Source organism: Actinoplanes utahensis, from assembly GCF_016862455.1.
GTDB classification, from domain to species: Bacteria; Actinomycetota; Actinomycetes; order Mycobacteriales; family Micromonosporaceae; genus Actinoplanes; species Actinoplanes utahensis.
In genome coordinates this window covers 1-56,887 of sequence record NZ_BOMZ01000113.1, presented here as the reverse complement: position 1 = coordinate 56,887, position 56,887 = coordinate 1, and the positions used below count along the sequence as shown (strand labels likewise).

Annotated in this window: 49 protein-coding genes (1 of these 49 cut by a window edge); 30 read left to right on the top strand and 19 right to left on the bottom strand. The window is 71.2% G+C overall.

Annotated elements, in window-relative coordinates; genetic code table 11:
• The 3 genes in view from Aut01nite_RS44550 to Aut01nite_RS40405 are tightly spaced (at most 3 nt apart) and all read right to left on the bottom strand, a layout consistent with a single transcriptional unit that may run on beyond the window.
• Positions 1–3,254, bottom strand: partial view of a toxin glutamine deamidase domain-containing protein gene (locus Aut01nite_RS44550; RefSeq protein ID WP_043532780.1) — the 5' portion only. The gene continues 2,455 nt to the left of window position 1, outside the view; only the first 3,254 of its 5,709 coding nucleotides appear in the window; its start codon is at positions 3,252–3,254; its stop codon lies beyond the left edge, outside the window.
• 3 nt (positions 3,255–3,257) lie between these two features.
• Positions 3,258–3,581, bottom strand: coding sequence for a hypothetical protein (locus tag Aut01nite_RS40410; RefSeq protein ID WP_152629099.1), 324 nt, complete (start codon positions 3,579–3,581; stop codon positions 3,258–3,260).
• Complete coding sequence (locus Aut01nite_RS40405; protein ID WP_043532783.1) at positions 3,574–3,999, bottom strand: YbaB/EbfC family nucleoid-associated protein; 426 nt, start codon at positions 3,997–3,999, stop codon at positions 3,574–3,576. Before Aut01nite_RS40405 ends, Aut01nite_RS40410 begins: the two co-directional genes overlap by 8 nt.
• Before the next feature lie 137 nt (positions 4,000–4,136).
• Here Aut01nite_RS40405 and Aut01nite_RS40400 point away from each other — a divergent pair, with 137 nt between their 5' ends.
• Together Aut01nite_RS40400 and Aut01nite_RS40395 are read left to right on the top strand one after the other, a co-directional pair.
• Positions 4,137–5,360, top strand: coding sequence for an SUKH-3 domain-containing protein (locus Aut01nite_RS40400; protein WP_052164536.1), 1,224 nt, complete (start codon positions 4,137–4,139; stop codon positions 5,358–5,360).
• A 28-nt stretch (positions 5,361–5,388) separates the two neighbouring features.
• Entirely contained in the window at positions 5,389–6,633 is a 1,245-nt protein-coding gene (locus Aut01nite_RS40395) for an SUKH-3 domain-containing protein (RefSeq protein ID WP_043532784.1), read from the top strand.
• 21 nt (positions 6,634–6,654) lie between these two features.
• Here Aut01nite_RS40395 and Aut01nite_RS40390 read toward each other — a convergent pair whose 3' ends face one another.
• Positions 6,655–7,704, bottom strand: coding sequence for an LLM class flavin-dependent oxidoreductase (locus Aut01nite_RS40390; RefSeq protein ID WP_043532785.1), 1,050 nt, complete (start codon positions 7,702–7,704; stop codon positions 6,655–6,657).
• A gap of 237 nt (positions 7,705–7,941) precedes the next feature.
• On the opposite strand from Aut01nite_RS40390, the gene Aut01nite_RS40385 reads away from it, so the two are divergent.
• Positions 7,942–9,126 (top strand): TetR/AcrR family transcriptional regulator, encoded by a 1,185-nt coding sequence (locus Aut01nite_RS40385; RefSeq protein WP_043532786.1) that lies wholly within the window; start codon positions 7,942–7,944, stop codon positions 9,124–9,126.
• 32 nt (positions 9,127–9,158) lie between these two features.
• Here the strand turns inward: Aut01nite_RS40385 and Aut01nite_RS40380 are convergent, their stop codons facing one another.
• The gene (locus tag Aut01nite_RS40380; RefSeq protein WP_043532787.1) at positions 9,159–10,373 is read right to left on the bottom strand and encodes an oxygenase MpaB family protein; all 1,215 of its coding nucleotides are present in this window, start codon (positions 10,371–10,373) and stop codon (positions 9,159–9,161) included.
• A gap of 217 nt (positions 10,374–10,590) precedes the next feature.
• Between Aut01nite_RS40380 and Aut01nite_RS40375 the strand changes: the two genes are divergently transcribed.
• A complete protein-coding gene (locus tag Aut01nite_RS40375; protein ID WP_043532788.1) occupies positions 10,591–11,622 on the top strand; it encodes a hypothetical protein in 1,032 nt (343 codons plus the stop codon).
• 135 nt (positions 11,623–11,757) lie between these two features.
• On the opposite strand, the gene Aut01nite_RS40370 is transcribed toward Aut01nite_RS40375, so the two are convergent.
• Entirely contained in the window at positions 11,758–13,095 is a 1,338-nt protein-coding gene (locus Aut01nite_RS40370; RefSeq protein WP_236643152.1) for a GGDEF domain-containing protein, read from the bottom strand.
• 296 nt (positions 13,096–13,391) lie between these two features.
• Complete coding sequence (locus Aut01nite_RS40365) at positions 13,392–15,401, bottom strand: M6 family metalloprotease domain-containing protein (protein WP_043532789.1); 2,010 nt, start codon at positions 15,399–15,401, stop codon at positions 13,392–13,394.
• 102 nt (positions 15,402–15,503) lie between these two features.
• On the opposite strand from Aut01nite_RS40365, the gene Aut01nite_RS40360 reads away from it, so the two are divergent.
• From Aut01nite_RS40360 to Aut01nite_RS40350, 3 genes are all read left to right on the top strand, one after another.
• A complete protein-coding gene (locus Aut01nite_RS40360) occupies positions 15,504–17,303 on the top strand; it encodes a CocE/NonD family hydrolase (RefSeq protein WP_043532790.1) in 1,800 nt (599 codons plus the stop codon).
• A 484-nt stretch (positions 17,304–17,787) separates the two neighbouring features.
• Entirely contained in the window at positions 17,788–18,582 is a 795-nt protein-coding gene (locus Aut01nite_RS40355) for a hypothetical protein (protein ID WP_043532791.1), read from the top strand.
• A complete protein-coding gene (locus tag Aut01nite_RS40350; protein WP_043532792.1) occupies positions 18,579–19,172 on the top strand; it encodes a holin in 594 nt (197 codons plus the stop codon). The genes Aut01nite_RS40355 and Aut01nite_RS40350 overlap by 4 nt, the downstream gene beginning before the upstream one ends.
• Here Aut01nite_RS40350 and Aut01nite_RS40345 read toward each other — a convergent pair.
• The gene (locus Aut01nite_RS40345; RefSeq protein WP_043532793.1) at positions 19,095–20,261 is read right to left on the bottom strand and encodes a 4-hydroxybenzoate 3-monooxygenase; all 1,167 of its coding nucleotides are present in this window, start codon (positions 20,259–20,261) and stop codon (positions 19,095–19,097) included. The genes Aut01nite_RS40350 and Aut01nite_RS40345 overlap by 78 nt on opposite strands.
• Positions 20,262–20,301: 40 nt before the next feature.
• Positions 20,302–21,051, bottom strand: coding sequence for an IclR family transcriptional regulator (locus Aut01nite_RS40340; protein ID WP_043532796.1), 750 nt, complete (start codon positions 21,049–21,051; stop codon positions 20,302–20,304).
• Between the two features lie 75 nt (positions 21,052–21,126).
• On the opposite strand from Aut01nite_RS40340, the gene pcaH reads away from it, so the two are divergent.
• From pcaH to Aut01nite_RS40305, 7 genes are all read left to right on the top strand, one after another.
• Positions 21,127–21,876 carry a protocatechuate 3,4-dioxygenase subunit beta gene (pcaH, locus tag Aut01nite_RS40335; protein WP_043532797.1) on the top strand — a complete coding sequence of 250 codons (750 nt, stop codon included), beginning with the start codon at positions 21,127–21,129 and terminating at the stop codon, positions 21,874–21,876.
• Complete coding sequence (pcaG, locus tag Aut01nite_RS40330) at positions 21,873–22,436, top strand: protocatechuate 3,4-dioxygenase subunit alpha (protein ID WP_043532798.1); 564 nt, start codon at positions 21,873–21,875, stop codon at positions 22,434–22,436. Before pcaH ends, pcaG begins: the two co-directional genes overlap by 4 nt.
• A 174-nt stretch (positions 22,437–22,610) precedes the next feature.
• A complete protein-coding gene (locus Aut01nite_RS40325) occupies positions 22,611–23,822 on the top strand; it encodes a lyase family protein (protein WP_043532831.1) in 1,212 nt (403 codons plus the stop codon).
• Positions 23,816–24,994: a bifunctional 3-oxoadipate enol-lactonase/4-carboxymuconolactone decarboxylase PcaDC gene (gene pcaDC, locus Aut01nite_RS45100; protein ID WP_052164538.1), complete on the top strand. Its 1,179-nt coding sequence runs from the start codon at positions 23,816–23,818 to the stop codon at positions 24,992–24,994. The genes Aut01nite_RS40325 and pcaDC overlap by 7 nt, the downstream gene beginning before the upstream one ends.
• A complete protein-coding gene (locus tag Aut01nite_RS40315; protein WP_043532799.1) occupies positions 24,991–26,172 on the top strand; it encodes a thiolase family protein in 1,182 nt (393 codons plus the stop codon). The genes pcaDC and Aut01nite_RS40315 overlap by 4 nt, the downstream gene beginning before the upstream one ends.
• The gene (locus Aut01nite_RS40310; protein ID WP_043532800.1) at positions 26,169–26,831 is read left to right on the top strand and encodes a 3-oxoacid CoA-transferase subunit A; all 663 of its coding nucleotides are present in this window, start codon (positions 26,169–26,171) and stop codon (positions 26,829–26,831) included. The genes Aut01nite_RS40315 and Aut01nite_RS40310 overlap by 4 nt, the downstream gene beginning before the upstream one ends.
• Positions 26,828–27,454 (top strand): 3-oxoacid CoA-transferase subunit B, encoded by a 627-nt coding sequence (locus Aut01nite_RS40305; RefSeq protein WP_043532801.1) that lies wholly within the window; start codon positions 26,828–26,830, stop codon positions 27,452–27,454. The genes Aut01nite_RS40310 and Aut01nite_RS40305 overlap by 4 nt, the downstream gene beginning before the upstream one ends.
• A gap of 74 nt (positions 27,455–27,528) precedes the next feature.
• Here Aut01nite_RS40305 and Aut01nite_RS40300 read toward each other — a convergent pair whose 3' ends face one another.
• Positions 27,529–28,071, bottom strand: a complete 543-nt coding sequence (locus Aut01nite_RS40300; RefSeq protein WP_052164539.1) for a hypothetical protein — start codon at positions 28,069–28,071, stop codon at positions 27,529–27,531.
• Positions 28,072–28,170: 99 nt separating this feature from the next.
• On the opposite strand from Aut01nite_RS40300, the gene Aut01nite_RS40295 reads away from it, so the two are divergent.
• Entirely contained in the window at positions 28,171–29,571 is a 1,401-nt protein-coding gene (locus Aut01nite_RS40295; RefSeq protein WP_152629100.1) for a hypothetical protein, read from the top strand.
• A 359-nt stretch (positions 29,572–29,930) separates the two neighbouring features.
• On the opposite strand, the gene Aut01nite_RS40290 is transcribed toward Aut01nite_RS40295, so the two are convergent.
• The 3 genes from Aut01nite_RS40290 to Aut01nite_RS40280 all read right to left on the bottom strand — a co-directional run bounded on the left by Aut01nite_RS40290 (position 29,931) and on the right by Aut01nite_RS40280 (position 33,464).
• Entirely contained in the window at positions 29,931–30,992 is a 1,062-nt protein-coding gene (locus Aut01nite_RS40290) for a lytic polysaccharide monooxygenase auxiliary activity family 9 protein (RefSeq protein WP_204037918.1), read from the bottom strand.
• A gap of 151 nt (positions 30,993–31,143) precedes the next feature.
• Positions 31,144–31,356, bottom strand: a complete 213-nt coding sequence (locus Aut01nite_RS40285; protein WP_043532803.1) for a hypothetical protein — start codon at positions 31,354–31,356, stop codon at positions 31,144–31,146.
• Positions 31,353–33,464, bottom strand: a complete 2,112-nt coding sequence (locus Aut01nite_RS40280; protein ID WP_152629101.1) for an N-6 DNA methylase — start codon at positions 33,462–33,464, stop codon at positions 31,353–31,355. The genes Aut01nite_RS40285 and Aut01nite_RS40280 overlap by 4 nt, the downstream gene beginning before the upstream one ends.
• Between Aut01nite_RS40280 and Aut01nite_RS40275 the strand changes: the two genes are divergently transcribed.
• The gene (locus tag Aut01nite_RS40275) at positions 33,444–34,022 is read left to right on the top strand and encodes a DUF2087 domain-containing protein (protein WP_043532805.1); all 579 of its coding nucleotides are present in this window, start codon (positions 33,444–33,446) and stop codon (positions 34,020–34,022) included. The genes Aut01nite_RS40280 and Aut01nite_RS40275 overlap by 21 nt on opposite strands.
• Positions 34,023–34,259: 237 nt before the next feature.
• Here Aut01nite_RS40275 and Aut01nite_RS40270 read toward each other — a convergent pair whose 3' ends face one another.
• Complete coding sequence (locus tag Aut01nite_RS40270; protein ID WP_204037916.1) at positions 34,260–35,447, bottom strand: MFS transporter; 1,188 nt, start codon at positions 35,445–35,447, stop codon at positions 34,260–34,262.
• 193 nt (positions 35,448–35,640) lie between these two features.
• On the bottom strand, positions 35,641–36,564 hold the full coding sequence (locus Aut01nite_RS40265; RefSeq protein ID WP_043532806.1) for a LysR family transcriptional regulator: 924 nt from the start codon (positions 36,562–36,564) through the stop codon (positions 35,641–35,643).
• A gap of 112 nt (positions 36,565–36,676) precedes the next feature.
• On the opposite strand from Aut01nite_RS40265, the gene Aut01nite_RS40260 reads away from it, so the two are divergent.
• Genes Aut01nite_RS40260 through Aut01nite_RS40240 form a run of 5 tightly spaced genes read left to right on the top strand, consistent with a single transcriptional unit; the run spans position 36,677 to position 41,750 of the window.
• A complete protein-coding gene (locus tag Aut01nite_RS40260; protein WP_043532807.1) occupies positions 36,677–37,798 on the top strand; it encodes an FAD-dependent monooxygenase in 1,122 nt (373 codons plus the stop codon).
• An 11-nt stretch (positions 37,799–37,809) separates the two neighbouring features.
• Positions 37,810–38,751 carry a VOC family protein gene (locus tag Aut01nite_RS40255; RefSeq protein WP_043532808.1) on the top strand — a complete coding sequence of 314 codons (942 nt, stop codon included), beginning with the start codon at positions 37,810–37,812 and terminating at the stop codon, positions 38,749–38,751.
• Positions 38,752–38,758: 7 nt separating this feature from the next.
• Complete coding sequence (locus Aut01nite_RS40250) at positions 38,759–39,682, top strand: fumarylacetoacetate hydrolase family protein (RefSeq protein WP_043532809.1); 924 nt, start codon at positions 38,759–38,761, stop codon at positions 39,680–39,682.
• On the top strand, positions 39,683–40,828 hold the full coding sequence (locus tag Aut01nite_RS40245; protein WP_043532810.1) for an alpha/beta hydrolase family protein: 1,146 nt from the start codon (positions 39,683–39,685) through the stop codon (positions 40,826–40,828).
• Positions 40,812–41,750, top strand: coding sequence for a cyclase family protein (locus Aut01nite_RS40240; RefSeq protein WP_043532811.1), 939 nt, complete (start codon positions 40,812–40,814; stop codon positions 41,748–41,750). Before Aut01nite_RS40245 ends, Aut01nite_RS40240 begins: the two co-directional genes overlap by 17 nt.
• A 49-nt stretch (positions 41,751–41,799) precedes the next feature.
• Here the strand turns inward: Aut01nite_RS40240 and Aut01nite_RS40235 are convergent, their stop codons facing one another.
• Positions 41,800–42,114: a DUF3817 domain-containing protein gene (locus tag Aut01nite_RS40235; RefSeq protein ID WP_043532812.1), complete on the bottom strand. Its 315-nt coding sequence runs from the start codon at positions 42,112–42,114 to the stop codon at positions 41,800–41,802.
• A 128-nt stretch (positions 42,115–42,242) separates the two neighbouring features.
• Between Aut01nite_RS40235 and Aut01nite_RS40230 the strand changes: the two genes are divergently transcribed.
• The gene (locus tag Aut01nite_RS40230) at positions 42,243–42,815 is read left to right on the top strand and encodes a hemerythrin domain-containing protein (RefSeq protein WP_043532813.1); all 573 of its coding nucleotides are present in this window, start codon (positions 42,243–42,245) and stop codon (positions 42,813–42,815) included.
• 288 nt (positions 42,816–43,103) lie between these two features.
• Here Aut01nite_RS40230 and Aut01nite_RS40225 read toward each other — a convergent pair whose 3' ends face one another.
• Positions 43,104–43,898 (bottom strand): SAM-dependent methyltransferase, encoded by a 795-nt coding sequence (locus Aut01nite_RS40225; RefSeq protein WP_043532815.1) that lies wholly within the window; start codon positions 43,896–43,898, stop codon positions 43,104–43,106.
• 77 nt (positions 43,899–43,975) lie between these two features.
• Here Aut01nite_RS40225 and Aut01nite_RS40220 point away from each other — a divergent pair, with 77 nt between their 5' ends.
• Both Aut01nite_RS40220 and Aut01nite_RS40215 read left to right on the top strand, forming a co-directional pair.
• Entirely contained in the window at positions 43,976–46,282 is a 2,307-nt protein-coding gene (locus Aut01nite_RS40220) for a PAS domain S-box protein (protein ID WP_043532816.1), read from the top strand.
• Between the two features lie 34 nt (positions 46,283–46,316).
• Complete coding sequence (locus Aut01nite_RS40215) at positions 46,317–48,449, top strand: glycoside hydrolase family 15 protein (RefSeq protein WP_043532834.1); 2,133 nt, start codon at positions 46,317–46,319, stop codon at positions 48,447–48,449.
• 28 nt (positions 48,450–48,477) lie between these two features.
• Here Aut01nite_RS40215 and Aut01nite_RS40210 read toward each other — a convergent pair whose 3' ends face one another.
• The gene (locus tag Aut01nite_RS40210) at positions 48,478–48,942 is read right to left on the bottom strand and encodes a hypothetical protein (protein WP_084000025.1); all 465 of its coding nucleotides are present in this window, start codon (positions 48,940–48,942) and stop codon (positions 48,478–48,480) included.
• Positions 48,943–49,185: 243 nt separating this feature from the next.
• Here Aut01nite_RS40210 and Aut01nite_RS40205 point away from each other — a divergent pair, with 243 nt between their 5' ends.
• The 6 genes from Aut01nite_RS40205 to Aut01nite_RS40180 all read left to right on the top strand — a co-directional run bounded on the left by Aut01nite_RS40205 (position 49,186) and on the right by Aut01nite_RS40180 (position 55,492).
• Positions 49,186–50,226 (top strand): sporulation protein, encoded by a 1,041-nt coding sequence (locus tag Aut01nite_RS40205; protein WP_043532817.1) that lies wholly within the window; start codon positions 49,186–49,188, stop codon positions 50,224–50,226.
• Between the two features lie 339 nt (positions 50,227–50,565).
• Positions 50,566–51,588, top strand: coding sequence for an ABC transporter substrate-binding protein (locus Aut01nite_RS40200; protein WP_043532818.1), 1,023 nt, complete (start codon positions 50,566–50,568; stop codon positions 51,586–51,588).
• Positions 51,588–52,400, top strand: a complete 813-nt coding sequence (locus Aut01nite_RS40195) for an ABC transporter ATP-binding protein (RefSeq protein WP_043532819.1) — start codon at positions 51,588–51,590, stop codon at positions 52,398–52,400. Before Aut01nite_RS40200 ends, Aut01nite_RS40195 begins: the two co-directional genes overlap by 1 nt.
• Positions 52,390–53,229, top strand: a complete 840-nt coding sequence (locus Aut01nite_RS40190) for an ABC transporter permease (RefSeq protein ID WP_043532820.1) — start codon at positions 52,390–52,392, stop codon at positions 53,227–53,229. The genes Aut01nite_RS40195 and Aut01nite_RS40190 overlap by 11 nt, the downstream gene beginning before the upstream one ends.
• A 17-nt stretch (positions 53,230–53,246) precedes the next feature.
• Positions 53,247–54,143, top strand: coding sequence for a TauD/TfdA dioxygenase family protein (locus Aut01nite_RS40185; RefSeq protein ID WP_043532821.1), 897 nt, complete (start codon positions 53,247–53,249; stop codon positions 54,141–54,143).
• Entirely contained in the window at positions 54,143–55,492 is a 1,350-nt protein-coding gene (locus tag Aut01nite_RS40180) for an LLM class flavin-dependent oxidoreductase (protein ID WP_043532822.1), read from the top strand. The genes Aut01nite_RS40185 and Aut01nite_RS40180 overlap by 1 nt, the downstream gene beginning before the upstream one ends.
• A 545-nt stretch (positions 55,493–56,037) precedes the next feature.
• Here Aut01nite_RS40180 and Aut01nite_RS40175 read toward each other — a convergent pair.
• Positions 56,038–56,643 carry a hypothetical protein gene (locus tag Aut01nite_RS40175; RefSeq protein WP_043532824.1) on the bottom strand — a complete coding sequence of 202 codons (606 nt, stop codon included), beginning with the start codon at positions 56,641–56,643 and terminating at the stop codon, positions 56,038–56,040.
• Positions 56,644–56,887 lie beyond the last annotated feature (244 nt).

Below are 56,887 nucleotides of genomic sequence, written 5' to 3'. Positions count from 1 at the left end.
CCGTTCGCCTCGGCGTACGTGGCCATCTGCGGATCTAGGAAGATGATCGTGCCGTGGTAGTTGACGGCGTTCCACGCGTGGGCGCTGTTGTTCTGCCAGATGTTGACGATGACCGCGGTGGAGCCGTGGCCGCCCATCAGCAGGGTGTCGACGATCTGCTGGAAACCGTGGTCGATGTACGCCTTCGCCTGGGCGCCGGGCATGCCCCGGACGTCGGGTGCGGCCTCGGTGAACCGGCTGCCGGTGACGAGTTCGGCACGCAGGTCGCCGTCCTGCTCGCCGAGGTGCCCGTCCTTGCGGCCGAACAGGTACGAGTCGAAGGTTCGCGGGGCGCCCACCGTCGGGCGGCCGTGGAAGAACGTCTCGAAGAACGACAGGGCCACGTCGAGACAGTTGACGCCGCGGGTGGGGTCGGCGCTCGGGCCGCCGTCGTTCATGAACCGCAGCAGCGGGCCGCGCGGGTCCGGCGTACGTTCCGGTTTGCCGTTCTTCCACGGTACGGCCCATTCGAGGTCCAGCTGGTGCTGGGCGAGCGGCATCCGGAGCCCGCCGCGGACGCCGTATTTGCGCAGGGTACGGGCGCTCGGCGGATGGGTGCTGCCGGTCAGCGCCGACTGCTCGGTGCTGTGGATCGGCTGGTCGGAGACGGCCGCGCCGCCGTCCCAGTTCGCCCGCTGGAACTCGGCCGGCGCGGTGAGCTGACGCGCCGGGCTGTTGCGCAGCCTGTTCCGTTCCACGGACTCGGTGAAGGACCGGCGCCGCCACGCGTCCCGTTCCTGGTTGCGGTAGTGGGCCTCCAGACCCAGGTGGTGACTGCGCGCGTTCCAGTCCTGTGCCCGGGTGGCCAGGTCGGCGTCGTACTGGGCCTGCCGTTGCAGTTGCTGGAGGCGGACGATGGCCGCGTCGTGCTGCCGCAGGGTCCGGTTGACGAGGTCGTCCTCGACGGCCTGCTTGTTCTGCGGGAACTGGTTGAAGTACGCGCGTTCGGCCTGGTCGTCGGTGTGCGTACGCCACGGCAGGCTCGGCGGGATCGGGGACGTGCCGGGGGCCGGCTGACCGTTCTGCCCGGCGTCCGGCCGTCCCTGATCGGTCGCCGGCTGAACCGGGGTCGTCGTGGACGGAGTCTGCGGCGTGCCACTGGTGGTGTCCGGCGACGTCTTCGACGGCGCCGCCGTGTTCGAGGCGGCGGTAGTGGGCGCTGTACTCGACGTAGTGGTGGGAGTGGTGCTGGGCGCCGTGGTGGACGGCGTGCCGGTGGACGTCGTGCCGGCAGCGGTGGTGCTGGGACTGGTGCTCGGCCCCGTGGTGGGACTGGTGGTGCTGGGGGGAGTGCTGGGGGTGGGAGTGCTGGTGGTCGGGCTGCTCACGTTCGCCGTCGTGGGCGTGGCCAGACTCTGCGGAGCGGTGACGCTGGGGGTGCTCGTGGCCGGGCCGCCGCCGGTGAGCGGGGCGTTGAGGTTGAGCGGCCCACCGTTGCCGTTGTTCGGAGCGAACGCCATCGGCGCGTTGCCGGAGGTGTTGCCGCCCGGCGTCGTGCTGACCGACGGGGATCCCGTCGAGGTGGGGCTGACGCCCGGCCCGCTGCCGGTACCACCCTGCGCGGGCGCATCGGTGGGCGGCGCGTACGAGGAGAGGCTGACATCGCTGGACGACGGCGTGTGACCGCCCGTGAACGCCGAAGAAGAAGACGGCGAGTACGAGGACGAGCCGTTCGAGACCGCGGCCCCGGTGTCGTGCGATCCACCGCCCGCCGAGGAGGAGACGGCAGGCGAGGACGAACCGGCGGACGAGGACACGGCACCGGAGGAGGAGACCGGGGAGGACGAGCCGGCGGAGGAGGAACCGGCTGAGGTCGAGGCGGCGGAGGACGCGCCATCGGAGTAGGCGGCGGCGCTGAAGGAGGAACCGCCGGAGGAGGAATCGCCGGACGAGGACGTCCCACCGGAATACGACGAACCACCGGAAGACGACGAACCGCCCGAGGACGACGACCCACCGGAATAGCCGGAACCGTCACGGGAGGAGAAGGAGGAGGAGGAAGGAGAGGAGGAGGCGGGAGAAGAGGACGACGAGGAGCCGGAAGAGTCCGACGAGGAGCCGGAGGATCCCGACGACGAGCCGGAGGAGCCTGACGACGAGCTCGAGGAGTCGCCGGCCAGGCTGTTCAGGGCGCTGCTCCCGTGCGTACCGGAAGAGGAAGTCGACGGAGCCCCGGCCGACGCGGAAGCGGAGGTGGCGGGCAGATCGCCGACGTTCAGGTTGCCCAGGTCTTTGAAGTCCTGGTTGGTGTTGCTGATCGCGGTGCCGCTGGCGCCGGACGTCGCCGCCTTGCCGAGGTCCTCCCAGCTGGGCATCTCGCCGCCGAAGGCGACACCGGCGGCCCCGCCGCCGAGTTCGCCGAGGACTTCCGCCCCCGCGCCGCGGAAGAGGCCGCCCCGCCCGTTGGCGCCGATGCCCGCGCCGGACGCGGCGAACCCTCCGGCCGCGCCTTGGATGCCCGCTTTGCCGAGGTCGGTGACGCTGAAGTCGTCATGCCCGGCCGCGTGCTGGTACCCCTGGACGGCGGCGTTGGTGAGCAGCTCCTCCTTCGCCTCGTCCTTGGCCTCCTTGAGGCCGTTCTTGGCGAGGTTCTTCAGGCCGGCCTTGGTGGTGACCTGCTTGAGGGCGTTCCTTCCGGCCTGCTTGAGGGCCTGTTTCGCCGCTTTCTCGGCGAGCTCCCTCATCAGCTTCTTGAAGATCTGCTGGATGGCGAACCGGGTCGCCGTGATCAGCCCGGCGGCGGCCGGTGACGCGGCGCCGAGGGTGAGCACGACGGTGATGCCCAGGCCGATCAGCTCGCCGACGAAGATGCCCAGTTCGATCCAGGCCTCGAGTTTCGCCGCCTCGATGTCGGCGCCGACCTCCTTGACCAGGTTGCCCATCTCGTCGGCGAACGCGACCAGCGCGTTCAGCGGCGCTTCCGCGTCGTTACGGGCGCCGAGATCGTTCCAGGCCTTGATGAAGGCGTCGATGGTGGTGCCGCTGCCGCCGTACGCCGCGATGATCGTGTCGGCGGCGGCCGCGGCGTCCTGCTGCGGCACCTTCACGGCGGCGCCCAGGTCGTACCAGAGGTCGGCGAGGTCCCAGACGAGTTTCTCGTTGCCCTCGGGCCAGTCGAAGCCGACCACCCATTCCAGGGCCTCGTACGCCCAGCCGGGCATGTCCCAGGGCGAGAACTCGAACGGATGCGGGATCGGGGTCGGGAGGAAGGACATGGATCAGAGCCGGTACGCCTGGTCGACGGTCTGCCCGGCGCGCGCGTCGGCGTCCATGTTGTCCTGGACCGACGCGACCACCGCCTCGCCCAGTCCTTCGACGTAGGTGGCGATCGTGCCGAACGCCTGCACGAACTGCTCCAGCTGGGGCCCGTAGCCCTCCTGGAACTTGGCGCCGATGTTGTCGCGTCCCCATGGCTGGGCCAGGCTGGCCGCGTTGATCGCGGCCACCGGGCCCTGGTGGAGGCTGGTCAGCTCCTGGCCGGCGGCGGTCATGTCCCGGCCGCCCATGGTGGCCCGGGTGGAGTCGAGGTAGAGCTCACTCATCGCGGGCACCACCCTCACGCATGATCCGGTCCTGCCGTTCGAGGAGGCCGCCGAAGTCGTTGTCGCGCATGAACCGGGCCGCGCTGGAGTCGGCCGGCAGGTACTCGCCGACCATCGACTGCACCTGCTCGGTGGTCTGGGCGACGGCCTTCTCCACCGTGCGCAGGACGGTGCGGGCCAGCTCGTCGGGGTCGCCGCGGCGGTAGATCTCCCGGTCGAACCTGAGGCCGGTCAGCTGGCCGCGGGCGCCGACGGTGACGCGGACCGTGCCGTCCGGGGACTCGGCCGTCACCGACAGCCGGGCGAGACGCTCCTGGATGTCGTCCAGGCCGGTGCGCAGGCGCTGGTACTGCGACACCACGTCGTCGAAACGGGCGCGCAGCGCATGGTTCACGTCGCGGTCTGCCTGTCTGCTCACGGTGGTCTCCCCGAGGACGCGCGAATTGACGGGAGCAACCTACCAGCCGGGATCAATGCGAGCCTGTCCCCAACGGTGTGGGCTGATGCCTTTAAGCTCGCGGGGCGAAGGCGACGGACCGAAGGGGGCGGCTGAGGATGATCACGCTGGCCGAGGCGGAGCGGATCGCCGCGGGCTGGGCACGCCGCCAGTCGATGCGGCGGGGCTACGAGTGCGCGCCCCGGGTCGACGAGCTGGCGCTCGGTTACGCGGTGTGGATGCAGTTGCCGTCGACCGCCCGCCCGGAGATCGGCGAGGACGTGACCACGGTCATCGACCGGGAGACCGGCCGCCTGTCGTACTGGCCGCCGTCGGCGCCGGAGGAGCTGGACCGGAGGTACACCGAGCTGCGCGACACGGCCGTCGGCGTGCACCGGACCTCCGATCCGATCGTCGAGCTGCGCCGCGACGCGCGCCGCAGGGCCAGCCCCACCGTCTCCGCGCATCTCACGCTGGGTGGCAGGCTGTACCGGGCCCGGGGCGCCAAGGGCGACCAGGTACTGCGCCACCATCCGCTGGTCGCGGCCCGGCTGGCCCGTCTCGGGCCGCGGATGACGGTTCGCGGCGCGAACCGGCACGCCGAGCTTCTGATGGTCTCCGACGTGCTGTACGAGGCCGAGAAGGACCGGGCGTCCCTGACCCACGACGACGCCCGTGCCCTGCTGAGCCGGGCGGCTTTCGAGACGTTCCACGTCCGGGAGACCGGCGACTGGCTCGGCGGCCGGCCCGCGCACCTGTGCGCCACCTGCTGGAACGTGCTGGCAGCGCTCGGCGTCCGGGTCGACCCGGAGGAGCGTCCGCTCTTCCTGATGGAGCCCCGCGCGCTGGATCCCGAGCCGGGCCGGTTCCCGCCGGAGGTGGCGCGGGAGCTCGCTGCCGGGGGCTGGGATCCGGCCACCCGGGCGGAGCGGACCGAGGGCGCCCGGAGGATGCAGGAGGCCGCCGAGGGGATACCGGGTCAGCAGTTCCGGCAGGAACGCTTCCCGGCGCTGGCGGCGGCCGAGGAGTTCCACGGAGTGACGTCGTACCGGAGCTCGCCCGGCGCGGCCCAGCTGGTCCGGCCGTTCGACATCGGCTCCCCGGACGGCACGTTGTACCTGGCCGACCCGCTGCACGAACTGGGCGAGCTGGTCGGGGCGCGGATGTTCCCGCTGGGCCGGGAGGGCCGCGCCGAGGGAGTCCTGGCGATCGACGAGCGCGGCCGCGTGTTCGCCCTGGACCAGGGCGGCGAGTGGTTCCTCGGGCAGACTCTGGACGAGGCGCTGGTCGCGCTGGTCACGGGACTGCCGGCGGCCCGCGTCCGGGACGACGGCACATGGTGACGCACACCCCTGGCAGGAGGACCCGACGGTGATCACTCGTGTGGACGTGGACGCGAGCGCGGCGGCCTGGGCGCGCGCGAAGTCCCTGGACTCCGGCCGGGCGCACCGGGCGACGGTCGAGGAGTTCGACCTGGGTTTCCTCGTGGTGATCGTCGCGGAGGACGTCACGGTGGCCCCGGAGCTGGGCACCGGTGTGACGGTGATCGACCGGGAGACCGGCCGGCTGTCGACCTGGCCGAACTGGCCGTCGGACGCGGTGCGGGCGAACTACCGGGAGAGGCGCGACGAGATCACCGGCCCGCCCCGGACCGCCGACCCCGAGGTTCAGCTGCGCCGGGAGGCCCGCCGCCGGGCCGCCCCGGGCATCGCGGCGCACGTCACCGCCGACGGCCGGGTCTACTCCGCCACCGGCGCCAAGGGCGACCAGAAGCTCGGCCACCACCGCCTGGTGCTGGAGCTGCTGGCCGGTCAGTCGCCGCAGGAGCGGGTGCGTGGCGGTGAGCGGCACGCCGAACTGATCGTGTGCTCCGACGTGCTGCACGACGTGGACCACCGGCGGGGCCTGGCCGGTCAGGCGCCGCTGACCGGTGACGAGGCGCGGCGGCTGTTCCTGGAGTCGGCGTTCGAGACGTTCCAGATCCACGCGCCCGGCGATCCGCTCGCCGGCCGGCCGAACGACCCGTGCGAGAGCTGCACCTTCGTGCTCACCCAGCTGTCGCTGATGCCGTGGGCGTCGACCGGGGCGCTGCACCACTTCCGCGCCCCGGACCGCCCGAACCCGGACCCGTCCCGGTTCTCCGACACCCTCGGCGCGGAACTGGCCGACGGCGGCCTGGTGACCGACCTGCCGCCGGAGCTGCGGGCGGCGGAGACCGACAGCCTGGTGCGTACGGTCGTCGCCGTCGAGGGCCAGGAGTTCCGGCACGAGGCGTTCCCGGCCGTGTTCGACGCCTACCGGCACACCGGCCCGATCGGGGTGGGCCGCCGGGCGCCGGGCGTCGACCAGCGTTCCCGGCTCTTCGAGATCTACTCGGTCAACGCCGCGCACACCGCCGACCTGCTGCACGAGTTCGGCGAGGTGATCGGGGCCCGGCTCTTCCCGCTCGGCCGGGTCAACAACGAGTCGGTGCTGGCCATCGACGAGCACGGCCGGATCTTCGACCTGGACCAGGCCGGCGAGTGGTTCGTCGCGAACTCCTATCTGGAGGCGCTGGAGACGCTCACCAACGGCAGACGGACCTATCGGGTCCGCGACGACGGCACCTGGGGCTGACCGACCGGGCGCCCGGGGGTGTCAGTCGCGCAGCAGCGGCAGCAGCTGATCGCCCTGGCGGCGGATCTCCGGCAGGTACGGGGTGTCGGAGAGCACGAAGTGCGTGACACCGAGGCTCTGGTACCGGCGCAGCGACTTCGCCACGTCCTCGGCCGACCCGACGAGCCAGGTGGTGCCGGCGCCACCACCACCGAACCTGCCGGGCGTGGTGTACAGGTTGTCGTCGAGGACCTCGCCGCGGGCCGCCAGGTCCAGCAGCCGCTGCTGGCCGACGGCTTCGCGGCGCTGAAGGTCACGGGCGGCGCCGGCGGCCCGGGCCATCTCGGCGACCTTCGCTTCGGCGTCGGTCCAGGCCTGCTCGGTGGTGTCCCGGACCAGGGTGGTGATGCGCAGGCCGAACTCCAGCGGCGGCAGGTCCCGGTCCAGGTCGTCGCTGAGGGTGCGGAGGCGGTCGATGCGCTCGGCGATGCCGTCGAGCGGCTCACCCCAGAACAACTGCACGTCGGCCTCGGTCGCGGCGACCCGTTCGGCGGCGGGTGAGGCGCCACCGAAATAGAGGCGGGGACCTGCGGCGTACGGCCGGGGCGCCACCGTGGAGTCGGTGACGCTGAAGTGCTTCCCGGCGTACGTCACGCGCTCCTCGGTCCACAGCCGGCGGGCGATCCGCATGAACTCGGCGGTGCGCCCGTACCGGTCGGCCTGGTGGTCCTCGCTGTCGCCGTACGCGGCCAGATCGTCCTTGCCGGACACGATGTTGACCAGCACCCGCCCGCCGGTGAGATGGTCCAGGGTGGCGGCCGCGGACGCGAAGTTCGCCGGCCGCCAGTATCCCGGCCGGATCGCGATCAGTGGCTTGAACGTGGTCGTCCGGGCGGCGAGCGCGGTGGCGACGGTGAACGTGTCGGGGCGGCCCCAGCCGGTGCCGATGAGCGCGCCGCCCCAGCCGTGCTCCTCCAGCGCGAGGGCCTGCCCGGTGAGCGTCGTCAGGCTGTTGTGGCCGGACACCACGTCGTCGCCGCGGTGTCCGGGTTGGACCTGGTTCGGGATGTACCAGAGGTATTCGCTGCTCACGAGAGGGCTCCTAGACAGCTCTCGACCGACGGCGCGGCCGTCATCGGTCTACAATTTCTATAGAAACTATAGGTAAATCGGGTTCAGGCGCCACGTGCAGGGCAGCGGCCTGGGCGAAGCGGTGAGCGCCTGGGTCACCGCCCGGCACTTCCACAAGATCGGATCGTGAGGGGGTACGCCCACCGCACGCGACCGTGACCGCGAGGGCATCGATCGCACTGTGATTGACTTGCGCTCATGGTCGCGCGCCCGTCCACCTCGGCCACCCGGCCGCACAACCGCAGGCAGCTCATCATCGAGGCGGCCGGCCAGGCGTTCAGCGAGCGCGGCTACCACGCCGCGTCCATGGAGGAGATCGCCGCCGCCGTGGGCATCAGCGCCGCCGCGCTGTACCGGCACTTCCCGAACAAGTACGCCCTGTTCGCCGAGTGCGCCAACGTGATGGCCGATCGCCTGGTCGCGGCGCTCGCCGAGTCGCCGCCGGGCGCCGCGCTGCCGGACGTGCTGGCCGCCCTGATCCGGGTCACCGTCGCGCACCGCGCCTCCGGCGGGCTGTACCGCTGGGAGGCCCGCTATCTGGAACGCGGGGACCGCCTGCGGCTGCGGGCGAAGTTCGAGCACGTGGTGGACCGGGTGACGGCCATGGTGGGCGACGAGCATCCGATGCCCGACGCGCGGCTGCGGGCGGTCGCCGCGCTCGGCGCGATCGGCTCGATCACCATGCACCACACCTCGATGGCCCAGCGCCGGATCGAGGACCTGCTGCGGGAGACGGCGCTGCGGGTCGCCGCGACCGATCCCACCGCCGGGCCGGGCAGCGCGCACCCGGCCGAACCGCCCGCCCAGCCGGTGCCGCGGACCAGGCGGGCGGAGATCCTGGCCGCGGCCGTCCCGCTGTTCGCCCGGGACGGGTTCGCCAGCGTCACGAACGGGCAGATCGCCCAGGCGGTCGGGCTCGCCCCGTCGGCGATCTACCGGCACTACCCGGGCAAGGTCGACATCCTGGTGGCCGCGTGCCTGCAGGCGGCCGGGCTGCTGGCCCAGGCCGTCGAGCGCAGCCTTTCGCAGGCGGCCGGGCCGCGGCAGGCGGTGACCGCGCTGACCACCGCGTACGTCGCCTACAAGTTCGAGCACAACGAGCTCAACAGCGTCGCCGAGGCCGAGATCGCCGGTCTGCCGGACCACCTGAAACGGCCCCTGATCTCGGCCCAGCGCGAGCACATCGCCCTCTGGGAGCAGCAGCTGCGGCTGGCTCACCCGGAACTCGATCCCCGGCAGGCCCGGCTGCTGGTGCACGCCGGGTTCGGTGTGGTGGTGGAGGTCGGGCGTGCCCTGCGCTGGCAGAACACGCCCGCCCACCGGGACGCCGTCACCGCCCTGGTCCTCGGCGCCCTTCGGTGTGCCGATCCCGGGCGCGCCTAGCGTCCGGGGCCCACGCGCGGCCGGCTCGCGGTTCAGGTTCCGGCGCGGTTGCCGGTCGGGATGGTGATCGGGGTGTACGTCGCCGAGGTCCCGTTGTTCAGGAAGAGCATCGCCAGCCCGCGGATGAACTGGTCGAAGAGGGAGAACGTGGTCGGGATGATCGGCGACAGACCCTCCCGGAACCGCACGTACGCCGGCCAGCCGACCTCGATGACCGTCCGCGAGGCGTAGTCGCGCGGCAGTTTCAGCCAGTCGCCGACCTTGTCACCGAGCAGGTACCGGGCGAACTCGCGCTGGAAGCCCCGGGTGACGCCCAGGTCGACCGCCGAGGTCAGGTTGAGCAGGACGTCGGCGAGGTCGATGCCTTCCGGGGTGGGCGCCATCAGCGGGGTGAGCGCGTACTGCGACTGTTCCTTCGCCGCCGCCCAGGTCGCCGGGATGAAGTCGTCGCGCACGCCGAGCAGGTGCAGCGCCACCTGCCACATGTGCAGGAACGCCTCCTCCTCGGCGGCCGACATCCGGATGCCCCACGACTTCAGCTTGCCGTGCACGAACGTACCGAGGCTGTGGAAGGTGATCAGGATGTCGCCGTTGCTGATCGGGATGAAGTCCTGGTCGTCGGTGACCGCCCGCCAGTGCGACGACTGCGGCAGCAGGTGCCGGACCGCGGCGTGGGTCAGGCGCGTCTTGTTCGACGTGACGACGAAGTGGCCGGTGGGTTTGAAGGCGTCGATGGCGCTCAGGTCGTACCCGTAGGTGAAGGTCTTGGCCGCCCGGGACTTCATCACGGCGCCGCCCTCGGACCAGTACACGTTGCGGGCCTCGCGCGGGATGACCGTGCTCATGATGCCGCTGCCCAGCCCGTACAGCAGGAACAGGTACATGCTCATCCGCTTGTTGAACTGCGCGGCCCGGTCCAGCTTGGCCTGGTCGGCCCAGGACGGCAGGGTGTTGTGCTGCCGCAGGTACGTGGTGAGCGCGGCCGGGATCCCGGCCGGCAGCGCGTCGCCGTTGTCGACCCACTTCTCGAACGCCTTGTTGACCGCCGGGACCTGTCCGCTCTTCAGCAGGTCGACGAGCAGCGGGTCGGTCGCGTCGTCCCACACCCTCCACGGGTCGCTGACCGTGTCCGTGCCCGCGATCGAGCCGGCCGAGGACCACGCCCACGCCTTCGACGGATCGGCGACGCTTGCCAGACCCAGCGCGGCGCCCAGGGTCAGAACGCCTCTTCGACTGAGATTTTGCATTCGCTTACCTACTTCCGGGACGGCGACTGAGCCGGTTACCTGCGGATCTCATAGTTTTCAGCGATGTGATTTCTCATTAACATAGCGGCGCCTCGGCCCATCGGCAAGGCTGGATGTGTGGCCTTCGGGGGCCGCGGCTACACGCGAGGCGGCGTGCCGTGGGGAGAAGATCTTCGATACAGTCCGTGCGCGGAACGCGCGAAAGGCTGAGAGCTTCATGGGCGACACGGGGAACGAACCGGCAGCCGCGGACGGCCCGGCCGAATGGACGGTCGCGCCGGTCCCGGCCGACACCGGGATCCACGACGAGACCGTCGACCGGACCGAACACGCGCCCCTCGCCCAGTGGGCCAGCCGGGCCGGCGGCCGGCCGCACCCCGAGCCGGCGGAGACCCAGGCGCCGGTCGACCCCTGGCCCCTGCCGATCCAGGGCCTCAACCCGCCGCCCGGCTCGGCGTCCACCGACGACCTGCTGACCCTGCAGTACGACCCGTTCGCCCCGCCCCGGCGGCCCGCCCGGACGAAGGCCCGGATCGCCGTCGCCGCCGCCGCGGTGGTGCTGCTGGCCGCGGCCGGCGGGGTCACCGTGGCGGTGTGGCCGTCCGCGACGCCGACCGCCGCCCCGTCCCTCCCGGCGGGCGCCGCATCCACCACCACCACCGCCACCACCGGCGCCGCGGAGGCGCCCGTGCCGCCGGCCGCCGTCGGAGACGACAGCGGGCCGATGCCGACCGGCCCCGCCGCGCAGGGTGTGCCGCCGCGCAGCGTCTTCGACATGGACGAGCTCTGCCACGGCGAGACCTACTGGCCGACGCTGCCCCGGCGGACCGGGAACAAGGCCCCGCACCCGGTCCTGATCTACGGCGACCAGGGCGGCGGCAACCGGATGCCGTACACCATGTTCAACACCTATTTCCGCAAGCCGAGCAAGGTCGAGGCGACCTGGGCGCCGGACGACCCGGCGACGATCCGGCTGGTGGCCTGCGTGGACCGGGTCGCGGCCGGCTCGAAGGTGCGCTACTGCCCCGCCTCGCGAGAGCCGTCGTCGGAGAAGCTGACGATGTTCCGCGCGTCCTACCGGCTGCACTTGTACGAGACGGCGACCGGGCGCAAGCTCCTCGACACCAGGATCGCGGCGAACGACACCGAGTGCCCGTACATCGGTCAGGCCCCGGCCGACAAGAAGGTCTACATGGAGATCGGCGAGCCGACCCTCGTCGCCACGCTGCGCAAGTTCGTCGAGAGATAGCCGGGCGCCCGCTGTCGACCTGCTGCGACGACTCGGCCGGACCGCCGAGGCCCGCGACGCCTACCGGCGTGCGCGACAGCTCACCGACGACCCGGCCGAACTCCGCTTCCTGAACCGCCGCCTGGCGGAGCTCGATCAGGCGATCACATAGCGGCCCTTGCCCAGGCGCTTGGCCTCGTACATGGCCATGTCCGCGGCGCGCAGCACGTTCCGGTCGCCGCCCGGTGCGGCGATACCCACGCTCACACCGACCTCCAGCATCGTGCCCTCGAACGGGATCGGTTGCGCCACCTCGGCCAGCACCCGCTGAGCCAGGTTGACCGCCTCCTCGGCGGGCAGGTCCGGGCAGAGCAGCACGAACTCGTCACCGCCCAGGCGTACCACCAGGTCCGTCGCCCGAACCGCAGCCGACAGGCGCGCCGCGACCGCGGTGAGCACCGCATCCCCGGCGTCGTGCCCCCGCGCGTCGTTGATCTCCTTGAAACCGTCCAGGTCGAGGTAGAGCAGGGCCACCGGCCCCGGGCTGGCCAGCCGGTCGACGAGCACCGCACGGTTGGCCAGGCCGGTCAGCGAGTCGTGCCGGGCCTGGAACGCCAGCTGCGCCTGCGCCTTCTCCTGCTCCCGAACCGCCGTGGCGAACCGGGCCAGCACGAACGACGCGCTCAGCGCCGTCGCCGCCAGCGCGATCAGCGCATTACGCTCCAGACCCGTCTTGAGCAGGGTGAGCGCCGGCGCGGTCATGAACGCCAGGCCGAGGAACAGCACCCGCGACGGGTGCAGCAGGTGCACCTGGTGCCCGGCCCGGGTCAGCTCCGCACGTTTCGGATGCAGCAGGGCCGCCGTGATCAGCGCGTTGCCGAACAGGATCAGCGGCTGGATCCGGGCCACGATCGAGTAATCCAGGAAGAACGGCAGCACGTTGTACGACAGGTCGATCGCCAGGAACAGCGTCACCGCGCTGAGCAGCAGATAGGTGGGGGCGGTCCGGCCACCCGGCGACAGCGCGATGAACAGCACCGCGCTCAGCAGCACCACGTCCGCGATCGGATAGAGCGGCGGCACCACCTTCTCGGCGAGGGTGTACGCCTCGTCGAGCGCCGGCAGGATCAGGAACTGCCAGCTGGCCAGCGCCGCCGCCACCGTCAGCGTCAGCGCGTCGAGCACCGCGCCGCGCATCCGCCCGGCCGCCCGCCGCCGCGCCATCATCGTCAGCGCGACGGCCAGCAGCGCGTACCCGGTCAGCCAGCAGACGTCCGACAGCCCGACCGTCGGAATCTCCGGCGTCAGGTAGTAGTACCCGAGCTCGATCGCGTCCCCGGCGAACCACAACGTCTGCGCCAGCGCGACGAGGATCCACGGCCGCCGGTTCGGCCCGGGCGGCTCCCGCAGCGCCGCCGTCCACACCACCCCGCACAGCGCGAGATAGACCAGGACATAGAGGCCATTACCCAGCGTCGTGTCATACGTCGTCATCAGGAGCCCGACAGCAACCGCCGCGCACCCGAGAAACAGCCGTCCTCTGCCCTTCGTCATGACCAGGCTGTCGGCGCGCCACCCCGCCGTCTCCAGCACTTGTGGCAAGAACCACAAACCCTTCCGCGGTACGGGCCACACCGGGTCCCGTGCCTCGCGGCGGCTGCGGCAGGCGTTCCCCCACCCTCGCCGGCCCGGTGCCGCTCATGCATGCCCGTCGCGGTGGCGTCCACTTTCCCGGCGCCGCCTGCGGTTCAGCCGGGCGAGGGCCGGCAGAATCGCCGGGGACCAGGACGTCACCGTCGCACGGTGCAGGAGGTCACGGCGGTCGCGTTCGGGTCGCTCTCCGACCTGACCTCGACGGCCACCTTCGGCACACCCTTCACGTAGACCTCGACCGAGGCCGGCCGGCGGCCCGCCACCCCGACGACCGCCCGGGGCAGCACCGCACCGGGCGCCGAGATCCGGAAGACGTCGGCGTCCCGGCCGGTGTTGCGGATCGGAATCGTGCACCGAGCCCAGCCGGACGGCCCGGGGCGAGCGGTGGCCGGCGAGGCCCGCACCCCCCGGGTGGACGGCCCGGCGCCGTCGAGCGAGCGCACCGCCACCTCGTACGAGAGCACGCCGTGCCGGTCCCGCTGCCGGTCGAGCACGTAGAAGTGCAGCCGGTTGGCCGTGTCCGCGTACTCGAACAGGCTGCCCGAGCCGGTGCCGGCGTGGAACAGCGCATCAGAGAGCTGCCGGTAGTCGCCGATGGTCATCTTCTGCGGCGTGCCGTCCGGCAGCACGAAGTCGACCTTGTCGATGTCCTGCGGGTTGGCGTCGATGGTCCAGATGAACGGCGCGACGTCCGCGTCCTTCGTCTTGGCCAGCAGCACGCCGGAGTCCGGGGTGAACGAGTCGAAGCCCATCCGGTCGACCACTTCGAGCGTGTAGTTCTGGTACCCGCCGCCGTCGCAGTACGGATCCGTCGCCGGGCTGCAGGAGGGGCTGCGGTCACCGCCGTCCAGGGCCACGTTGATGCCGGCCAGCCGGCGCCCGCCCGGATCGACCGCGCGCGCCGTCACTCGCGTCACCACGACGCCGGACCGGGCGAGCGCGTCGCGGGACAGCTTCAGCACCGCGGCGTCGTCGACGATGCCGAGCTTCATCTTGTTGCGCAGCATGTGCTGGGCGCCCATCGAGGAGCCCGCGGTCCCCGGGATCAGCCACCGGCTGTGCGGTCCGCCGGGACCGTTGAACGTGCCGCGGCTCAGCATCTCCCACGGCCCGCTGTAATCGCGGCGCGCCGGTACGGAGTACGGGTTGTTGTAGTTGTCGCCGATGCCGAGGATGTGGCTGAACTCGTGCGCGTACGTCGACATGCCTGAGCTCTCCGCCTGCAGCGAGCTGCCCTGGGTGGCGTTCGGCCAGATGTTCGCCGAGGCCTGCCAGGAGGTCCACTCGACGTAGCGGGTCGCGTTCCAGTTCGGCAGTGAGTCGTCCGGCGGGCCGAACTCCTCACTCACGTCCTCCTTGGTGGTGAACTTCATCGGGCCGAACTCCTGCCAGGTGGCCGACTCGTCCTGGCCGGCCGAGAGGAAGAAGACGAAATCGTACGAGGCCGCCTCCTGCTCGCCGACCGCCGCGATCCAGGCGGCGCGGGCGTCGGCCCGCAGATCCCGCCCGCACACGTCGCCGTCCGGGCAGCCCAGGCCGCGCTGCATGGAGCCCTCGATGCCGTACTCGTGACTCTCGTGTGGCATCTGGTAGACGCCGAACGCGCTCAGGTCGATGCCGAAGCGCCCGTTCGAGTCCTCCATCCAGTACTCGTGGATGGTGTGGCCCCGGTTGAGCGCGCCCGGCCGGTTGAGGAAGTCCCGATAGAACGCCGGCACCTCGGAACGATCGAGATTCTGGACGCCGGACGGGTTCCCGTAGATCGTGGAGTTCGCCGGCTGGGTGACGACGAACGGCTGGCTCGGGTAGTCGACCAGCACCAGGGCGCCGTTGAAGTCGCGTTCCGAGCCGCGCACCGCCGGATCGGCCCAGTCGGTGCCCGGCACAGCCCGGTAGTCGTCCCAGGTCATCGTGTCCGGTAGCTCGTAGCGCTGGGGGTCGATCGGCCGGGGTGCGCCGGCCGGCCCTGCCAGGGTGACCACCTCGTCGACCTGCCACGGCTGCGTCTGCGGCCAGTGCCGCATGCGCCACGGCGTGTCCGGATCGGCGCCGGGCGGTGCGGCGGTCGCCGGTGCGGCATGGAGGGCGCCGGTCACCACCAGCGTCGCTACGGACAGTGCCGAGAACAGCCGTCGCCCTGTCTTCATGGCGTCATCCTGGCAAACATATAGACGTTGCTCAATGGGTAAACGAACCGCGGCACGCTAGCGTCAGGGGCGCCAAAGACGGTGATCTATTTAGGAGGTCGAGTGAGCCCACGTAGACGGGCGACAGTCGTCGTCGGCGCGCTGATCACGGTTGTCACTCTCGCGGTAGGGGGCGCGGCGACCCCCGCCGTCGCCTCCCCGCCGGGTGCCCCGGCAGGAGTCACCCACGAGGAGAACCCCCGCGTACCGGAAGGCGCGGTGTGGACCGAGGCCTACTTCCCGTCCGCCGACGCCGGCGGCGTCGAGCTCCACGCCGACGTCCTGCGGCCCGCACACCTGCCGTCACGCGCCCGGACGCCGGTGATCCTCGCCGTCAGCTCGTACTTCAGCCACGCGGGCCAGTCCGGACCGGAGGGATGGACCCGTACCGGCCCGTCCAACCGGTTCGCGGACTTCACCACCGGCACCGATCTCTTCGCCCGCGGCTACACCTACGTCATGGTCGACCTGCGTGGCTTCGGCGGAAGCACCGGCTGTCTCGACTGGATGGGCCCGGGTGAGCAGGCGGACGTCAAGGCCGCGATCCAGTGGGCGGCGACTCGACCGTGGTCGACGGGCAAGGTGGGCATGTACGGCAAGTCGTACGACGCCGTCACCGGGCTCGTCGGCAACAACCTGCGCCTGCCGGCCCTGAAAGCCGTGGTGGCTCAGGAACCGGTGTGGAACATGTACGACTACCTGTTCAGCAACGGGGTTCCCCGTCCCAACGTGACCGGCACCCCGAACGCCTACAACGGCATCGCCACGATGGCGCCGCTGCCCGATGACACCGCCCGCTACCGGGCCAACGCGGCGTACGAGCAGAGCCACCCGGAGTGCCTCGCCGACAACCTCACGAACAACAACAATCCCGACCCCGACTCGCCCTACTGGCGCGCCCGCAACCTCGCCGCCCAGGCCGAAGGCACCAACACCCCGCTCTTCGTCACGCAGGGCTTCATCGAGAACAACACCAAGCCCGAGGACATGCAGAGATTCCTCGACAACCACCACGGCGTCGAGCGCGGCTGGCTGGGACAGTGGGAGCACGTCCGCGGCAACGAGACGAACGATCAAGGGCAGCTGCTCATGGGCCGCGCCGGGTTCTTCGACGAGGTCATGCGTTTCTACGACCGCTACCTCAAGGGCATCCGCCCGGCGGTGCACGACCCGGCCTACGCCATCGAGGACGACACCGGCGCGTGGCGCGCACAGCCGACCTGGCCGACGCCGACCTCCTACACCAGCGCGGCCCTGGCCGACGGGCAGTACGTCGACGACGGCATCGCCTCGACACGGGCCGCGCCCGCCGGTCAGGAGTGGGACATGGAGCACTACACGGATCCCGCTCCGCCCGCCGGCACGAGCCTCGCGCCGTCCCCGGCGGCCGTCGACAAGCACAGCTATTTCAGCTGGTCCACACCGGTCGAATCCCGGCTGCGGATCACCGCCACCCCGCGAATCACGTTGCACGCCAGCGCGCTGGGCAATGTCATGGTGCGACTGTGGGACGTCGCCCCGGACGGGACCGCGGTGATGTTCGACGAGAACGTCGCGCTGATCCGACGAGCGGGCCGCGTCGCGTTCGACCTGAAATCCACGGACTGGACCCTCGAGGCCGGCCACCAACTGGGTGTGCAGATCGGCACGATCGGCAGCGGGAACTGGCGCGACACCCCGAGCGGCAACACGATCGAGATCACCCGAGCGCGGCTGAACCTCGCGCTGCAGGACCCCCGGCGCGATGTGCCGACGCAGGGAGACCGGTCGCCGTTCCTCGACACCTACCTCAGGCAGTACACCCGCACGCTCACCGGCATCGGCGACGGAACCTTCCCGCTCACCGTGCGCCAGCGACCCTGACGAGCCGCCACCCCGTGAACTGCCCGGCCGCCCGACCGGCGGCCGGGCAGTTCTGACGGTCGCCACCGACTTCGCTACACGCGTGTCGGGGTCCGGCGAGGCGGTGGATCGGCCAAGACCGCCAGTCGTGCGGCGGCCGAGGCGGGCATCGCCGCGATCGAGGCGGAATCGGCCGTCCTCGAAGCGCAGGGTCATGCTGTCGGTGGCGACGAGAAAGCCTGCGCGGCGGCACTGACCAGGGCCGAGGCGATTTTCGACAAGGCTGACCGGACCAGCGAGCCACAGTGGATCGGCTACTTCGACGAGTCGTACCTGGCGGCGAAGTCTGGTCATGACGGGTGGTCACGGGCGGGGCGGGACAGGAACCGCGGGCGGGCGGGACGGTCCCGGTTTCGGCGGGGCGGCAGGGAAGGCGTACGAAATCTGGGTCCTGGGGGTTGGTCCGTTTCGATGGATCGGTGATGCTCATGGGGAGGGAGGCGCGATGAAACCGGTTCTGCGCAGGCTCGACGAGATCGCCGCTGTTCTGGCCGCCCGGGGGGATGTGATCGCGCTGCTCGGGCTGGGCTCGGCGGGCGCGCAGCTGGCCCGCTTGGACGAGCACTCCGACCTGGACTTCTTCGTGATCGTCGAGGACGGGGCGAAGAGCCGCTACCTGGACCTGACGGACTGGCTGGAGGAGCCGGGGCCGGTCGCGCATCTGTTCGCGCACGAGCACGGCGGCCGCAAGGCGCTGTACGCCGACGGGGTGTTCGTCGAATATCGGGTGCTGACGGTGGCCGAGCTGGCGACGGTGGCGTTCTCGGGCGCGCGGGTGGTGTGGCGGCGGCCGGGCGCGCCGCGGAACCTGACCGAGTCCGGGCAGCCGATGCCGCGGCCGCAGTTCGACACCGAGGAGTTCCATCTCAACGACGCCCTCGCCAACCTCTATCTGGGTCTGCATCGGGAGTTGCGCGGGGAGCGGCTGGCGGCGGCCCGGATGATCCAGGGTCACGTGGTGGACGCGGTGATCGCCCTGTTGCGCATCGACGGCGGGGAGATTCCGTACCGGGACGTGTTCGACCCGGCGCGCCGTGTGGAGCACGCCTATCCGCCGGACGTGCTGCCGCTGGCCGCGATGGTGCCCGGTTATGACAGCAATGTGGCGGCGGCCCGGTTCATCTTCGAGTGGCTGTGCAAGCGCTATCCGGTCCCGGCGGGCATCGGCGACCCCTTGCGGGAACTGATCCGTTCGGCTGATGTTCGACGCTCTCCGGAGCGAGGAACGTCGATCGGGTGACTCAGGTCGTTCCGAAGTGGCGTGCGGTCCTTCTCGACTTCGTGGAGCGGGCCGGCTGGTCGGCCGGCCAGGTCTTCGTGGCGACGTTGCTGGCCGGTGGTGCCGGGTCGGTCATCGATCTGCCGTGGAAGTACTCGCTGACTCTGGCGGTGAGCGCGTTCGTCGCGTCGGTGATCCTGACCGCCGTTCAGTACCTGTCGAAGCTCACCCACCTGGCCTTCTGGCCGGATCTGCTGACCCGGCTGGGGAAGACGTTCCTGGCGTCGCTGTCCGGGTCGATCATGGCCGGGGCCTTCGACGTCACCACGTTCGACTGGGAGACGGCCCTCAACGTCGCGTTCATCGCCACTGTCGCCTCCCTGGGCAAGGGCCTGCTGGCGCGGGAGCCGGCGGCGCCGAACGGGCAGGTCCCGCCCAGCGCCAGCCCGTCCACGCTGCCGACCGGCACCTACCGGGAGGCGGTGGACCACGCCCCGCCGCCGCCGACGATCGCCGCCACCGATCCGCCCGCGTCAGTACCCGAGGGGCAGGCCGGCGTAATTCTCGGCGAGACCGGTGGCGCCCGCCCGGCTTCCGGCGACCCAGCGTAACTGCGACAGCTGCAGCTCGGCGTCGAACGGGTCGCCGGAGGTGTGCAGCATGGTGGTCATCCACCAGGAGAAGTGGGTGCACCGCCAGACGCGCCGCTGCGCGTCGTCGGAGTACGCGTCGGCGAGTGTCGGGTTCTTCTCCTTGACCTGGGCGATCAGGGCCTTGCTGAGCAGCGCCACGTCGGCGATCGCCAGGTTGAGCCCCTTGGCGCCGGTGGGCGGCACGATGTGCGCGGCGTCGCCGGCCAGGAACAGGTTGCCGTGCCGCATCGGGGTCTGCACGTAACTGCGCATCGGCAGCACGCTCTTGTCGGTGATCGGGCCGGGGTTGAGTTTCCACCCGTTCTGGCCGTGGCCGAGGCGTGTGGCCAGCTCGTCCCAGATCCGGTCGTCGGACCAGGATTGCGGGTCGGTGCCGTTGGGGACCTGCAGGTAGAGGCGGCTGACGGTGGCGGAGCGCATGGAGTGCAGGGCGAAACCGTCGGGGTGCCAGGCGTAGATCAGCTCGTCGGTGGAGGGGGCGACGTCGGCGAGGATCCCGAACCAGGAGTACGGGTAGACCTTCTCGTGGACCTTCGGGGAGGGGATCGACGCCCGGCTCGGGCCGAAGGAGCCGTCACAGCCGGCGACGAACGCAGCGTCCAACCGCTGACTTTGTCCGTCCTTATCGGTATATGTCACATAAGGGCTATCGGCAAGATCATGTAGCGAAACGTCGGACACCTCGTAGTGGATCTCCTGGTCGTCGGCGCGCCGAGCCGCGATCAGATCCTTCTGCACCTCGGTCTGCCCGTAGACCCACACACTCCGGCCGGCCAGATCGACGAAGTCGAGGTGGTGGCGTTCGCCCGGCCACTGCAGATAGATGCCCCGGTGCTCGTCCCCCTCGGCCCGCAGCCGGCTCCCGAGCCCCACCGATGCGAGCAGCTCGACGCTGGAGTGCTCCAGGATGCCGGCGCGGATCCGGGCCGCGACGTACTCCTCGGAGCGGGTCTCGAGGACCACCGACGAGACCCCGCCCTGGGCGAGGAGGTGGGAGAGGAGCAGGCCGGCGGGGCCGGCGCCGATGATGGCGACCTGGGTACGCATACCCTCAGCGTTCGGCAGGTCGCGGCGCCGCGGCAAGACCTCATTTCCACTGGACGGAAGGCGAGGCGGCGAGGGTGCGGCTGATCCCGTGCGCCGCCACCTGCAATGCCGACACCAGGCGGGGCAGTTGCCGGCGCAGGTCGGGCACCACCATCCCGAGCGCCGCCACCACGGTGTCGCCGTTGCGCACCGGCACGGCCACCGAGCAGGCGCCCAGGCTCATCTCCTCACCGGTGGTGGCGTAGCCCTCGGCCCGGACCCGGCGCAACTGGTCGATCAGGCGGGCCGGCTGCGTGACGGTGTACGCGGTGATCCGGGTGAGGTTCTTCAGAACCTCGAGACGGACTTCTTCGGGGGCGTACGCGAGGAGCACCTTCCCGACGCCCGTGGCATGCATCGGCAGCCGCGACCCGACCCGGCTCACCACCGGCACCGACACGTGCCCGGCGAGCCGTTCGACGTAGAGCACCTCGACGCCGTCCCGCACCGCCAGATGCACCGTCGCCAGGGTCGTTCCGTACAAATCGTGCAAAAATGGTGAGGCGGCCTGGCGGAGTCCGCTCTGCACCGGCGCGAGCAGCCCGAGTTGCCAGATCCGGCGGCCGATCACGTACCCGCCGTTCGGCTCCCGGGCCAGGGCGCCCCATCGGTGCAGCTCACCGACGAGGCGATGGGCGGTGGCCAGCGGGATGCCGGCACGGCGGGCGAGATCGGTCAGCGACAGGCTGCGGTGCTCACCGTCGAAGGCGCCGAGCAGGGCCAGCGCACGGGACGTGACGCTCTCACCCATCGAGGACTCCTTCCACTCAGTGGAAGAGGATTATCGCCGGGGACACCGTTTCCGCCTAGCGTCCGGAGCGTGAACATGGAGTCGTCACAAGCTGACATCAACCGGGAGATCGAGGCTGCGGCGCAGACGCCGGGCGGGCCGCAACCGAAGATCGACTATGCCCCGTACCGCAGTAGCATTCTGCGGCACCCGAAGCAGCCCGCGCAGCCGATCGACCCCGAGTCGGTGGAGCTGTGGGCGCCGGTCTTCGGTCACCGCGACGTCGCCGACGACGAGGCCGACCTGACCATCCAGCACGCCGGCAGCCCGATCGGCGAGCGGATCGTGGTCACCGGCCGGGTCCTGGACGGCGACGGCCGCCCGGTCGCCGGCCAGCTCGTCGAGGTGTGGCAGGCCAACGCGGCCGGCCGTTACCGGCACCAGCGCGACCAGCACCCGGCCCCGCACGACCCGAACTTCACCGGGGTCGGCCGGATGCTCACCGGCCCGGACGGGACCTACCGGTTCCAGACCATCAAGCCGGGCCCGTACCCGTGGCGCAACCACATCAACGCCTGGCGGCCGGCGCACATCCACTTCTCCGTCTTCGGCACCGACTTCACCCAGCGCCTGATCACCCAGATGTACTTCCCCGGCGACCCGCTGTTCGCCCTGGACCCGATCTACCAGTCGATCACCGATCCGAAGGCCCGGGAGCTGCTGATCGCCCAGTACGACCACGACGTCACCACGCCCGAGTGGAGCACCGGCTACCGCTGGGACATCGTGCTCACCGGCACCCACCGCACCCCGCTCGAATCGGATGTTGAGGAAGAAGCAGCATGAGCGCCGTCCCCGGCCAGACCGTCGGTCCCTTCTTCCACCTGGGCCTGGAATACGACCGGATGAACGAGCTGGTACCGCCCGGCCACCCGAAGGCGGTGCGGCTGCACGGCCACGTCTACGACGGTCACGGCAACCCGGTGCCGGACGCGGTCCTGGAGATCTGGCAGGCCGACTCGCAGGGCCACATCCCACGGCAGGCCGGCTCGCTGCGCCGTGACGGCTGGACCTTCACCGGCTGGGGCCGTGCCGCCACCGACCCGGACGGCCACTACCAGTTCGCCACCCTCGAACCGGGCGCCACCGAGGCCGGCAAGGCGCCGTTCTTCGCGGTCACCGTCTTCGCGCGCGGCCTGCTCGACCGGCTGTTCACCCGCGCGTACCTGCCCGACGACGAGTCCGCGCTGGCCGCTGACACGCTGCTCGGCGCGGTCGACCCGGCCCGCCGCTCCACCCTGATCGTCACCCGCGAACCCGGCGGCCTGGTCTTCGACGTGCACCTCCAGGGCGACGCCGAGACGGTCTTCCTCGCCTACCCCCGCCTCCGCGACGCATGGGCGTAGCAGCTCGCGGCGTTTGCCGATGGGTCGCGGCGGGCAGGCGGGTGCGGATGGCCGCCGATCATGCATGGGTACGGCATGAGCGTGTGCGGGACCGGCGGAGGAGGCGTGGCGGCCGGATGGGGCTGTGTCGAGGGAGCGGAACCGTGGTGTGGACGGCCCCGTGGGGAGCATGTGGTGAGTGACCTGTTGTGGCCGGGCGACGACCGGGCCGGTGACCTGTTCACCGACGCGTCGGTGCTGTCGGCCATGGTCCGGGCCGAGGCCGCCTGGCTGGACGCCCTGGTCCTGCACGGCATCGCCGACCCGGGCGCCCGCGACGACCTGACCGGCCTGATCGGCCCGGACGACGTCTCGCTCGTCGCCGCCGGCGCCGAGTCCGGCGGCAACCCGCTGATCCCGTTGCTCAAGCTGCTCCGTACCCGCCTGGAAGCCCGCAACCCGGCCGCCGCGAAATGGCTTCACAAGGGCCTGACCAGCCAGGACGTCATCGACACCGGCCTGGTCCTGTGCCTGCGCGACACGGTGTCCCGGATCCGCGACGACCTGGCCGCGCAGGTCGCCGGCCTGGCCCGGCTCGCCGGCGAGCACCGCTCGACCCCGATGACCGGCCGTACCCTGACCCAGCACGCCATCCCGATCACCTTCGGTCTGAAGGCCGCCGGCTGGCTGACCGGCGTGCTGGACGCCCGAGACCGTCTCGCGGCGGCCGCCGACCTCCCGCTGCAGATCGGCGGGGCCGCCGGGAGCCTGGCCGCGCCGGTCGCGCTGGCCGGGTCCCCGGCCGTGGTCCGCGACCTGGTCGAGACCACCGCCGCCACCCTCGGCCTGCCGGTCCGCGGTCCCTGGCACACCGCCCGCGCCCCGCTGACCGGGATCGCCGACGCCCTGGTCACCTGCACCGACGCGTGGGGCCGGATCGCCAACGACGTGCTCGTCGGCGCCCGCCCGGAGATCCACGAACTGGCCGAGGGCACGGTCGCCGGCCGGGGCGGCTCGTCGGCCATGCCGAACAAGCAGAACCCGGTCCTGTCGATCCTGATCCGCCGGGCCGCCCTGGCCGCGCCGTTCCTGGCGGCGACCGTGCACGCCGGCGCGGCCGCCGCCGTCGACGAACGCCCGGACGGCGGCTGGCACGTCGAGTGGGCCACCCTGCGCACCCTGGCCCGCCGGACCGTCACCGCCGGCGCGCAGACCGCCGAACTCCTGGCCGGCCTGCGCGTGGAGACGTCCCGGATGCTCGCCAACCTGGCCGCCGCCCGCCCCGGCATCGACGCCGAGCAGCGTTCGATCGCCCCGGAAGCGGCCCCCGGCGAGCCGTACCCGGGCGCCACCGACGAGATCGTCGACGCCGCCATCGCCCGCGCCGAGGAGCCCCCGAAATGCTGACCGCCACCACCTTCGTCGAGGCGGCCGACCGGCCGCTGCTGCTGCTCGGCCCGTCGGTCGGGACCAGCGTGGAAGCGCTGTGGGCCCGGTGCGCCGGCCGCCTCTACGGCCGCTACCACGTGGTCGGCTGGGATCTGCCCGGCCAGGGCCGCAGCGCCCCGGCGACCGGCCCGTTCACCGTCGCCGACCTGGCGGCCGAGGTGCTCGCGCTGGCCGAGCGGATCCGGCCCGGGGAGGCGTTCGGCTACGCCGGCGACTCGCTCGGCGGCGCGGTCGGGCTGCAACTGCTGCTGGACGCGCCGGAGCGGGTGACCGGCGCGGTGCTGCTCTGCACCGGCGCGCGGATCGGCACGGCGCAGATGTGGCACGACCGGGCGAACCTGGTCCGGGCCGAGGGGATCGGCGCGGTGGTCGACGGCTCCCGGGACCGCTGGTTCGCTCCCGGGTTCGCCGGGCGGCAGCCGGAGATCGCCGAGGTGCTGCTGGACGCGCTGCGCGGCACGCACCCGGAGAGCTACGCCCGTTCGTGCGAGGCGCTCGCCGAGTTCGACGTCCGCGACCGGCTCGCCGAGATCGCCGCGCCGGTGCTGGCCGTCGCCGGCGCCCACGACAAGCCGACCCCGCCGGACAGCCTCCAGGCGATCGCCGACGGTGTCCTGCACGGCCGCCTGGTCGTCCTCGACGGTGTCGCGCACCTGGCCCCCGCGGAGAACCCGGAGGTCGTCGCGTTCCTGCTGGACCAGCACTTCGACGAGGTGCGGGCGGCCGGGATCGCGGTGCGCCGCGAGGTGCTCGGCCCGGCGCACGTGGACCGGGCGACCGCCGGAACCACCGCGTTCACCCGTGACTTCCAGGACCTGATCACCCGGTACGCCTGGAACGAGATCTGGACCCGTCCCGGCCTGGAACGCCGCGACCGATCCCTGATCACCCTGACCGCCCTGATCGCTCTCGGACATGATGAGGAGCTGGCGATGCATGTGCGGGCGGCCCGTACCAACGGGCTGTCCGATGACGAGATCAAGGAGCTGATCCTGCAGACCGCGATCTACTGCGGTGTGCCGGCCGCCAACACCGCCTTCCGCATAGCGCAGCGTGTCCTGTCCGACCCGGCCACCGAAGCCGCCGCGACACCGGCGACCGGGACGACCGCAGTCGAGGAGCCGAAATGACAGATTCTTTCGTGTACGCCGCCGTCCGCACCCCGTTCGGGCGCTACTCCGGCGCGCTCGCCGAGGTCCGGCCGGACGACCTGGCCGCCACCGCCCTGACCGGCCTGCTCGCCAAGGCCCCGGACCTCGATCCGGGCCGGATCGACGACGTCTACTGGGGCAACGCCAACGGCGCCGGTGAGGACAACCGCAACGTCGGCCGGATGGCGGTGCTGCTCGCCGGCCTGCCGACCAGCGTGCCCGCCGGCACCGTCAACCGGCTCTGCGGCTCCAGCCTGGACGCGGCGATCATCGGATCCCGGGCGATCGCCGCCGGGGACGCCGAGATCGTGGTGATCGGTGGCGTCGAGTCGATGACCCGGGCGCCGTGGGTGCTGCCGAAACCGTCCCGGGCGTTCCCGGCCGGCAACGTCGAGGCGGTGTCCACCACGCTGGGCTGGCGCCTGGTGAACCCGAAGATGCCGAAGGAGTGGACGGCGTCGCTGGGGGAGTGCAACGAGCAGCTCGGCGAGAGGTTCAAGATCTCCCGCGAGCGGCAGGACGAGTTCGCCGTACGATCGCACCTGTCCTCGGAGAAGGCCTGGCTCGACGGCTTCTACCAGGACCTGGTGGTGCCGGTCGGTGAGGTGACCCGCGACGAGGGCATCCGGGCCGACACCAGCGTCGAGAGACTGGCCCGGCTCAAGCCGTCGTTCCGCGCCGACGGGACCATCACCGCCGGCAACGCGTCCCCGCTCAACGACGGCGCCGCCGCGGTGCTGCTCGGATCCGCTGCCGCGGCCTTCCAGATCGGCTTCGACCCGATCGCCCGGATCGCCGGGCGGGCCGCCCACGCCGTCGACCCGCAGGAGTTCGGGTTCGCCCCGGTCGAAGCCGCCGGCAAGGCGCTGCGCCAGGCCGGCATCGACTGGTCCGACGTCGGCGCCGTCGAGCTCAACGAGGCCTTCGCCGTCCAGTCGCTGGCCTGCGTAGACGCCTGGGACGTCGACCCGGAGATCGTCAACACCCGGGGCGGCGCGATCGCCCTCGGCCACCCGCTCGGCGCCTCCGGCGCCCGGATCCTCGGCACCCTCGCCCACGTGCTGCGCGAACGCAACCAGCGCTGGGGTGTCGCCGCCATCTGCATCGGCGTGGGCCAGGCCCTCGCCGTCGTCCTGGAGAACTGCGCTCAGCGATGAAAACCGAAGTAACGGACCCGGTCACCGCGGTCAAGGAGATCAAGGATGGCGACACCGTCCTGGTCGGCGGGTTCGGCATGGCCGGGATGCCGGTCGAGCTGATCGACGCGCTCATCGAGCACGGCGCCGGGGACCTCACCATCGTCAGCAACAACGCCGGGAACGGCGACACCGGCCTCGCGGCACTGATCGCCGCGGGCCGCGTACGCAAGATGGTCTGCTCCTTCCCCCGGCAAGCCGACTCCTGGCACTTCGACGCCGCCTACCGGGCCGGCACGATCGAGCTGGAGCTCGTGCCGCAGGGCAACCTCGCCGAACGGATGCGTGCCGCCGGCGCCGGGATCGGCGCGTTCTACTGCCCGACCGGCGTCGGCACCCCGATCGCCGAAGGCCGGGAGACCCGGGTCATCGACGGCCGGGAGTACGTCCTGGAACACCCGATCCGCGGCGACGTCGCGCTGATCCGCGCGCACGTCGCCGACCGGCTCGGCAACCTGGTCTACCGCAAGACCGCCCGCAACTTCGGCCCGGTGATGGCCACCGCCGCCACCCTCACCATCGCCCAGGTGTCCCGGATCGTCGAGGTCGGCGAACTGGACCCGGAGGCGGTCGTGACCCCGTCGATCTACGTGAACCGGCTCGTGGAGGTCGCCGCGTGAACACCGAGGACCTGGCCCGGATCATCGCCGCCGACATCCCCGCCGGCGCCTACGTCAACCTCGGCATCGGCCAGCCCACCACCATCGCCCGCTATCTGAAACCGGACAGCGGCGTCACTCTGCACACCGAGAACGGCATGCTGGGGATGGGCGAGGTGGTACCCGCCGAGGAAGCCGACTGGGACCTGACCAACGCCGGCAAACAGCCGGTCACCGAGTTGCCGGGCGCCGCCTACTTCCACCACGCCGACAGCTTCGCGATGATGCGCGGCGGTCACCTCGACGTGTGCGTGATGGGCGCCTTCCAGGTCGCCGCCGGCGGTGACCTGGCCAACTGGCACACCGGCGCACCCGACGCGATCCCGGCGGTGGGCGGCGCGATGGATCTGGCGGCCGGCGCGAAGGAGGTGTGGGTGATGATGACCCTCTTCACGAAGAAGGGCGAGCCGAAACTCGTGCCGTCCTGCACCTACCCGCTGACCGGCAAGGCCTGCGTGACCCGCGTCTACACCGACGTCGCCACCTTCCACCTCGGCCCGTCCGGCGTCCGGGTCGTCGCCACCGACGGCATCACCTTCGACCAGCTCACCACCCGCCTGGACGTTCCCCTGATCCAGGCCTGAGACCACGGCAGGCGGGACTCGACGACGCGTCCCGCCTGCCGTCCGGCCCCGACGGGGTGCCGGGCGCTGCCGGGTCAGCCGCGGGTGCGCAGGTCGTAGGAGCGGGCGGCCACCGCCAGCGCCGTGATCCACACGAGGAACTGGGCGACGCCGTAGATCCCGGTCCACGGGCTGAAGATCGCCTCCGGGGAGTCCCACTGGACGACCATCAGGACCATCGCCAGGATCGTGTAGCCGCCCAGCGCCAGGACCAGCAGATAACCCGGGACGACCAGCAGCAGCCGGGGCACCCGCCGGCCGGCGGACCACGGCGCCCATCGGGGGAACACCAGCCCCCACGGCCGGATCAGCGCCAGCGCCAGCACGGCCGGCAGCACGGCCAGCGCGTTGAGCGTCCACAGGTAGCCGCCGCCGCCGTCGGCGTACCAGACCTCGAACCGGTCCGCCTCCGCGAACAGCGGAATCCCCGCACCCCAGATCGCATGCAGCGGCATGAACCCGGCCGTCGCCGACAGCGCCGCCACCCACCCGGCCACGACCGCCCGCCGCGACGGCGGCGCGATACTTCGCTCCCGGATGAGGCCCACCGCGTTCCTGATCTCCCCGTGCATGCTCATAGCCGCATTCTGAGGTAATCCGCTCCGCGCCGCGGCCCCGTCCCACCCGCCCGGAGGACCGGTGCGTCCGCAATGGACCGGCCGTCGGACAATCGGCCGATGACCACAGCCGCAGACGTTCACGAGCCGAACCCGCACCCGCCGTCGCGGGGCGAACTGCGGACCGCGGCCCGGGCGGTTCGCCGGTCGGAGCTGCACCGGGCCGTCCTGAACGAGGTTCGCCCCCGGGGTGTCTCCGGGGTGTTCCGGACCCGGTCACCCCTGGCGCTGCAACTGCGTCTCGCCGCCCAGCAGAACCGCCTGCTCTGGTGGTCACCGGAGTTCTTCGCCGTCCTGGCGCCGCCCGCGGCGCAGCCGCAGCGCCTCGGATCCCGATGGCTGCGCTGGCTGGACCGCTGGTGGGACCTGGTGATGTTCTTCCTGCCGCCGCTGGTGCTGGTCGCCGGCGGCGGCGTCGCGGCGTTCGTGTGGGCGCAACCGGCAGGGGGACGGGAGATCTGGCGGGCGGCGGCTCTCGTCTGCCTGCTGGCCGCGATGGCGTACGTCGCCGTCCTCATGGCCGTGCTCGCCGTCCGCGGCTTCCGGGAGCTCTACCGGATGGTGATCCTGGGCCGGGCCAAGGAGGTCACCGAGACCGGAGTCGGTCAGGTGCTGGCCACCCGCTGGTCGATGACGCTGTGCCATGTCCCCTCGGCGGCGGAGATCCCGTCGCTGCTCCGCGCCGTCCGTTCCCGGGCCGGCACGGAGGATCTGCTCTGCGCCGCGGCCGGGATCACCACGGTGCGGGCGCGGGAGGCGTTACGGCGGCAGCCGCGGGTCGATGTCTTCACCGCCGACCCGTTCGTCCTCATCGTCCGCGCCGATCCGGCGGCGCCGCTGACCATGCCGCCGGTCCCGGCGAACATCACCGGCAGCCCGTTGCACGGCATCCCGCTGCTGCTCGCCGGCATGGCTGCGATCATCCTGGTCGGCGCGGACGGCGTGGCCGAATGGGAACGCCACCTCTGCGCCCGCATCCCGGAACCCCAGCGGGCAGCGGCCTGCGAGGAACGTCCGCTGACCTACGGCGACGCGCTGTACTGGCTGCTCAACCGTCTCTCCGGCGGCGACCCGGAGGGGCTGGGCGCGCGGAGTTTCCAGGCCCGTTCCCTCGGCCTGATGGTGACGCTGATGAGCCTGATCATCGTCGGTTGGGTGATCACCACGTTGTTCCAGCAGGCGGCGGCCCGCTCGCGCCGTTTCGGCCAGGACGTCGTCGACGCCTACAACGAGACACTTCCCGGCGAGACGCCGTCGGGCGATGCCGCGCCGCCCCCGTCCGGCGATGTCGCCCCGACATCGCCCGGTGATGCCGTGGCGACATCGTCCGGTCCGGGAGGCGGCGCGGGGCCAGGGGAGCCGGTGTCACCAACTCCCCGGTACGGCCCGCAGACGGGTGCCCTGCTCGGTCTGGCCGCGGGTGTCGCTCTCGGGGCTCTGCTCGCCCGCCGGCGCCGCTGACCGAGGATGTGGAACGTGGAGCCCGGAGCCGACCGTGACGTCATGACCGGCGTCGGCGGCCCCGCGGCACCTTGATCTCCCGGATCCGTGCGGCGGTGTCGTCGAGCGGCTGTGTGGGATGTGCGGCGGCACCGGCCGGCCGGGATCGGCGGGCCGGTGCCGCTCGTGGGAACTGCCGTGGTCGGGGTGGCCACGGCGGGAGCGAGGTGGGGCGCCTCGTTCCCGAGGTTCAGCGCTGCGTGAGGGTGTCACGCGGTCGGTCGGCTGGCCTCCATTTCTGCTCTTCACGGGGGACGGCGATCTCTGGGAGCGCTCCCATTAACCCGATCGTAACAAAGATGAACGGGCTGGGGGAGGGGTCACGTAGCGGCGCAGGTCAATGCCGGTGCGGCCGGGCTGCCCGAACCGAGGAAGCCGAACGTGGCGCTGGCCCCGGCCGCGAGAGCACCGTTGTACGACACGTTCGACGCTTGGACCGTGTTGCCGGTGGTGGTCAGCGACGCGTTCCAGGCCTGGGCGATCGGCGGCGTACCCGGGTAGGTCAGTGACACCGTCCAGCTCTTGACCGCCGCGCTGCCCGCGGTCACCTTGATCTCGCCCTGGTACCCGCCGGACCACTGCGACGTCACCGTGTGGGTGGCCGCGCACGAGCCGGTCACCGGCGGGGTGGTGGTCGGGGGCGTGGTCGGCTCAGTCGTCGGCGGCGTGGTGGGCGTCGTCGGCTCGCCGGCGCCGCCGAAGTTCACGTCGCTGCAGAAGTAGTACGACTGATCCGAGTGGCTGGCCTGCCAGATCGTGTAGATCATGGCCCGCCCGGACCGTCCGGACACGCTCGCCGGGATGTCGATCTGCACGCCGTTGCTGAGCTGCCGGGTCCACTGGGCCGCCGGCGTGTTCGGCACCGTCTTGATCAGTTCCAGGTCCGACCACTTCAGCGGCGTGGTGACCGGGTTGTACCCGGCTCTGGTCGCGTACACCCGGATGTAGTCGGCGCCGTGCCGCGCCCCGTCGAACAGCGACACCGTGAACGAGTTGCCGATCGACGTGGCCTTCCAGTCGCCCGGCGTGTCCATGGCGTTGTACCGGCCGCTCTCGGTGCGCCCACCGCTGCACAGCTGACCGTCGGGGATGGCCGTCTCGTGCTGCCCGGCGACACCCTCCCGGTACAGGCCGTTCCAGTTCCACATGGCGTTCGGGTTGGCCTGCCAGGCCTGCCAGCACATCGGGTCCTGGGTGGCCATCGCCGGGTTCTGGAAGTCCGACCCCCAGCGCTCCCAGCATCCGTAGTTGCGTGACGCGGGACCGACCACGTTCCCGTGCGCGGCCGCGGGACCGGTCTGCACGACGAGGACGGCGAACGTCGCGGTCAGCGCCGCGACCATGATCGAGATCAAAAGCTTGAGGCGTACGGGTGAAAGCATCTGAACTCAGCACTCCTGAGCTCGGGACCGTCACGCATCGGCGCGACGGCAGCCTGCGGTGGACTGTGCGGAAGCCGCCCCGGCTCCCGCAGCCCGCATGACCCCATACGGCAGCGCTGTGGCCACAGCCTCACCCACCGATCGAGCAAAGTCAATTCCTGTTGCGCAGTGCCGCGATGACCGCCAGCCCCAGCCCGAACACGGGCACGAACGCCGCCCCGCCCAGCAGCAGAGCCTCCACCGGACTCGCGCCGATACTCTGCCGGAGAGTCGTGACGATCAACCCGGTGACCAGGGCGACCAGCCCGGCGATCAGTACCCAGTGCGGCGTGGTGTCGACGGTCCGGGGCTTCGGGCGGGTCATCGGGCCTCCTCGGTGGCGGTGCTGACGATGCGCTGCTGCTCGCTGAGCGACGGCAGGGGTATCTCGAGATCGTTGAAGGTCGCGGTGTTCATCGACGTGGTCACCGACCGTTTCGACCGCTGCCGGATCCGTTGTCGGGTCTCTGGCCGGGACAGATGGTGTACCAGGTATCGAGCGTCGATCACGGCGGTGTCGCGGATCCGCACCCGGAACAGGTTGGTCGACGCGATCCACCCGTCGAGCCTGGCCGGCACGAGGATGGGCCCGCACATCGCGCCGGTTCGCACGCACACGACGTCTCCGGCGCGCAGCCGATAGCGGTTCAGGCCGTCCGCCCACGACTCCGCGATCGTGGGGGCATCCGCCGTGTCGAGGTTCCGAGTCAGGTGCCGAGGATAGAGCACCCCGACCGGGCCCTTGCCGGTCCGTGCGCGGCGTAGCGACTCGAACCAGGCGCCGACCTGGATGTCGCAGAGGTCACCCAGCCTACGGCGGGGCCAGTGGGAGTCTTCCGGGGTGGGCTCCGCACCGATGTATTCGCCCGGGCTCAGCGAGTAGTCGTGCGCCCGGATGGTGTCGAGGTCCGCCACGACGCTCAACCGGCATGTCGCGCCGGCCACAGCGCCGGTGATCAGCGCCCGGTCCTGCGGTGTGAGTCGCCGCGTCCCGCTGTTCTTCTCGCCCAGCTCACTGGCGTCGACGAAGGTGATCTTCGCCGGGTCCGGGTCGGGACTTCGCAAGACCCACAGGGACACGCCGACAGTGGTGCCCGTGAACAGATTCGGTGGCAGCGCGACGACGGCGGTGACCGTACCGGCCTCGATCATCGCTCGACGCATCTCCCGGTCCTGTCTGGTGGGGGAGAATCCGGCGGCGTAGGGCATCACCACCACCGCCCGGCCGCCGGGAGCAAGAGCGTCGAGGCAGTGCCAGACCCAGGCGTAATTGCCGGACCGGGGCGGTGGGAACGGAAGCCCGCTGCCGGGCGGCGGCTCGTACCTGATCGAGGAGTTGAACGGCGGATTCGCCACGACGATCGACGCGGCACCGCGCAGCGCGTGGCCGGGTCCGTAGCCGGGGTGGCCGGCGGTGAGCCGGAGCGGACTGCCGAAGGTGTGCAGGCGCATGCCCGCCAGCCGGAGATCCGGAGCGTACGGGCTTTCCGCCAGCACCGTCATAGAGCGGGGATCCGCCGCCTCCTGGAGCAGCGCGCCGAGCAATTCGCCACCGCGGGCGAACGGGTCGTAGTAGACCGCACCGGCTTCGCCGCCCGCATCCAGGATCCGGGCGATCGTCCGGGCGACCCCGGCTGGTGTGTGGTGTGCCTTCGCGGTCGTCCCGGCATGCGCGGCATGGATCTCGTGGAGGACCGCCATGTCGGCGGACCGCAGTCGCCCGGAGAACTCGATCGTGTGCCGGACCACCCGCATCGAGCGTGGCCGGAAGCGGGAGGCCGATGTTTCCGAGGCGGTACCGGGCCGGGCGACGATCCGGTCGACAGCGGCCAATGCCAATCGCGGCAGGGCCTCCGCGGCGTAGTCGTCGCCGGTCGCGGCGCGGTGGCGGATCGCCTCCCAGTCGGCGGGCGCATGCCGGCGGAGGAAGGTCAGGCAGAGCAGCAGGTAGAGCCCGTCCGCCGCGGTGACCCCGCCGAACGCGCCATCGCGGACCGCATCGATGAACGGATCGAACAGTGACCGGCTGCCCGTGCCTGCCGGCATGGCGGCGACGCCCAGGGACTGTCGGGCGCGGTCACCATAGGTGAGGTCCGGTGGATCAGTCAGAGTACGTGATGTGGCTCGAACTCGTCGTGTGTCGAGCCAGGCGAGCATGTCGTCGCGATCGAACTGCCCGTTCTTGCCGGGGGCAGGGAAGTCGGGGTATCGCTGACGCCACTGGGAGACCGCCGCGCGAGTGACTCCAGCCGCTTCAGCGATGCCTGCTGCCGAGATGTGGTTCGCGTTCTTCACGACGTCAACGTAGACACCGACGTAGGGTGCTGTCCTTCGTGCACTGATGTGAAACCCGGCTTTTGTTAACACTGGAAATGCGTTGCCGGTGTCCGGTGGTGTACCTACGGTGACGGGATGTCTGCTGAAGCCGCGCACGCTGCTGGTCTGCTGATGTTGCTGTCGCACCCGCTTCGGGTTCGGGCCTTCGCCGAGTTGGCGCGGCACGGCAAGGACGGCGTCACCATCTTCGAGATGTCGCTACACCTGGATCTGCCCCGGCCCGAGGTGGCGGAGCTGCTGGGGCGGCTGGTCGGGGCGGGGGTGGCCACCGGTACCGGGAACGGCACCTACCGGGTGCGGGACGGGGTGCTGCGTGAGGCGGCGCAGGCGCTCGGGCGGGTGCAGCCGATCGCTGCGCTGCTCAAGGGCTATCCGCGGCTCGAGCCGTACTTCGCGCACGGGCGGCTGACCGGTCTGCCGCCCACGATGAGTGACCGGAGCCGGCAGATGGCCGAGTTGTTCGCCCGGTTCCTCGCAGTCGAGGGGATCCTCACCGAGGACGAGGTCAACCGGCGGCTCGCGGTGGTGGCCGATGACGTGGCGGCGGTCCGGCGGATGCTCGTCGAGACCGGTTGGCTGGAACGCGACCGGGCCGGCACCTCCTACGGCTCCGCCCGACTCCTCCCGGCCGCCCCGACGCTGAGCCCTGCCTGACAGGAGACGCTGAGCCCGGCCTGACGAAAGCGCTGCTGAGCCAGGCAGGGGAGAAGGCTCGCCGAGGCGGCGTAGGGAGAGTCGCGGCCGGGTGGGGGAGAGACCGAAGTGCCGTCTCAGCGCAGCTGAGACGGCACCGTGCGGGGCACGCATGAGTGGCACCGGGGGACGGTGGCGAGGGGACGCCCGCCGTAGCCGCCGCGGGTCACGGGACGTCGTGGGGCCCGTACAGAAGAATCAGTCGTTGGTGATGTTGAGGGGTTTGGCGTCGCGGGGGACGATCACGAGGGTCGTGACGGCCAGGATCGCGGTGAGGATGCCGAGGACGCCGAGGGCGGGGCGCAGGCCGCCGACCGCTCCGGCGATGCCGGTGATCAGCACCGGTGACAGGAACTGGCCGATGAAGAGGCTGCCGGTCCACAGGCCGGTGCCGCGGCCGCGCTCGCTGAAGGACAGGCCGTTGGTGGCCCAGGTGGCGAGGACCGGCAGGAGGAGGCCGGTTCCGGCGCCGGTGAGGACCGCGCCGGCGGTGATCACGGCGACCGAGCCGCTGGACCAGATGATCAGGAAGCCGGCGGCGGCGAGCCCGAACGCGATGGGCAGCAGGTCGCGGGGTGTGCGCCCGGAGAGCTTGGCGAACGATCCGGCGGCGATGGCGGTGGCCAGCGACATCAGGGCGCTGAGTGCGCCGATGGTGGCGGTGGCGGTGACGCCGGCTTCGTCGAGCACGAACGACAGTTCGACGATGAGGGCGTAGAAGGCGATGCCGCCGGCCAGGGTGACCAGGCACGGCATCCGCAGCTGCCGCCACGGGATCGGCGGGAGCGCGGCGCCGGGTTCCGAGGAGCGGGCCGGCTGCCAGATCAGCAGCGCCATCGGTACGGCCAGCAGGGCCGCGGCGAGGTACAGCCAGAACGGGGTGCGCCAGCCGGACGAGCCGAGCGCCCCGCCGACGCCGAGGAAGACGGTCGCCGAGACGGAGGCGAGCAGGGTCTGCAGGCCCAGGTAGCGGCTGCGGCGCGGGCCGGACCAGTAGTCGGCGATGAGGGTGGTGCAGCAGGTCATGATCGCGGCTTCGCAGAGTCCGACCAGGACCCGGCTGCCGATGATCGCGCCGAGGGACTCGAGGTACAGCGGCGCGGTGCCGAAGATCGTGTACCCGATCATGGCGAGGATCAGGACCCGTTTGCGGTCGATCCGGTCGGCGATGAACCCGGCGAACGGCGCGGTCAGGCCGATGATCAGGGCGGGGACGGTGAGGACGATCGGCACCAGCACGTCGGCGCCCGGCACGTCCGCGAAGTGGCCGGTCATCTGCGGCAGCACGGGGGCGATGAGCACGGCGCCGAGCACGGAGAGGCAGCTTCCGGCGAGCAGCAGGACGAGTTGCGGGATTCCGGCTCGTCGTTCGAGGACAGCGGGCATGAAAGGCCCTTCATGAGGCGTCGTCAGGAGATGTCGCGTGGTCCAGGTCACACGCGATGGCCATGACTATGTGCAGTGACCGGTCATCAGCGGAAGACGGTTCCGCTGATGACGGCCATAAGCCCGGCTGATGCCGACTGGTCGTCAGTGCTGTCTCCGCCGCCCTGAGACGGCACCGACGACCAGCCGGGGTTCAACCGCGGAGTTCGGCGGCAGCGGCGGAGAGGATGTCGCGGAGCCACATGTGCGCCGGGTCGTTGCGGTACATCGGGTTGAACCAGAACGCCTCGGCCAGGGGGATCACCTCGAACGGGCATTCCAGCACCCGGATCCGCGCGACCGGCGCGAGCAGCCGGGCGAGGCGTTCCTGCAGCAGCGCGACCCGCCGCGATCCGGCGACCAGGAACGGCATCTGCGCGAACCCGTCGACCACCAGGTCGACGCGCGCCTCGATGCCTAACATCCGCAGCTGGCGGGAGGCGGGCGCGAACGCGGTCGGCCGGTCGAAGATGACCACCCAGGGCAGGTCGGCGAGCTGGTCCATGGTGAGCGCGTCACCGACCTCGGGGTGGTCCTCGGACACGATGCAGACCCACCGGTCGGTGTAGAGGTCCAGGTAGGGCAGCCCGGAGACGAAGCCGTGCGGGATGAGCAGCCCGTCGGCGCTGCGCAGGGTGTCGGCGGCGTGGTCGACGGCGTACGGGGTGGTCTGCTGGAACCGCAGCCGGGCGCCGGGCGCGAGCGCGGCGACCCGGCGGGCGATCAGCGGCCCGAGGACGGTGGCCGCGTAGTCGGAGCTGACGATGGTGAACTCGCGGTCCAGCCCGGACGGGTCGAACGCGGCGGTGGAGTCGAAGACCCGCCGCACCCCGGCGAGCGCGGGCCCGGTCAGGGTGGCGACCCGGCTGGCCAGCGGGGTCAGGTCGTACCGGTTGCCGACCCGGACCAGCAACTGGTCACCGAAGTGCCGCCGCAGCCGGCCGAGGGCGCCGCTGACCGCCGGCTGGCTGACTCCGAGGCCCTCCGCGGTGCGGGTCACGTTCCGCTCGCGGAGCAGGGCGTCGAGCGTGACGAGCAGATTGAGGTCGAGGTTCGCCAGCACTCGGTCGACGGCCATCCCGACACTATAAGCCTGGCCTATGGCTGCGATCACCAACTTGAGCTTCCCTGATGTCCCGCCCGGTTGCGACAGTGGTCCCAGTCACAGGGGTAACAGAAGGGAAACCGCCGTGCCAGCAGTTCGTAATGTTCTGGTCGTCGGTGGCGGTGCCGCCGGGGCCGCTGCGGCGATTCTCCTCGCGGAGGGCGGTGTCTCGGTCGAGCTGATCGACGGAAAACCCGACGTGGCCGCGCTCGGCTCCGGCATCACCCTCCAGGGCAACGCCTTGCGGGTGCTGCGGCAGCTCGGCGTCTGGGAGCAGATCAAAGCCGAGGGGTACGAGTTCGACACCCTCGGCCTGCGCGCCCCCGACCCGGCCGGCACGCTGATCGCCGAGCTCACCGACATCCGCACCGGCGGCCCGGACCTGCCCGCCACGTTCGGCATGTACCGGCCCACCCTGGCCCGGATCCTGATCGACCGGGCCGCCGCGGCCGGCGCGAAGATCCGGTTCGGGACCCAGCCGGCCGGCCTCTCCCTGGACGGCGAGGTCACCTTCGCCGACGGGGAGAAGCGGACCTACGACCTGGTGATCGGCGCGGACGGGCTGCGGTCGTGGACCCGGCGCCGGATCGGCATCGACGTCGAGCCACAGCCGGTCGGCATGGGCATCTGGCGCACGTTCACCCGGCGGCCGGCCAGCGTGACCAGGACGGACCTGTACTACGGCGGGCCCGCCTACATCGCCGGGTACTGCCCGACCGGACCGGACTCGATCTACGCGTACCTGGTCGAGGACGTGCAGGACCGGTCCGGCCTCAGCCCCGAGGAGGCCCTCGCCGCGATGCGGGAGCTGGCCGGGGCGTACCACGGGCCGTGGGACGAGATCCGCGAGACGCTCACCGACCCGGCTCGGGTCAACTACACCGCCTTCGAGAGCCACGTCGTCGACGGCCCGTGGAACCGCGGGAACGTGGTGCTGATCGGCGACGCCGCGCACAGCTGCCCGCCCACTCTGGCCCAGGGCGCCGCCCAGGCCCTCGAGGACGCGTCCGTGCTCGCCGAGCTGCTGCTGCGCGAGGACACGGTCACCGACGAGCTCTGGCGGGAGTTCACCGCCCGCCGCCTGGACCGCGCCAAGACCGTGGTCGAAGCCTCCCTGCAACTGGCCCGCTGGCAGCTCGCCCACGAGCGTGGCGACGTCCCCGGCCTGATGGCCCGCGTCGCCCACCTGGTCGCCGAGCCCGCCTGAAAGGAACACCGATGAACGACGAACGACTCATCACCCACCTGCGGCACGTCGACCTGGCGGTGCCGGACTACGACAGGCAGTTCGAGTTCTACACGAACATGTGGGGGCTGGACGCCGAGACCACCGACTCCGGGATCGCCTTCCTGGCCGCGGCCGGGTCACCGGAGCAGTACTCGGTGCGGCTGCGCAAGGCCGAGGAGAAGCGGCTCGACCTGGTCGCCTTCGGGGCGGCCAGTGCGAGCGACGTCGACGCGCTGGCCGAACGGCTCGGCCGGGCCGGGGTGAAGCTGATCAGCGAGCCGGGCGCGCTGCACACCCCCGGCGGCGGGTACGGGTTCCGGTTCTTCGACTGCGACGGCCGTACCCTCGAGGTCTCCTCGGACGTCGCGGTGCGGCAGCACCGCAAGCTGGCGGAGGGCGAGGCCGTCCCGGTCAAGCTCTCGCACGTGGTGATCAACTCGCCGAACCCGGAGGCGACCGTCGCCTTCTACAGCCGGCACCTCAACTTCGCGCTCTCGGACACGCTGTTCCACCCGCGGATGGGCGAGATGATGTGGTTCATGCGGACCAACCGCTGGCACCACAGCCTCGCCGTCGCGCGCGGCCCGCACGTGGCCCTGCATCACGCGTCGTTCGAGATGCGCGGCATCGACGAGTACATGCGCGGCACCGGCCGGCTGCTGCGCGGCGGCGTCGAGAAGGTGTGGGGGCCGGGCCGGCACATGGCCGGGAACAACACGTTCAGCTACTTCCTCGACCCGCACGGCAACACCATCGAGTACACCACCGAGCTGGAGGAACTCGACGAGGACACCTGGCACCCGCACCTGTACGACTTCTCCGACCCCACGGTCAGCGACCAGTGGGGCACGGCGAACCCGATGAACGAGTTCGTCGCCAAGCAGTCGTTCAACGACGTCGACCGGGGCGTCTTCGTGGCGCCGCCGGTCTGAGGTCGGCATGAGGCTCGCAACGTTCCGTCACGACGGCCGGGTCCGCACCGGCGTCGTCGACGGCGATCAGGTCCGCCCGTTCGCGGGGGACCCCACCATGCTGGAGATCATCTCCGCCGGCGTCCCCGCCGCGCTGGAGGGCGCGCTGCCGCTGGCGGACGTGCGGCTGCTCGCGCCGTTGCAGCCCACGACGCTCCGCGACTTCGTCGCGTTCGAGGAGCACGTCGAGGGGGTGCGGCGCAGCATCGACGGTTCCGGCGGCGTGCCCGACGCCTGGTACGACGCCCCCACGTTCTACTTCACCAACCCCAACCGGATCTACGGCCCGGACGACGAGGTGCCCTTCCCGGCCCACTCGGTGAATCGCGACTTCGAGCTCGAGGTCGCCGCGGTCGCCGGGCCGGACGGCGCCATCTTCGGGTACACGATCCTGAACGACTGGTCTGCCCGTGACCTGCAGAAACGCGAGATGCAGGTGAATCTCGGCCCGGCCAAGGGCAAGGACTTCGCCAGCAGCCTCGGCCCCTGGATCGTCACCGCCGACGAGCTGGAGCGCTTCAAGGACTCCGACGGCTTCCTCGATCTGTGGTGCGACGTCACCGTCAACGGCGTCGAGGTGGGACGTGACCTGCTCAGCAACATGGGCTGGACGTTCGAGACCATGATCGCCTATGCCGGCCGGGACAGCCGGATCGTCCCCGGTGACGTGCTCGGGTCCGGGACCGTCGGCAACGGCGGCTGCCTCGCGGAGCTCTGGGGCCGTAACGGCCGCCAGGATCCGCCGCCGCTGCGTGACGGTGACGAGGTCACCCTGACCGTCGAAGGTATCGGCAGCCTGACCAACCGCATCATCTCCGGTTCCAAGACTGAGACGCTTCCGCAGGCCCGCCGCCGTGACCCGGCGTCGGCCCGCGCAGAAAGGCAGCACTGAATGTTCGAGTACTTCCCCGGCAACTACGTCTGGAACCTGGGCGTCGTCGCCACCCTCAACAGCGGCGGGCTGATCGACGAGGTGGACCGCGCGTGCCGGCCGATCAAGGAGCTCGCGGCGCAGGGCGCCGACGTCGGCACTAGTGAGTTCATGGCGTCGTGGTCGGCGGTCGCCGAGGACCTGGCGGCACAGGCGGCGGCCGACGAGGCGGCCGGCAACAGGCGGACCGCGGGACAGAAGTACCAGCGAGCCACCAACTATCTCGCGCAGGCCGAGCGCATGCAGAGCGCCAAGTCGCCCGACCGCAAGGCGTTCTACCAGCGGCTTCTCGACCTGCAGCAGAAGGCGTTCGACCTGATCGACCCGGCGACCACGCGGGTGGCGATCCCGTTCGAGGGCGCGCTGCTCCCGGCGTACTTCAAGAAGGCCCCCGTCGACGGCCCCGCCCCGGTGATCATCCTGTGGAACGGGCTCGACTCGACCAAGGAGCACATGTACGCCTCCGGCTTCGCCCACGAGCTGGCCGAGCGGGGCATCCACACGCTGATGGTCGACTGCCCCGGCAGCGGCGAGGCGCTGCGGTTCCTCGACCTCAAGTCCCGGGTCGAGACCGAGGACTGGGCGGCGGCGTGCGTCGACTACCTCCTCACCCGCGACGACGTGGTCCCCGGGAAGATCGGGCTGGTCGGGTGGTCGCTCGGCGGCTACTACGCGCCCCGCGCGGCCGCGTTCGAGAAGCGGCTCGCCCTCTGCGTCGCCTGGGGCGCCAACCACGACTGGGGCGCCGTGCAGAAGCGCCGCCTCGAGCGCGAGGGTGAGAACCCGGTCCCGCACTACTGGGATCATGTGCTGTGGGTGTGGGGCGAGGACGACCTCGACACGTTCATCACGAAGGCCGAGGCGGTCAACCTCGACGGCGTGGTCGAGAAGATCACCGTGCCGTTCCTGATCTGCCACGGCGAGAACGACAGGCAGATCCCGCTCGCATACGCGCACCGCTCCTACGAGCAGGCCGTGAACTCCCCGCAGCGGGAGCTGCGGATCTTCACGCCGGCCGAGGGCGGGGCCGAGCACATCGGGCTGGACCACTTCGCGCACGTGCAGACCTACATCGCGGACTGGGTCGACGGTGTTCTCCAGAAGTGACCCGGAGGGCGCCATCGCGGCGGCGGCGAAACGGTGCTCCAACTGGGGGCGGTGGGGTGCCGACGACGTACGCGGCACGATGAACTTCCTGACCCCGGACAAGCGCAGGGAAGCCGCGTCGCTGGTGCGGCGCGGGGTGTCGTTCTCGCTGGCGCAGTCGTTCGACGCGAACGGCCCGCAGAAGGGCTGGCGGCGCCGCACCAACCCGGTGCACACCATGCTGGACACCGGCACCGACGCGGCCGCCGGCATCCAGGGTTTCCCGCACGGCCTCGGCGGCGCCGACGACGTCATCGCCATGCCGTTGCAGTGTTCGACCCAGTGGGACGGACTCGGCCACATCTTCGACCACGGGATGGCCTGGAACGGGCGGCCCGCGGGCGAGGTGGTGACCAGCCTCGGTGACGCGCGGACCGGCATCGAGACGGTCGCCGACGTGATCGCCGGGCGCGGCGTGCTGCTGGACTTCGGCGACCTGCCGGACGGCTTTGCCATCACGGCGGACCACCTGCGGGAGCGGATCCACGCGCACGGTCTGACGGTGGGGACGGGTGACATCGTCCTGGTACGCACGGGCCAGCTCGCCCGGGCCCGGCGGGACGGCTGGGGCGACTACGCCGGTGGTCCCGCCCCCGGCCTGTCGTTCGGCACCGCCGACTGGCTGCACGCCACCGAGATCGCCGCGATCGCCACCGACACCTGGGGCTTCGAGGTGCGGCCGAACGAGTTCGACGACGCGTTCCAGCCGCTGCACCAGGTCGCCATCCCGCACATCGGCCTGTTCCTCGGCGAGATGTGGGACCTCGACGCGCTCGCCGCCGACTGCGCCGCGGACGGGGTCTACGAGTTCTGGCTGACCGCGGCGCCGCTGCCGATCACCGGCGCGGTCGGGTCACCGGTCAACCCGATAGCCGTCAAATAGGTGATGGGGGCGTTCCTCTCGGTTCGCCCCCATCGTTTCGAGCCGGAACCTAGGCAGTGGCGGCTGCCGGCTCCGCCGCCGGGCGGCGCTTGGCCACCCAGCGCTCGAAGATCACGGTGGTGAGCGGCGGAACGGAGGCGGCCAGACCGAAGAAGGTCCGCCACAACGACCAGCGCTCGGTGAACGCCACCCAGAGGGTCGCGGCGATGTAGGCCACGAAGAGGGCCCCGTGCAGGCGGCCGAAGAGCCACACGCCCGCCTCGGTGGTCTCCGTGACGTACTTCAGAAACATGCCCACGAGGAGGCCGGTCCAGGTGAACGCCTCGGCGATCGCGGTGATCCTGAAGATCCGGAACGGTTCCACCCTGCTGACTCCCCTCGAACGACGCCCCTGCAGCGTACGGCCCGGAAGATGAGTGTTTCCTGAAGGATGATCCGCCCGATTTAGGGTATTAGCGCCCCTGTTGGAGATCGTCGAGGGGGAGTATCGCCGTGCCGGACATCGTGGAGATCATCAAAGAGCAGCACCGCCAGGTCGAGGAACTGCTCACGCGGGTCGAGGAGGAGGACGCCGACCAGGCCGCGCTGATGCAGGAGGTGGCGCGACTGCTGCTGCCGCACTCCGAGGCGGAGGAGAGCTTCGTCTACCCCGCCATCCGCGATCTGGCAGCCGAACAGGGCGACGAGGTCAAGGACGGCATCGCCGAACACCACCAGGTCGAGGAGATGCTCCAGAACCTGCTGCGCGGCGATGCCGGCGACCCCGGTTACGGCGGCACGGTCGCCGCCATCGCCGGCGAGCTGCGCCACCACGTGCAGGAAGAGGAGGAGGAGCTGCTCCCCATCCTGGCCGAACGTCTCGACGACGTCCAGCGCGAGGAGATGGGCCGCCGCTTCCTGGAGGCCACCACCGGCTCCCTCCCCGGTGACCAGGCGGACGGCGAGGACGGCGACGAGCACGCCGCCACCCGCAAGGAGCTGTACGAGAAGGCCAAGGAGCAGCACGTCCCCGGCCGCTCCCGGATGAACAAGCAGGAGCTGGCCGACGCCGTCGGCGAATCCTGACCCGCGCCGATCCGGGTCATCGGGTCGCCGGTGACCCGGATCCACCGGATAATCGGGGAGTGGGAGAGAGATCGTCTGCGGAGCGGATGCGGCCGTGCCGGCGGTGCGGGCATCCCACCAGGGTGGATCGGATGATCCAGGGGTACGGGCGCAACTGTGCCGCCCTGCTCGGGCTGATCGGGGGGACGGTGGACACCGGGCACACCGGGCCGGACCTGCTGGACCTGATCGAGGTGGAGCCGGAGGACAGTTGCGACGGCCACGACCGGCCGGCCGACTCCGGGATCGCTATCTTTCGGCGACGCAGGCCAGCATCAGGTTTCGCGCCTCGCCGGTGATCGGCTCGTCGGCCGGGTCCGGGCGCCACAGGGGAGCGGCGACCAGGCCGGGTTCGACCAGGCGCCAGCCGTCCAGGAAACGGGCCATCCGCTCGGCGTCGCGCGGCACCAGCGGGCCGCCGGTGCGGGTGTAGAGGTGCGTGATGCGTTCCAGGACCGCGGTGTCACCGGCGAACGTGGTGTGCGAGAACGCGAGGACGCTGCCCGGCACGACCGCGTCGCGGTAGGCCCGGACCGCCGCGTCCAGGGCCGGGCCGTCCGGCACGAAGTGCAGCACCGCGACCATCATGACGGCCACCGGGCGGCTGAAATCGATCAGTTCGCGGACCCGTGCGTCGCCCAGGACGGTGGCGGGCTCCCGCAGGTCGCTGTGGACGACCGCGGTCAGCGGGTCGTCGCCGAGCAGGTGCCGGGCGTAGAGCACGGCGGTGGGGTCCACGTCGACGTAGACGACGGTCGCGTCCGGGACCTCCGCGCGGGCCACCTCGTGCACGTTGCCCTCGGTCGGGATGCCGGAGCCGAGGTCGAGGAACTGGGTGATGCCGCGGCCGGCCGCGTACCGGACGGCGCGTCCCAGGAAGGCCCGGTTGGCGCGGGCGAGCAGCGCCGTCTCCGGCAGCAGTTCGCTGGTCCGGGTGGCGATGGCCCGGTCGACGGCGAAGTTGTGGGTGCCGCCCAGGAACGCGTCGTAGACCCGGGCGGGACTCGGCCGGTTCGGGTCGATGGGCGGAGCCGCGGTGCTCATGCTCCAAGATTCCCGCAAAACTGCCAACTCAGTACTGAAATATCCGTACATAGGTAGTTTGGGAATGGGAGGCATCGGTGGAGTCAACCGGAATCCCGGGGCTCCTGCTCGACACCGCCCCGGACGCGATCATCGTCAGCCGCTCGGACGGCGCCATCACCATGGCCAACCGCCGGGCCCACGACATGTTCCGGTACCCCGCCGGTGACCTGGTCGGCCGCTGCGTCGACGACCTGGTGCCGCTGGAGAGCCGCGAGCGGCACCCGGGTATGCGCGAGAGGTACCTCTCCGGCGCCCACCCACCGCTGCGCCGCTTGCCGCTGCGCGGGCTCCGCAGCGACGGCAGCGTCTTCCCCGTCGAGGTCTCCCTGTCCGCGGTCACCGCGCCGGACGCCGAGACGTACGTGACCGCCGTCCTGCGCGACGACACCGTGCAGCGGGAGGAGGCCCGCAGCCGGGCGCTGCTCGCCTCGATCGTCCAGTCCTCGCACGACGCGATCGTCACCACCGACCTGGACGGCCGGGTGCTCTCCTGGAACCCCGGCGCCGAGTCGCTCTTCGGCTATCCGGCCGACGACATCGTCGGCGCACACATCGACCGGACCATCCCGGCCGACCGTCGCGCCGACGAGGAGCAGATCCGGCTGCTGGTCCGTCTCGGCGGCCGGGTGGACCGGTACCGCAGCACCCGCCTCACCGCCTCCGGCGACGGCATCGCGGTCACCGTGCTGGTGTCCCCGCTGGTCGACGAGCACGGCACCGTCATCGGCACCACCAGCATCTGCCGGGACATCAGCGACCGGGAGCGGGCCGAGGCGCGGGTGCAGGCGATGCTCGACGCAGCCCCGGACGCGGTCCTCGGTGTCGCCGAGTCCGGCGCGGTGGTGCTGGTCAACGCCGAGGCCGAGCGGCTGTTCGGTCATCCCCGCTACGACCTGCTGCACATGCCGGTCGGCGCGCTGCTGCCGGACGGCCTGCCCGCGGCGTCGGCGGTGCTGCGCACCGGCGGCGACAGCACCCCGCTGGACTCCGAACGGGCGCCGGACCAGGCCGATCAGCGGTGGGCCGGCCGTCGCGCGGTGCGCCGCGGCGGCGCCGAGATCCCGGTCGACATCGCCTGCAGCGCGCTGCGCACCGACAGCGGCGTGGTCACCGTGGTGGTGGTCCGGGACATCACCGAGCGCCTGGCCGCCGAACAGGAGCGCCGCCGGCTGCGCGAGGAGGCCGACCGGCAGCGCCTGGAGGCACGCATCCAGCAGACCCAGCGGCTGGAGAGCCTCGGCCAGCTGGCCGGCGGGATCGCGCACGACTTCAACAACCTGCTCGCGGTGATCCTCAACTACGCGTCGTTCATCATCGAGGACGCCGCCGGCACCGCGCCCGCCTCGGACGCCGAGCAGATCGCCCGGGCCGCCCGCCGCGGCAGCGACCTCACCCACCAGCTGCTCGCCTTCGCCCGCCGGGAGGTGATCCGTCCCCGCCCGCTGAACCTGAACACGGTGGCCACCGAAGTGCACCAGATGCTGGACCGGTCGCTGGGCGAGCACATCACCCTGACCGTACGGACCACGGCCGGCCTGCCGTCGGTGATGGCCGACCCGGGCCAGCTGGAGCAGGTGCTGGTCAACCTGGCCGTCAACGCCCGCGACGCGATGCCCACCGGCGGCCGGCTCACCATCGACACCGCCCTGGTCGACGTGGACCCCGACCACGCCGCGGCCCGGGCCGGGCTCAGCACCGGCCGGTACGTGCGGCTGCGGGTCTCCGACACCGGCAGCGGCATGCCGAAGGAGGTGATCGACAAGGCGTTCGAGCCGTTCTTCACCACCAAACCCAGCGGTCAGGGCACCGGTCTGGGCCTGGCCACCGTCTACGGCATCGTCACGCAGGCCGGCGGCACCGTGCAGATCTACTCCGAGCCGGGCATCGGCACCACGTTCACCATCCTGCTGCCGGTCACCGACGCGGAGGCCCACCAGCACGTCCCCGAGGAGTCGGTGGCCGAACTGGCCGGGCACGGCGCGACCGTCCTGGTGGTCGAGGACGAGAGCGCGCTGCGCGAGGTGACCTGCCGGATCCTGAAGCGCGGCGGGTACACCGTGCTGGCCGCCGAGGGCGGCGACGAGGCGCTGCGGCTGGCCGCCGAGAACACCGTCGACGTCCTGCTCACCGACGTGATCATGCCGAACATGCTGGGCAAGGACCTGGCCGATGCGATCCGGTCACGGTGGCCGGGCACCAAGGTCCTCTTCATGTCCGGGTACGCCCAGCCGGTGCTCACCACACACGGCACCCTCTCCGCCGACGTGCATCTGCTGGAGAAGCCGTTCACCAGCGCGGAGCTGATGCGGGCGCTGCACGACGAACTTCAGGCCAAGCCGTGACATCGATCGCCGTCTACGGGGTAAGGCGGTGGTCATGGCGTACCGGAAAATCGGAGTCCTCCTGGTGGGAACCGTCCTCACGGTGACCACCGCGGGGGTGCGGCCCGCCGCGGCGGCCGCGCCCGGCGACGACCAGCAGTACCTGCCGGCCGACAAGACCGGCTTCCTGACCTCGGCGGACACCCGGAGCAGGGTCTGGGCCACGGTGCAACGATCCGGTGGCCTGGGCGAGATCTTCTACCCCGACATCGGTACGCCGAGCGTGCGCGCCTGGCAGTTCGTGGTGACCGGCCCGGGCGGTTACGCGGTCCGCGCCGACCAGGCCGCGGTCACCACCGAACTGACCGACGGGCGCAGCCTCAGCTACCGGCAGACGTTCACCGAGCGGTCCGGCCGATGGCGGCTGACCGTGGCGTACACGACCGACCCACGATCCGCCGCCGTCCTCGCCGACCTGCGGTTCACCACCCGGGGCGACCGGCCGCACCGGGTCTACGCGGTCTACGACCCGGCGCTGGGCAACACCCGCGGCAACGACTCCGGGCGTACCGAAGGGGACGCTCTCCTCGCCGCCGACGGACCCGTGACCAGCGCGCTCGCCGCACGCCCCGCCTTCACCGCCACCTCCAGCGGCCATGCCGGCACCGACGACGGCTGGACCGACCTGCTGGCCGACGGCCGGATGGACGTCCGCAACGGCTCGGCCGCGGCGGGCAGCCTGGTGCAGACCGGCGAGACCACGCTGACCGGCGCCCCGGGCCGCCGCGAAGCCACCCTGGCCCTCGGGTTCGCCCCGGACACCGCGGCCGCCCTGGCCGTCAGCCGGGACGTGCTGGCCCGCGGTTTCGGCCCGGTCGCCCGCGAGTACGCCCACGGCTGGTCCCGGTACCTCGACGGCCTGCACCGGCCGCCGCCGGGCGCCGACCCGCGCCTGTACCGGGTGTCCGCGATGGTGCTCGCCGCCAGCGAGGACAAGACGTACCGGGGCGCCTACATCGCCGCGCCGGCCGCGCCGTGGGCGTTCGGCCGCGACGACCCGTCCGGCCCGTACCACCTGGTCTGGTCCCGCGACCTCTACCAGATCGCCACCGGACTGCTGGCCGCCGGCGACCGGGCCGGGGCGAACCGCGCCCTCGACCACCTGTTCACCGTGCAGCAGCGGCCGGACGGCTCGTTCCCGCAGAACGCCCGGGTCGACGGCACCCCGGTCTGGGCGGGCCTGCAACTGGACGAGGTGGCGCTGCCGCTGGTCCTCGCCTACCAGCTGAACCGCACCGACCCGGCGACCTGGGGTCACGTGCGGCGGGCCGCGGACTTCCTGCTCGCCTTCGAACAGGACGGCAACCGGGCGCCGTGGAGCCCGCAGGACCGCTGGGAGAACCAGTCCGGGTACTCCCCGGCCACCATCGCCGCGCAGATCGCCGGCCTGGTCTGCGCCGCCTCGCTGGCCCGCGCCAACGGCGACACCGCCGCCGCGGACCGCTACCTCGCCGCCGCCGACGAGTGGCAGCGGCGGGTCAAGGCGTGGACCGTGACCGGCACCGGGCCGTACTCGTCCCGGCCGTACTTCCTGCGCCTGACCAAGGACGGGCAGCCGGACCGGGGCACCACCTACGACATCGGCGACAGCGGGCCGGCCGGCGTCGACCAGCGAGCCGTCGTCGACCCGGGCTTCCTGGAACTGGTCCGCCTCGGCGTGCTGCCGGCCGGCGACCCGGTCGTGCGCGACAGCCTCGCCGTCGTCGACCGGCAGCTGGGCGTGCCGACCCGGCGCGGTCTGTTCTGGTACCGCGCCTCCTTCGACGGGTACGGCGAGAAGGCCGACGGATCGGCGTGGGACTACCCGCTGCCGGCCGGCTCGCGGATCACCCGGGGACGGGCGTGGCCGCTGCTCAACGGCGAACGCGGCGAGTACGCGGTAGCGGCCGGCGACATCGGTGCGGCCCGGCGGCAGCTCGCCACGATGGCCCGGACCGCCGGTCCCGGCCTGCTGCTGCCCGAGCAGGTGTGGGACCGGCGGCCGCCGTTCCGCGAGCCCGGCACCCCGACCACCTCGGCCACCCCGCTCACCTGGTCGCACGCCCAGTACCTGCGGCTGGCCGCGGACACCGCCGCCGGGCGGGTCCTGGAACAGCCGGCCGTGGTGGCCGACCGCTACCTCCGATGAGCGCCCGGGATCCCGAGCTCGCCGGTGATCAGTTCGCCGAGTTCAGGACGAAACCCAGGCAGCCGCAGACGGCCAGGGCGACCGTGAGGGCGAGCAGCGTCCAGGCGGCCACCGCGCCCGGATAGCGCTGCGGGGGAGCGCCGATCGCCCCGCGCAGGAACGACAGCAGGGGAGCGCGGTACTCCAGCTCGACGGTCTGGCCCGGAACCGCCACCACGGTGGTGTCGGCCGCGCCGATCCGGGACGGGATCAGGTAGGGCACGTGGACGTGCACGTGGTGCTCGCCGGTCGCCACCGACTGCACCACTCGCCCCCAGGACGCCGGGACGCCCTGCCCGTCGATCTCCAGCACCGGCGTGTAGAGCCGCAACAGGAACGCGAGCGGCGCGTATCGCAGGGTCACCGCGATCGACGAGCCGCCGTTACGGCGGACGTTGTCGATCGGCGGGAACCCCGGCGAGAAGGGCCGGTACGGCGGCGCGATGGTGGCCATGGCCCGGGAAGGATATGCCGGGCGCATGCTCCGGCAAAAGACCGGCGGACGTCCGAAGTGGACTCCGGCGGTCCGGACGGGGGTGGCCCGGCACTTCATGATCTAGGTCGCCGTCCGGCTTCGTGACCTTGCACGATCGACGTAATGTCAGTAGGGAGAACGCACGGTACCTGCGAATTCTCAGCGTTCGTTCAGCGGGCGTTGCTAGTTTTCCGAGGCACCTTTTTCACACGGGAGAACATCGTGGTCTTCAAGAAGTTGCTCGGTGCCTTCGGAGTGGGTGGCCCGAGCGTCGACACCGTGCTGTCGAACCCGAGCACCTACCCGGGCGCGCCGCTCACCGGCAACGTCAACCTCGTCGGCGGCACGCAGGACGCGGACATCGAGCACGTCACCCTCGGCCTGGTCACCCGGATGGAGGTGGAGGGCGGCGGCGGCGACTACTCGGCGGTCAGCGACTTCCTGCGGGTCCCGGTCACCGGCCCGATGCGCCTGGCCCCCGGCCAGCAGCTGTCCATCCCGTTCCGGATCGACATGCCCTGGGAGACCCCGATCACCACGGTGTACGGGCAGACCCTGCGCGGCATGGTCATGGGCGTGCGCACCGAGCTGGCGATCGCCCGGGCCATCGACAAGGGCGACCTGGACATGGTGCACGTGCACCCGCTGCCGATCCAGCAGCGCATCCTCGACGCGTTCGCGGCGAACGGGTTCCGGTTCAAGTCCGCCGACCTGGAGTACGGGCAGATCTACGGGGTCCACCAGACCCTCCCGTTCTACCAGGAGATCGAGTACTTCCCGCCCCAGCAGTACGCGGCGGCCGGCATCAACGAGGTCGAGCTGACCTTCGTGACCAGCCCGCACCAGGTCGAGGTGGTGCTGGAGTTCGACAAGCGGGGCGGCCTGTTCACCTCCGGTCAGGACACCTACAGCCGGTACACGGTGTCCCACGGCGACGCCGACACCACCGACTGGCGCCAGGTCGTCGACGGCTGGGTGCGCCAGGCGGTCGACCGCCGCAAGTCGATGCCGGGCTTCGGTCACGCGCCGCAGGGTTACGGCCAGCCGGCGTTCGGGCACCAGCAGCCGGGTTACGGCCACCACGGCCACTACCGGCAGGGTCACTCCCAGCCGGGTCACGGGCATCACGGCCACTACCGGCGCGGGCACCACGGCGGCATGGGCGGCGCGGCGATGGGGGTCGCCGGCGGTCTGGCCGCGGGTTACCTGGCGGGTGAGGCGATCGACGAGGTCGGCGACGCGTTCGAGGACTTCGGCGAGTAAGGCCGGATCGGCGTTCACCAGGGCGGGAGCTGCGGCTCCCGCCCTTTTCGTTGCGTATGGCGGTAAGGACCGGATGAGTGACGGCCCCTTCGTCGCCGCTGCTCCAAGGCCTATATCTCCCACTCACTCTATGGGAAATGTATGTGTGCTGGGTCACAAAACGGCTGACGTGAGCGGCCTCGGCGACTTACGTTCTCAACGCAACCACGGTTACCCCGAACGCACCGGTGCTCGACCGGCGCGCTGGAATCTCCTGTGAACGCCGACGGCCAGCCGGGCCGCCCGGCCGATGACACGCACCCTCCCCACGGCCAGCCGGCCACTCTTGAAGGAGCTCCGATGACAACCCGTCGATCCGCCCTCGCCGCCGCCCTGGCCGGTGTCCTCACCGTCACCACGCTGGCGGCCTGCGGCGCCGACGGCGCGGCCGCACCCGGCGAACAGGTCAAGGAGCTGCGCTACCAGGGCTGGGTCGGCACGGTCACACCCCCGGAGCTGGCCGAGGAACTCGGCTTCTTCGAGGACGTCAAGCTCAAGTGGATCGGCAACACGATCAGCGGCCCGCAGGACATCCAGGCCGCCACCACCGGCGACATCGACTTCGGCGGCGCCTTCAACGGCGCGATCGTCAAGCTCAAGAGCTCCAAGGCCCCGATCACCGCGGTGGTCGGCTACTACGGCGCCGACAAGGACAGCTACAACGGCTTCTTCGTGCTCAAGGGCAGCCCGATCAAGACCGCCAAGGACCTGATCGGCAAGAAGATCGGCGTCAACACGCTCGGCGCGCACGCCGAGGCGGTCACCAAGACCTACCTGACCCGGGCCGGCCTCACCCCGGCGGAGATCAAGCAGGTCGAGCTGATCGTGGTCCCGCCGGTCAACACCGAGCAGTCGCTGCGGTCCGGCCAGATCGACGTCGCCTCGCTCAGCGGCACGTTGCGCGACCTGGCCCTGGAACGCGGCGGTGTGCGCCCGCTCTACACCGACTTCGAGCTGCTCGGCGCGTTCACCGGCGGCAGCTACGTGCTGCGCGACGACTTCATCGAGAAGAACCCCGACACGGTACGCAAGTTCACCACCGGCGTGGCCAAGGCCATCGAGTGGTCCAAGATCCAGCCGCGCGAGGTGGTGATCGCCAAGTTCGAGGAGATCATCGCCAAGCGCGCCCGCAACGAGGACAACAGCCAGCTCAAGCACTGGAAGAGCTACGGCGTGACCAGTAAGGGCGGAACCATCGTGGACACCGACTTCAGCACCTGGATCGAGTGGCTCAGCGGCACCGGCGAGCTCAAGAAGGGCGACCTCGCGGCCCCCGACATCTACACCAACGAGTACAACGGCGTCGCGAGTGGGGCCGCCTGATGACCGCCGAGCCGAAGATCCGCTTCGAGAACGTCGGCAAGACGTTCACCTCCCGCGGCCGTACCGTCACCGCCCTCCAGAACATCGATCTGGACGTCCACGCCGGTGAGTTCCTGGTGATCGTCGGCCCCAGCGGCTGCGGCAAGTCCACCCTGCTCGACCTGCTCGGCGGCCTGGCCACCGCGTCCAGCGGCCGGATCCTGGTCGACGGCGAGCCGGTCACCGGCCCCGGCCTGGACCGCGGCATCGTCTTCCAGCAGTACGCGCTGCTGCCCTGGCGCACCGCCCAGGGCAACATCGAGTTCGGCCTGGAGGCCAAGGGCGTCGGCCGCAAGCAACGCGCCGGCCAGGCTCGCGAATACCTCGACCTGGTCGGACTGGCCGGCTTCCACGACCGGTACCCGCACGAGCTGTCCGGCGGCATGAAGCAGCGGGTGGCGATCGCCCGCAGCCTCGCCTTCGACCCGGACGTGCTGCTCATGGACGAGCCGTTCGCCGCCCTCGACGCGCAGACCCGCGACGGCCTGCAGGACGAGCTGCTACGGATCTGGGAGAAGACCGGCAAGACCATCGTCTTCATCACGCACGGCATCGAGGAGGCCGTCTACCTGGGTCAGCGGGTCGCCGTGATGACCTCCCGGCCGGGCCGGATCAAGGAGGTCGTCGAGGTGCCGATCGACGCCCGGTCGGCCACCGAGGACCTGCGCAGCGACCCGCAGTTCACCCACTACCGGCACCAGATCTGGACCCTGTTGCGCGACGAGGTCGACCGGGCCCGCACCGAGGAGTTGGAGCGCAGCCATGTCGCTTAGCGTCACCGAAGCCCTGCTGCTGACCCCGGTGGCCCAGGCCGAGCCGCCCGCCCCCGCCAAAGGCCGGAGCGCCGGCCGGATCCTCGGCAGAATCCTCACCAGCGTCGTCGCGATCACCGTGTTCGCCGCCGTCTGGGAGGTCTTCCCCCGGCTCGGGCTGGTCGACGCGGTGTTCCTGCCGCCGCTGTCCGAGGTGCTGACCGCCTGGTGGGACCTGCTGGTCTCCGGCGAGCTGTGGAGCCACACCGAGGCCAGCCTGATCCGCTCGGCGGCCGGGTTCGGGCTCGCGGTCGCCGTCGCGGTGCCGCTCGGCCTGCTGATCGGCTGGTACCCGCCGGTGGCGAACCTGCTCAACCCGCTGCTCGAACTGTTCCGCAACACCGCGGCGCTGGCGATCCTGCCGGTCTTCGTGCTGATCCTGGGCCTCGGCGAGACCTCCAAGATCTCGATCATCTTCTACGGCTGCACCTGGCCCATCCTGCTCAACACGGTGAGCGGTGTCCGTACCGTCGACCCGCTCCTGATCAAATCGGCCCGCTCGCTGGGACTCGGCCCGATCAGGCTCTTCCAGAAGGTCGTGCTCCCGGCCGCCGTCCCGACGATCTTCACCGGCATCCGGCTGGCCGGCGCCGCCTCGATCCTGATCCTGATCGCCGCCGAGATGGTCGGCGCCAAGGCCGGCCTCGGCTACCTCATCAACTACGCCCAGTACAACTTCGCGGTTCCCGACATGTACGCCGGAATCCTCACCATCTCGGTGATCGGCCTGATCGTGAACCAGCTTCTGATCGTCACCGAGCGCCGCTTCTCCACCTGGCGCACCAACTGATCCGAGAAAGGAAGAACATGAGCATCGACATCACGCGCATCGGTGGCCGGATCGGCGCGGAGATCTCCGGCGTCGACCTCAAGAACGAGATCGACGACGTCACCGCCAAGGAGATCCACAACGCCCTGGTCGAGCACAAGGTCCTGGTCTTCCGCAGCCAGCACCTCGACGACGAGCAGCACCAGCGGTTCGCCTCGATCTTCGGCGACCTGACCCTGGCCCACCCGACCGTCCCGTCCGTCGACGGCCAGGCCAACGTCCTCGAAGTCGCCGGCGGCGAGGGCGCCCGGGCCAACGCCTGGCACACCGACGTCACGTTCGTGGTCGCGCCGCCGAAGGCCACCACCCTGCGCAGCCTGGTCATCCCGCCGTACGGCGGCGACACCCTGTTCTCCAACACCGCCGCCGCGTACGCCGACCTGCCCGAGCACCTGCGCCTGCTCGCCGACCGGGCCTGGGCCGAGCACTCCAACGAATACGACTACGCCGAGCACCCGCAGTTCCGCTCCACCGAGGTCGAGGAGTACCACAAGGTCTTCGTCTCGACCCGGTACCGCACCGCCCACCCCGTCGTCCGGGTCAACCCGGACTCCGGCGTACCGAACCTGTTCATCGGCAACTTCGTCACCGGCATCCTCGGCCTGTCCAAGACCGAGAGCCGGGACATCCTGCGACTGCTGCAGCACTACGTGACCCGCCCGGAGAACACGCTGCGCCACAAGTGGCAGGTCGGCGACATCGTCGTCTGGGACAACCGCTCCACCCAGCACTACGCCGCCGACGACTACGGCGACCTGGCCCGCAAGCTGCACCGGGTCACCGTCGCCGGGGACGTGCCGGTCAGCCTCGACGGCACCAAGAGCTACATCCTCGAAGGCGACGAGGCCACCCACTACACCCCGCAGGTGCAGTGATGACCCGTCCCGGCCAGCTGCACCTCAACGCCTTCCTGATGAGCGTCGGCCACCACGAGGCGGCCTGGCGGCTCCCGGAGAGCGACCCGTACGCCGACCTCGACGTCGAGCACTTCAAGAACCTCGCCCGGATCGCCGAACGCGGCCGCCTCGACTCGCTGTTCCTGGCCGACGGCCCGGTCCTCTGGGACCAGGTCGGCCGCCGCCCCTCCGGCGTCCTCGAACCGACCGTGCTGCTCACCGCCCTGGCCGGGGCGACCCGCCACATCGGCCTGATCGCGACCGCGTCGACCACCTACAACGAGCCGTACAACCTGGCCCGCCGCTTCGCCTCGCTGGACATCGTGTCCGGTGGGCGGGCCGGCTGGAACATCGTCACCACCGCGGGCCTGGACGCCGCCCGCAACTTCAACCTGGACGCCCTGCCCGCGCACAAGGAGCGGTACGAACGGGCCGCCGAGTTCGTCGACGTCTCGCTGAAGCTGTGGGACTCCTGGGACGACGAGACGATCGTCGCCGACAAGGAGAGCGGGGTCTGGGGCGACGAGTCCAGGATCTACCCGCCGGCGCACAAGGGCGACTACTACTCGGTCGCCGGGGCGCTCAACGTCCCGCGCTCCGCGCAGGGACACCCGGTGCTGGTCCAGGCGGGCTCGTCGGAGAACGGCCGCAACTTCGCCGCCCGGTACGCCGAAGCCGTCTTCACCGCGCACCAGACGCTGTCCGACGCGCAGGAGTTCTACGACGACCTCAAGCGCCGGACCGCCGAGCACGGCCGCGACCCGGACCACATCAAGATCCTGCCGGGCATCGTGCCGATCATCGGGTCGACCGTCGCCGAGGCGCGCGAGCTCGAGGCCGAACTGGAGAGGCTGATCCGCCCCGAGTACGCCCTCCAGCAGCTCGCCGTCCTGCTCGGCATCGAGGCCTCCCGGCTGTCCCTCGACGGGCGCCTGCCCGCCGACCTGCCCGAGGAGGAGCAGATCGAGGGTGCCAAGAGCCGGCGTACGCTCGTCGTCAACCTGGCCCGCCGGGAGAACCTGACGGTCCGCGAACTGATCGGGCGACTCGGCGGGGGCCGTGGCCACCTCACCTTCACCGGCACGGCGGTCCAGGTCGCGGACGAGATCGAGCACTGGTACTCCCACGGCGCCGCCGACGGCTTCAACATCATGGCGCCGGTCCTGCCGTCGGGCCTCGCGGCCTTCGTCGACCAGGTCGTGCCGATCCTCCAGGAGCGTGGCCGGTTCCGCACCGAGTACACCGGCCGCACGCTGCGCGACCACTACGGCCTGCCGCGCCCCGCGAACCGCAACACGGCCGGCCGCCAGACGGTCACCTCCGCCTAGCGCCCACCTGCACGGTCAAACCCCGGCTGGTTCTCAGGGCTGTCTCGCGGGCGTCGAGACAGCCCTCAGAACCAGCCGGGGTTTGGCGGGCCGGCCATCTGGCGCTGACCGGGAATGATCGTTGCGGGGTGCGGGACGGGCCAGGATCCGCGGGCTGCCGGGACGGCTCACGCTGCGGTCGGGGCGGGTGTGGGCGTACAACGGCAAGGTCTTGATCGTGAAAAGCCCCGGCGCCGCGCTCGGTGGACTCTGCCTGGTCGGCATCCTCGTCATGGGCGCCGGGACGGGGATTCGTCGTATGTGACGGTGCTTCTGCTGTACGCGGTGGCGCCGGCGGGGGCGCTGCTCTGCGCGATCCGGGTGCCGCGGCCGGCCGTTCCCGTCGAGTCACCGGCCGCCGTCTGACCCGCTCCTGTTCCGTCAGTCGCCGTACTGTCTGCCGGGCGGTTCCGCTGTCTGCCGTCAGTCGCCGTGTCTGCCGCTCGGTCCCGCTGTCTGCCCGTCGGTCCGGTGGTACCTGCCGCCTCGGGCCCGTGCTGTCTGCTTCAGAGCTCGGCGAGGGCGGTCTGGCGGCGGGCCTCGGCGACGTCGGCCATCAGCGTGTCCCACTGCTCGTCGGGGCGGAACCTCGCCATCCGGATCCGTTTCGCGGAGCTCGCCGAGGTGTACTCCCACCAGGCGGCCACCCGAACCGGCCACAGGCCGACGCGGACCGCGCCGGCGATGAAGCAGCGGTGCGCCAGAAGCGTGGCCGCGAGAATCTCCGGGTCCAGGTCCAGCTCCGGGTCGTCGATCGCCTTGCCGAGAGCGCGGACGTCCCGGTGCATCTCCGAATAGCCCAGCATCCCGGGCATCGCGGGAACCAGGAGCTCGTCCTCCGGGGCGACGAGGTCGTCGGCGTAGGCGGGCGTGAACACCACGTCGTCCACCGTGATGATCAGCGGAAGGGAGGCACGGCCGCGTTTGAGGTCGACCTGCACCGCGGGGGCGCCGGTCGGGACCATCACGGGGTACGCGTCGAGCACGTCCCGGAAGAGGAGCCGGGCGGTGTCACCGATCGCCGGCACGTGCACCGTGACGATGCCGGGGACCGCGTCCACCTGGGTTCCGGGGACCTGGGCGATCAGGTCGGCGAGCTCGTCAGTGCGCATGCGTCGGTTATATGCCCTCGGCGCATCCCGCACAGCCCCGGATCGCCCTTCATCTCGCCGTCCGGTCTGCTCTCCCTCCCTCGCTGCCGCTCCCTCTCCCTTCTCCCGCTGTCCCGTCTCTTCCTGTCCCGCCGCCTGGGCTCCGTCTGCCCGGCCGCACGCGGTCTCCGCTCTTCCCGGCCGGCCGCACGCGGTCTCCGCTCTTCCCGGCCGGCCGCACGCGGTCTCCGCTCTTCCCGGCCGG

Excerpts from the sequence above, each read along its gene's own strand:
- Aut01nite_RS40400 (WP_052164536.1), top strand. The coding sequence starts at position 4,137 with ATGATCACGCTGGCCGAGGCGGAGCGGATCGCCGCGGGCTGGGCACGC.
- Aut01nite_RS40190 (WP_043532820.1), top strand. The coding sequence starts at position 52,390 with ATGTCGCTTAGCGTCACCGAAGCCCTGCTGCTGACCCCGGTGGCCCAG.
- Aut01nite_RS40300 (WP_052164539.1), bottom strand. The coding sequence starts at position 28,071 with ATGAGCATGCACGGGGAGATCAGGAACGCGGTGGGCCTCATCCGGGAG.
- Aut01nite_RS40255 (WP_043532808.1), top strand. The coding sequence starts at position 37,810 with ATGAACGACGAACGACTCATCACCCACCTGCGGCACGTCGACCTGGCG.
- Aut01nite_RS40355 (WP_043532791.1), top strand. The coding sequence starts at position 17,788 with ATGAAACCGGTTCTGCGCAGGCTCGACGAGATCGCCGCTGTTCTGGCC.
- Aut01nite_RS40370 (WP_236643152.1), bottom strand. The coding sequence starts at position 13,095 with ATGACGACGTATGACACGACGCTGGGTAATGGCCTCTATGTCCTGGTC.
- Aut01nite_RS40270 (WP_204037916.1), bottom strand. The coding sequence starts at position 35,447 with ATGCCCGCTGTCCTCGAACGACGAGCCGGAATCCCGCAACTCGTCCTG.
- Aut01nite_RS40285 (WP_043532803.1), bottom strand. The coding sequence starts at position 31,356 with ATGACCCGCCCGAAGCCCCGGACCGTCGACACCACGCCGCACTGGGTA.
- pcaH (WP_043532797.1), top strand. The coding sequence starts at position 21,127 with ATGGAGTCGTCACAAGCTGACATCAACCGGGAGATCGAGGCTGCGGCG.
- Aut01nite_RS40210 (WP_084000025.1), bottom strand. The coding sequence starts at position 48,942 with ATGGCCACCATCGCGCCGCCGTACCGGCCCTTCTCGCCGGGGTTCCCG.
- Aut01nite_RS40250 (WP_043532809.1), top strand. The coding sequence starts at position 38,759 with ATGAGGCTCGCAACGTTCCGTCACGACGGCCGGGTCCGCACCGGCGTC.
- Aut01nite_RS40375 (WP_043532788.1), top strand. The coding sequence starts at position 10,591 with ATGGGCGACACGGGGAACGAACCGGCAGCCGCGGACGGCCCGGCCGAA.
- Aut01nite_RS40310 (WP_043532800.1), top strand. The coding sequence starts at position 26,169 with ATGAAAACCGAAGTAACGGACCCGGTCACCGCGGTCAAGGAGATCAAG.
- Aut01nite_RS40345 (WP_043532793.1), bottom strand. The coding sequence starts at position 20,261 with ATGCGTACCCAGGTCGCCATCATCGGCGCCGGCCCCGCCGGCCTGCTC.
- Aut01nite_RS40185 (WP_043532821.1), top strand. The coding sequence starts at position 53,247 with ATGAGCATCGACATCACGCGCATCGGTGGCCGGATCGGCGCGGAGATC.
- Aut01nite_RS40380 (WP_043532787.1), bottom strand. The coding sequence starts at position 10,373 with ATGCAAAATCTCAGTCGAAGAGGCGTTCTGACCCTGGGCGCCGCGCTG.
- Aut01nite_RS40195 (WP_043532819.1), top strand. The coding sequence starts at position 51,588 with ATGACCGCCGAGCCGAAGATCCGCTTCGAGAACGTCGGCAAGACGTTC.
- Aut01nite_RS40290 (WP_204037918.1), bottom strand. The coding sequence starts at position 30,992 with ATGCTTTCACCCGTACGCCTCAAGCTTTTGATCTCGATCATGGTCGCG.
- Aut01nite_RS40175 (WP_043532824.1), bottom strand. The coding sequence starts at position 56,643 with ATGCGCACTGACGAGCTCGCCGACCTGATCGCCCAGGTCCCCGGAACC.
- Aut01nite_RS40275 (WP_043532805.1), top strand. The coding sequence starts at position 33,444 with ATGTCTGCTGAAGCCGCGCACGCTGCTGGTCTGCTGATGTTGCTGTCG.
- pcaG (WP_043532798.1), top strand. The coding sequence starts at position 21,873 with ATGAGCGCCGTCCCCGGCCAGACCGTCGGTCCCTTCTTCCACCTGGGC.
- Aut01nite_RS40365 (WP_043532789.1), bottom strand. The coding sequence starts at position 15,401 with ATGAAGACAGGGCGACGGCTGTTCTCGGCACTGTCCGTAGCGACGCTG.
- Aut01nite_RS40200 (WP_043532818.1), top strand. The coding sequence starts at position 50,566 with ATGACAACCCGTCGATCCGCCCTCGCCGCCGCCCTGGCCGGTGTCCTC.
- Aut01nite_RS40225 (WP_043532815.1), bottom strand. The coding sequence starts at position 43,898 with ATGAGCACCGCGGCTCCGCCCATCGACCCGAACCGGCCGAGTCCCGCC.
- Aut01nite_RS40340 (WP_043532796.1), bottom strand. The coding sequence starts at position 21,051 with ATGGGTGAGAGCGTCACGTCCCGTGCGCTGGCCCTGCTCGGCGCCTTC.
- Aut01nite_RS40410 (WP_152629099.1), bottom strand. The coding sequence starts at position 3,581 with ATGAGTGAGCTCTACCTCGACTCCACCCGGGCCACCATGGGCGGCCGG.
- pcaDC (WP_052164538.1), top strand. The coding sequence starts at position 23,816 with ATGCTGACCGCCACCACCTTCGTCGAGGCGGCCGACCGGCCGCTGCTG.
- Aut01nite_RS40265 (WP_043532806.1), bottom strand. The coding sequence starts at position 36,564 with ATGGCCGTCGACCGAGTGCTGGCGAACCTCGACCTCAATCTGCTCGTC.
- Aut01nite_RS40295 (WP_152629100.1), top strand. The coding sequence starts at position 28,171 with ATGACCACAGCCGCAGACGTTCACGAGCCGAACCCGCACCCGCCGTCG.
- Aut01nite_RS40180 (WP_043532822.1), top strand. The coding sequence starts at position 54,143 with ATGACCCGTCCCGGCCAGCTGCACCTCAACGCCTTCCTGATGAGCGTC.
- Aut01nite_RS40215 (WP_043532834.1), top strand. The coding sequence starts at position 46,317 with ATGGCGTACCGGAAAATCGGAGTCCTCCTGGTGGGAACCGTCCTCACG.
- Aut01nite_RS40385 (WP_043532786.1), top strand. The coding sequence starts at position 7,942 with ATGGTCGCGCGCCCGTCCACCTCGGCCACCCGGCCGCACAACCGCAGG.
- Aut01nite_RS40315 (WP_043532799.1), top strand. The coding sequence starts at position 24,991 with ATGACAGATTCTTTCGTGTACGCCGCCGTCCGCACCCCGTTCGGGCGC.
- Aut01nite_RS40245 (WP_043532810.1), top strand. The coding sequence starts at position 39,683 with ATGTTCGAGTACTTCCCCGGCAACTACGTCTGGAACCTGGGCGTCGTC.